Below are 55,613 nucleotides of genomic sequence, written 5' to 3'. Positions count from 1 at the left end.
TGGTCGAGCAGGAACTCGTGCACGACCTTGTCGATGTCGTCGGTGGTGTTGCCCGGCTTGACGGCCTTGCCGCCCTCCTCCAGCGCCTGCGCGGCGATCCTGCTCGCCACCCGCATGGCCTCGATGACCTCGGGCGTCCGCACGCCGTTGCCGGAGTCACGCTGCGGCGCGGGCTTGCCGACGTACTCGGGGCGCGCGATGGCGGAGGGGACGGAACGGACCGGCGTCTGCACGCCAGGCTGGAGCGGGGCACGAACGGGCATGGTCCCCAGCCTACGACGCCCCGGGAGACGCGATGGGGAGACCGGCCAGTCGCGCGGTCTCCAGCAGCCGCTGGTCGTAGGCGACCAGGTACTGGAGCTCGGCGCGGACCCGCATGGCCGACGCGAGGTGGATGGCGTCCAGTGAGCGCAGCGGCCCGGGCAGGGAGCCTGCGGCGTCCAGCACCGCGGCGGTCATGGGCAGCTGCAGGAGATCGCCGAGCACGAGCTGTGCCCGCAGGTAGGCAACGTCGCCGCCCCTGCGCACGGCGCGGGGCAGCTCGACCCTCGCGAGCATCGAGCTGCCTTTACGCGTGCCGCCGTGCTCCCGCAGCCACGACAGCAGCTCGGGGGTCTCGTTCTCCTTCACGACGAGCTTGACCAGCGCCGACGTGTCTAAGTAGATCACCAGCGTTCCTCGTCCCGGAGCCGCCGCAGCTCGTCCGAGCCGGAGAAGCCGAGATCCAGCGGCTCCGGCAGGTCGCCGCCGAGCACACCGGTCGGCCGCTCCGGCGGCAGGATGTCGCCCCTGGCGAGCAGCTCGTCGATGCCGCCACCGCCCGAGGTCGGCCGCAGCTCGGCGACCGGCCTGCCCCGGTCGGTCACGGTGAACGACTCTCCCGCCGCCACCCGCCGCAGGTACACGCTCGCGCTCTGCCGCAGCTCGCGCACCCCGATGGTCTCCATGTGCTACATGGTAGCACTTATCGGAGTCCACCGAGGAACCGCTGTGCGGCCTCGACGGCGGGCGCGGAGCTGCCCGCGTCGACCGTCAGCACCGAGAACGCGACGTCGCCCTGGTACCCGGCGAACCAGCCGTGCGAGCGGGTGCCGTCGCCGAACTGCGCCGTTCCCGTCTTGCCGTGCACACCGGGCAGGCCGGCCAGCGCGGTGGCCGTGCCGTCGGTCACCACCTCGCGCATCATCGTCCGTAGCGCCGACAGCACGTCCTCGCCGATCGGCTCGCCGAGCTGGGTCGCCTCGGTCCGCTCGCCCTTCAGCAGGCTCGGCACCGGCGTCTTGCCCGCCGCGACCGTGCCCGCCGCCACCGCCAGCCCGAACGGGCTCGCGAGCGTCTTGCCCTGCCCGAAGCCGTTCTCCGCACGCTGCACGGTCTCCTCGGCTGGCGGCACGGACCCGGTGATCGTGGTGATGCCGGGGATCACGAAGTCGGCGCCGATGCCCAGGTCGCGCGCCGCCTTGGTGAGCGCGTCCGGGGGCAGGTCAACGGCCAGGCGCGCGAACGTCGTGTTGCATGAGCGGGCGAACGCCGTGTGCAGGGGCACCCTGCCGAGGCCGAACTCGTCGTCGTTGGGGATGCGCCTGCCCTCGATGGTCGTCGTCGGTGGGCAGTCGACCAACGTGCCCGGCCCGGCGTTGCCATTGGAAAGGGCCGCCGCCGCGGTGGCGATCTTGAACGTCGAGCCGGGCGGGTAACGGCCGGTCAGCGCGATCGCGCCCTGCTCGTCGGCTGCCTCGTTCTGGGCGACCGCCAGCAGCTCACCGGTCGAGGCCTGCAACGCCACGATGGCCGCGGGCTTGGCGACGTCCCGCAGCGCGTCCTCGGCGGCCTCCTGTGCGCGACGGCTGAGCGTGGCCGGCACGGCGTCCGCAGGGCGCGCCTGCTCGGCATGCAGCTCCGCGATCTCCGCCCCCGTCGGGTCGGTGGTCACCACACGCCAGCCCTCCCGGCCCGCGACGCGGTCGGCTACCTCGCTCCGGATCGCGGGCAGCACCTGGCTGCCGAGCCCGCGCTCAGCGCTGAGCAGCCGCTCGTCGCTCGTGAAACGCACGCCCGGCAGGTCGTAGATGGCCGGCTTGACCGACTGGTAGTCGGCCGAGCGCAGGCTCGCCACGAGGTAGCCCTTGCCCTGCTCGGTGCCCCTGACGCCGTCGAGGATCGACCGCTTGGTGATGCTCGGCTCCAGCCTGCCGAGCTGGTCCGCGAGCGTGCCCGCGACGTCGTCCAGCCGCTCCCCCGCCGCCTCGCCGTCGACGACCACGCCGATCACGGTGTCGGCCTGCAGCAGCGGCGCGCCGTCGCGGTCGAGCACCGGCGCCGGCGGCGGGGTCTCGGTCCGCAGCGCGAGCCCCTGCTGCATGCCCAGCTCCGGATGCACCAGCGCAGGCTCCCACCGCAGCTTCCACTCGCCGTCGGCCTGGTGCAGCCGCGCCCTCGCGTCGTAGGCCCACCGCCGCTTCTCACCGAGCTGCCACTCGAGCCGGTAGCCCACGGTCGCCCCGGCCTCGCCCTCCTCGGCGACCTCGCCGACGGACGTGCCGATCGACTTCGGTTCGAGCGCCCCACGCGCCTGGTCGAGCACGGCCTTGGCGGCCTCCGGCCGGTCGGTAAGCCCGGCGGCCGCGGCGGTGTCCCCGCCCGCGAACGCCTCGAGGAACTCACCGACCGTGTCCCCGGGGTCCGGCCCGCCGAACACACTGCAACCGCTGACCACGAGCGCGGCGCACGCCAGCGCCGCGCCGATCCGGTGACGTTCACGCACGACTGATCAGTATGCAGACCGGACCGGCGGATCCGCCCGCGACACTCAGAACAGCACAGTGGCGTACCGGCCGACCTGCCGGAACCCGATCTTGCGGTAGGCGGCGAGCGCGGGCGAGTTGAACGAGTTGACGTACAGGCTCGCCACCCGGCCCATGCCGCGGATGAGCCGGGTGGAGACCGCGGCGGTGCCCGCGGAACCGAGGCCGTGACCGCGGCGGTCGGGGTGCACCCACACGCCCTGGATCTGGCCCACCGTTTCCGACAACGCACCGATCTCGGCCTTGAACACGACCTCGCCGTTCTCGAAGCGGGCGAACGCCCGGCCGCCGGCGATCAGCTCGGCGACCCTGGCCCGGTAGCTGGCGCCGCCGTCGCCGGCGCGCGGGTCGACGCCGACCTCCTCGACGAACATCGCGATCGCCGCAGGCAGGTACCGGTCGAGCTCGTCGGGCCGCACCGGCCGCACCTCGCGGTCGACGGGCACCGCCGGGAGGCGGTCGAGCGCCATCAGCGGCTGGTCGTGCCGGACCTCGCGGGCGGGACCCCATTCGGCCACCAGCTCGTCCCACAGCCCCAGCACCTGCTCGGAGGGCCCGACGAGCGACGAGCACGTGCGCTGCCTGCGCAGCGCACGGTCGGCGAACGACCGCAGTGCCGCGGCGTTGCCCCGCAACGGGATCATGTTCGGCCCGGAGAAACACAGGCCGTGCAACGCACCGGAGCGGGCGGTCCTGCCGTCCGCTCCCCAGAGCTCCCCACCAAGCCGCCATGGATCCAGCCCGGCCACCTCGACGCGCGCGGAGACCATGCAGCTACCCACGGGGTCCGCGGCGAGCGCGGCCCGGACCGCCGGGTAGTCGCTGTCGTCGAGCAGCCGCGCACCTGCAAGCCGCAACACGCTCCCAGCCTGCCAGATGCCGGGCGCGAACGGAAAAAAGAACCCCCGGTCGGCCCCGGAGAATCGATCACGCGCCCTGGTAGGTACCGAAGGTCCACCCGTTGCCCTCGGGATCGGCGATGCCGACGTTGCGCGAGCCGTAGTCGGTGTCGTAGGGCTTCTCGGTGATCGTCGCGCCCGCGTCGAGCGCCCGCCGGTACACAGCGTCGGGGTCGGCGGTCACCACGTAGAGCCACTGTGTCCGCGCGGTCGGCTCCTCGACGCCCTTGTGCCCGTGCCCGCGCGTGCCCAGCATCACGCCGCCACCCTCGGGCCACCGCAGTTCGGCGTGGACGATCGTCGCGCCGTCGTCGTCATGGACCACGAGCGCCTCGGTGAAGCCGAACACGTCGACAAGAAAACGCCGGGCCGCTTCGGCGTCGTCGTACAGCAGTGCCGGCCAGATTCCTGGGTTGTTCATGCCCCCGAGTCTGCGCCGGGCCACCCCGCCTCGTATTGCAGAAATGGGAGCTCCTCGGCGATCCACGTGCCCGGCGGGCACCCCGCGAGGGCACGCCACTCGTTGGTCAGGTGGGCCTGGTCGTGGTAGCCGCACCGCACGGCCAGCTCGGCGAGCCCTCCGCGATGGCCCGCCCGCAGGAGCCTGCCCGCGCGCTCGAACCGCAGCACGCGCCCCGCCTGCTTCGGCGAAAGGCCCAGCTCGCGGGAGAACCGCTCGCCGAAGTGCCGCCTGCTCCAGCCGACCTCGCGCGCCAGCGCGTCGACCCGCAGCGTGCCGCCCGCGCCGATCATCCGCCGCCACGCCCAGCTGATCTCCGGCGCGGGCTCTGGCACGTCGTCGAGCCGGCCGAGCAGGACCTCGTCGAGCAGATCGAACCGGCTCTCCCACTCCGGCGCGGACGCGAGCCGCCCTGGCAGCGCCGCCATCGCGGGCGAGCCGAGATCGGCGAGGTCCACGACGTAGCCGGAGAGATCGGCCGCCCGCACGCCGAGCAGGGCGTACGTGCCGAGCGGGTTGAGCTCCAGGTGTATCCCGGCCTGCACGGTGTCCTGCTCGATCAGCGCGGGACCGGTGTGCATGCCGCCGACGAGCCCGGCGAAGGAGCCGGGTGCCTGGTCGGGCCTCGGCATCCCGACGACGCGGACGGGTTCGGCGAGGCTGATGATCAACGTGACGTGCCTGCTGGGCAGGCCGCGGTGGACGGTCAGCGTGTTCTGCCGCTGGGAGTAGCCGATGTAGCGCGTGACGAGGGGCCGCAGCGCGGGATGCGGCGCCCGGACGGCGAAGTCGTCGCGGCCCATGGCCTCGACCCTAGCCCCCGATCTCGCGGCGGACGACGGGCGCGACCTCGGTTCCGAGCAGCTCGATCGCCCGCAGGGTCTCCTTCTGCGGCACGCCCCCGAAAGCGAGCTGGATCAGCAGCCGCTGGTGCCCGAACAGCTCGTGCTGGTACATGATCTTGTCGATGATCTCCTGCGGGCTGCCCACCACGAGCGCACCGGCCCTGGACGACTGGGCGTCGTAGGCATCGCGCGGGGTGTGGAAACCGTGCCCGCGCTCGTGGAAGTTCTCCAGCATGCCGCGGTCGAAGTACGGGTAGGACAGATCGCGCGCGGCCTGGCTCGTCGGTGCGACGAAGCCGGGCGAGTTGATGCTCAGCGGCAGCGTCGCTGGATCGTGCCCGGCCTCCTCCGCCGCCTGCCGGTACAGCTGGGCGAACGGCGTGAACCGCGCCAGCGGCCCGCCTATGATCGCCAGCGCGAGCGGCAGCCCGAGCCTGCCCGCCCGGACCACGGACGCGGGTGTCCCGCCCACCGCGACCCAGATCGGCAGCTTCTCCTGCAACGGACGCGGTGCGACGTCGGCGCTGTTCAACGGGGCCCGGAAGCGGCCCGACCACGTGATCGGGTTCCGCTCCCGCAGGGCCAGCAGCAGGTCGAGCTTCTCGGCGAACAGCGCGTCATAGTCGGCGAGGTCGTAGCCGAAGAGCGGGAACGACTCGATGTACGAGCCCCTGCCCGCGATGATCTCCGCGCGCCCGTCGGACAGCAGATCCAGCGTGGCGTACTGCTGGAACACCCGCACCGGGTCCTCCGAGCTGAGCACGGTGACCGCGCTGGAGAGCCGGATCCTCTCCGTGCGCTCCGCCATGGCCGCGAGCACCACGGACGTCGCGGAGACGGCGAAGTCGCCGCGGTGGTGCTCTCCGATCGCGAAGACGTCCAGCCCGGCCTGGTCGGCCACGGCGGCCTGCTCCAGGTAGTCGCGCAGGCGCTGCCGCGCCGTCGGCACGGCTCCCGTCGCCGGGTCCGGGGTGATCTCTCCGAAGGAGTAGACCCCCAACTCGAAGGCCACGGGCCCTCAGCTCACCGTGACGACCGGCTCGCCGCCGGTCTCGCCCGACTCCTCGGCGATGCGCATGGCCTCCTCGATGAGCGTCTCGACGATCTGGTGCTCGGGCACCGTCTTGATCACCTCGCCCTTGACGAAGATCTGGCCCTTGCCGTTGCCGGACGCCACGCCGAGGTCGGCCTCGCGCGCCTCGCCGGGACCGTTGACGACGCAGCCCATGACGGCCACGCGCAGCGGCACCTCCATGCCCTCCAGTCCCGCGGTGACCTCGTCGGCGAGCTTGTAGACGTCCACCTGCGCGCGCCCGCACGACGGGCACGAGACGATCTCCAGCTTGCGCGGCCGCAGGTTCAGCGACTGCAGGATCTGCGTGCCGACCTTGACCTCCTCCACCGGCGGCGCGGACAGCGACACGCGGATCGTGTCGCCGATGCCCTGCCGCAGCAGCGCGCCGAACGCGACGGCCGACTTGATGGTGCCCTGGAAAGCGGGACCGGCCTCGGTGACGCCCAGGTGCAGCGGGTAGTCGCACTGCTCGGCGAGGATCTCGTAGGCCCGCACCATGACCACGGGGTCGTTGTGCTTGACCGAGATCTTCAGGTCGTGGAAGTCGTGCTCGGCGAACAGGGACGCCTCCCACAGCGCCGACTCCGCGAGCGCCTCCGGCGTGGCCTTGCCGTACTTCTCCATCAGCCGCTTGTCCAGCGAACCGGCGTTGACGCCGATGCGGATCGGGGTGCCGTGGTCCTTGGCGGCGCGGGCGATCTCGGCCACCTTGTCGTCGAACTTCTTGATGTTGCCGGGGTTCACGCGCACCGCGGCGCAGCCGGCCTCGATCGCGGCGAACACGTACTTGGGCTGGAAGTGGATGTCGGCGATCACCGGGATCTGCGACTTCTTCGCGATCGCGGGCAGCGCCTCGGCGTCGTCGGCGCTCGGGCAGGCCACGCGCACGATGTCGCAGCCCGCGGCGGTCAGCTCGGCGATCTGCTGCAGGGTGGCGTTGACGTCGGCGGTGACGGTGGTGGTCATCGACTGCACCGAGATGGGGTGGTCGCTGCCGACGCCGACGGTGCCTACCTGCAGCTGGCGGGTCTTGCGGCGTTCGGAGAGTACGGGCGGCGGGGTGGCTGGCAAGCCAAGATCGACGGTCATCGAATCCTCTGCAAACGGTCTACGAACGCGTCGGCACCAACGATACGTCAGCGTGCCTACGGGATGGGGTGAACAGCGTCCACCGTGATGGTGGGCACGGAGAACGCGGCAGCGAGCACAGCAGGGGTTCACCGGCGGGCGAACCCCTGCCCCGTCACGGTGAGAGCCGGATCGGGTTGACGATGTCGGCGGTCACCGTGAGCAACACGACAGCACCGCCAATGACGACGATGACCGCCGTCACGGCATTGAGCTTGGTGTAGTCGACCGGACCACCGGGCACCTTGCCACGCAGCTTGCGGAACCAGTCCCGGACCCGCTCGTACCACGTCACCGCGATGTGCCCGCCGTCGAGCGGCAGCAGCGGCAGCAGGTTGAAGATGCCGACGAAGAAGTTGAGGCTCGCGAGCAGGAACAGGAAGACCTCCCACAGACCCTGCTCCACGGCCTCGCCGCCGATGCGGCTCGCGCCCACCACGCTGACCGGGGTGTTCGGGTCACGCTCGCCGCCGAAGATGGCCTCGACGACGGCCGGGATGCGCTCGGGGAACTCCAGCAGCCGGTTCCAGGTCTCCACCAGCATGTCGCCGGTGAAGCTCAGTGAGCCGCCGAGCGCGGCGACCGGCCCGTACGGCAGCAGGCTCGCCGGCGCGACGCCGATGGCCCCCACCTGCTCGGTGCCGCCGTTGTCGGCGGGCCTGGTGACCCGCGGCACGTCGACGGTCAGGGTCATCGTCTCGCCGTCGCGCAGCACCTCGACCTCGGTGGGGCCGGAGGCGCCCTGCACGGCGACGAGCAGGTCGCTCCACTGCGGAGTCGGCGTGCCACCCACGGAGACGATCTCGTCGCCGGACTGCACGCCCGCCGCCAGCGCGGGCGCAGGGTCGCCCGGCTGGCACACCGGGTTGTTGATCTGCTCAGCGGTGGTGCCGCCCCGCACGCACTGGGAGACCTCGTCGACCACGGGCTTGTTGGTCAGGTTCGGCAGGCCCATCGTGATCGCCATCAGGTACAGCACGATGAAGCCCAGCACGAAGTGCGTGAACGACCCCGCGGACAGCACCACGGTGCGCTTCCAGGTCTTGAAGCGGTACATCGCCCGCGGCGCCTCGTCGGGGGTGACCTCGTCGAGCGCGGTCATGCCCGCGATGTCGCAGAAGCCGCCGAGCGGGATGGCCTTGAGGCCGTACTCGGTCTCGCCCCTGCGGAACGAGAAGATCGTGGGCCCGAAGCCCACGAAGTACCGCCGGACCTTCATGCCGAAGGCCTTCGCGGTGAGCATGTGCCCCGCCTCGTGCAGCGCGACCGACACGCAGATGCCGAGCGCGAAGAGCGCGACTCCCAGGATGTAGACGAGCACGCGCTACTTCCCTCCCGTGCTGATTGCCCGAGCGCGTTCGCGCGCCCACCGTTCCGCGGCAAAGACGTCCTCGGCGTCGCGGGGTTCACGACCCCACTCGCCGGCCGCCTCGACCACCATGCTGACAGTGTCCACGATGGACGTGAAGCTGGTGTTCCCCGCCAGGAATCCCTCGACGAGCTGCTCGTTCGCGGCGTTGAACACCGCGGGCAGGCAGCCGCCCTCCGCGCCGACGTGCCTGGCGAGCTCGACGGCGGGGAACGCCTCGTCGTCGAGCGCCTCGAACGTCCACGCCGTCGCCGTGTCCCAGCGGCACGCCGCGGCGGCGCCGGGCACGCGGCGGGGCCAGTTCAGCGCCAGCGCGATGGGCAGCCGCATGTCGGGTGGGCTGGCCTGCGCCAGCGTGGAGCCGTCGACGAACGTGACCATCGAGTGCACCACCGACTGCGGGTGCACGGCGACGTCGATCCGGTCACACGGGATGTCGAAGAGCAGGTGCGCCTCGATCAGTTCGAGCCCCTTGTTGACCATGGTCGCCGAGTTGATCGTCACGAGCGGGCCCATGGCCCACGTCGGGTGCTTGAGGGCGTCCTCCACCGTGACGCCTTCCAGCTGCTCGCGGGTCCGGCCACGGAAGGGCCCCCCGGACGCGGTGAGCACGAGCCGATCTACCTCGTCGGCGCTGCCGCCGCGCAGCGCCTGCGCCAGTGCGGAGTGCTCGGAGTCGACGGGCACGATCTGGCCCGGCTTCGCCGCCCGCAGCACCAGCGGCCCGCCCGCGATGAGCGACTCCTTGTTGGCGAGCGCCAGGGACGCGCCGGTCTCCAGCGCCTTCAGCGTCGGCGCGAGCCCCTGCGAGCCCGGCATGCCGTTGAGCACGACGTCGACGGGCACGGCGGCGATCAGCTCGAGCACCGCGTCACCCCCGGCGAAGATCCTCGGCAGCCGGAACTCGCCCTGCGCGTAGCCGCGCCGCTGTGCCTCGGCGTACAGCGCGAGCTGCAGGTCCTCCATCGCGGTCGGCCTGGTCACGGCCACCGCATCGACCTCGTGGGCGATCACCTGGGCGGCCAGCGCCCGCGGGTCGGAGCCGCCCGCGGCGAGCCCGGCGACGCGGAACAGGCCGGGGTTGCGCGCGGCGACGTCGAGCGCCTGCGTGCCGATCGAACCCGTCGAGCCGAGGACGAGCACACTGCGTGGATCGTTCATCGGTGACCATTCTCGCGGACGGCCCTCGCGGCCGGACGGCAGGCATGTGGGATCATCGGAGCGCATGTGATGGCAGGTGAGGAGTGATCGTGGCAGGCAAGGCGATCGAGAAGCGCAGCGGCACCGAGGTCGACCCCCGCGACGAGCCGTCGGCGGAGTGGGGCTGGCACGGCGGCTTCCCGAAGGCCACGCGGTTCGCGGGCTGGTTCACCGTGTTCGCGCTGCTGGTCATGCTGATCGGCAACCACGAGAACAACACCGAGAACGTGTGGCTGGTCGGCCTGGCCCTCTCGGTCGCCTTCGGGCTGGTGCTCGACATGCGCCGCCGCCGCACCAGCTGGCGCCGCTGACTCACGTCCCGGCCGGGACCGGGCGACCAGGACCTGCCCGGCGTCGTCGGGGCGCAGGTCTCCGTGCTTCTCGGCAGGCCGCGGCAACAAGTCCTCGTGGCATCCTCCTCCGGCGTGACGGCCAACAGGCGCGCGGCATCGGCGGTCCGGTTCGCGCGCTGACCGAGCGGCTCCGCGAGGTAAAGGCGCCGGTCAGCGTCGTGTGACCGGTTCGCCCGAACCAGCCCCTGCCGGACGGGAAGGAACTCAGCCCTCCGCCGCGAGCTGTCCGCACGCCGCGGCGATCTCCTGCCCACGGGTGTCTCGCACCGTGCACGCCACACCCCCGGCGTTGACCCGGCGCACGAACTCCCGCTCCACCGGCTTCGGCGAGGCGTCCCACTTGCTGCCCGGCGTCGGGTTCAAGGGGATCACGTTGACGTGCACCAGCTGGCCCAGGTGCTCCCTCAGCCGCGACGCCAGCAGATCCGCCCGCCACGGCTGGTCGTTGACGTCCCGGATCAGCGCGTACTCGATCGACACCCGGCGCCCCGTCGAGTCCGCGTAGTACCGCGCCGCCTCCAGGACCTCCGATACGGGCCACCGGTTGTTCACCGGCACGAGTGTGTCGCGCAGCTCGTCGTCCGGTGTGTGCAGCGACACCGCCAGCCGCACCTGCATCTTCTCGTCCGCGAGCCGACGGATCGCCGGCGCGAGCCCCACCGTGGACACCGTCACCGAACGCTGCGAGATGCCCAGCCCCGCCGGCGCCGGGTCCGTGATCCTGCGCACCGCCGCCAGCACGCGGTTGTAGTTCGCGAGCGGCTCCCCCATGCCCATGAACACGATGTTCGACAGCCGGCCGGGCCCGCCCGGCATCAGCCCGTCCCGCATCACCGCGGCCGCCGCGCGCACCTGGTCGACGATCTCGGCGGTCGAGAGGTTGCGGTCGAGCCCGCCCTGGCCGGTCGCGCAGAACGGGCAGGCCATCCCGCACCCGGCCTGGCTGGAGATGCACAGCGTGGCCCGGTCCGGATAGCGCATCAGCACGCTCTCGAGCAGCGTGCCGTCGTGTGCCCGCCACAACGTCTTGCGTGTCGTCCCGTCGTCGCACGCCAGCGCGCGGACCTCCGTGAGCAGAGCCGGCATCAGCTCGTCGACCAGCCGCTGTCGCGAGGCGGCCGGGATGTCGGTCATGTCCTCCGGATCGACGGTGAGCCGGGAGAAGTAGTGGTTCGACAGCTGCTTGGCGCGAAAGGGCTTCTCACCGAGCGCGGCGACGGCCTCGGCACGCTCGGCGACGGTCAGGTCGGCGAGGTGCCGCTTGGGCAGGCCACGGCGGGGAGCGTCGAAAACAAGGGGGAGGGCAGTCATAGCGTTCTCCATTGTCCCATGAACCCGGTCCTTGCTCTCCGACTGTTTCCGATATATCGTGAACATGTCGAGATAGTTCGCTAGGAAGGTTCGACATCATCATGAGACACGAAAGACACCACTTCGCCCACGAACACGGCAGGCCCGCTTTCGGCCCCCGCGGCCGCGGCCCTTTCGGCGACTTCCCTCCCGGCTTCGGCCCTGGCAGGCGCGGTCGCCCGCACCCGAGGCCGGGAGGCCCCGGCAGGCGAGGGCGGCGCGGCGACGTCCGCTCGGCGATCCTGGCTCTGCTGGCCGAGCAGCCTCGCCACGGCTACGAGATCATCGGCGAGATCGGTGAGCGCAGCGGCGGGTTCTGGCGCCCGAGCCCCGGCTCGGTCTACCCCACGTTGCAACTGCTCGCCGACGAGGGCCTCGTGCGCAGCGACGAGGACGGCGGCAAGCGCCTCTTCGAACTGACCGAGGAGGGCCGCGCCGCCGCGGAGAAGCTGGGCACCCCACCGTGGGAGCACTTCGCCGAGGGCGCGGATCCCAACGAAATCAAGCTGCGGGAGGCATCCGCCGCGCTGATGGGCGCCATGCACCAGGTTTCACTGGTCGCCTCCAGCGAGCAGAAGGCCAGGGCGGTCGAGGTGATCGACGAGGCGCGGCGCGCCCTCTACGGCATCCTCGGCGAAGCCCCTGCCGACGATGAGTGAACGAGCCCGGTGGGCTTGCCGCGCACCAGAACGCGGTAGCCGACCGGAAGCTCCAGCGGTCCCAGGAGGCCCGGGTTGCGGCGGGCCGTCTCCTCGACGGCCCGCTCGGCAACCCTGGGACTGAACTCGATCCGCAGCACCGCTTCCATGGCCGCACGGTCGGGAAACCGCCAGCGCGTCTGCACCCGGCGGCAGGAGAATCCCGCTGCGGCGAAGAATTCGTCCACTTTGTCCGGGTCGTAATGCGGCAGATCCGCCCGCATCCAGTCGCCGTAGGGCGAGTGCCGGGCGTCGAGGTCGACGATCACGAGCGTTCCGCCCGGCTTCAGCACCCGGTCGGCTTCGGACAAGCCGGGCTCGCAACCGGGACCGAAGAAGTACGCAGTCCGCGCGTGCACCACATCCACCGACGCGTCTCGCAGCGGCATCCGCTGCGCGGTTCCCTTTCGCACCACGACGTTCTCGCATCCGGCGACCCTGCGCTCGGCACGGCGCACGAGCGGGGGATGGGGCTCCACGCCGACGACCGACGCCGCGGTCTCAGCGAACCGGGCGAGGTGGAAGCCGTCACCACACCCGATGTCGAGCACGCTGCGGCCCCGCCACGACACCGCTTCCGCGAGAGCTCGCCAGATCTCCCCGTCCACGTCCTGCGCGTGGTTCTCGAGTTCGTACGCGTCGGCGTGGTACCAGATGTTGGGGCTGGGGATGACTTCCACCTTGCGCACGAACCTTTTCACGACAACCAGCGTATCCCCGGGAGGAACCCCGTAACATCATCGGCGCGGTATGTGCCGGGGGGCCCATCGCCAGGGAGAGTTCTGCGTATGTCCGTCGGTATGCCCATTCCCCCATCGCTGCTACCGGCCGGGGTTCCGTGCTGGATCGAGCTGGCGTCCGCGAACGAGCAGGCGGCGAGAGACTTCTACGGCGAGCTCTTCGGCTGGGAGTTCTTCATCAAACGCGATCCCGCCACCGTGAACCGGCGCTACACCATCGCCGTGCTGCACGACCTCCAGGCAGGTGGCCTGTACCAGGCCGCAAGCGACCAGCCGACCGGCTGGATGGTGCATCTCGCGGTCGGCAACACCGTGAACACGGCGGAGTGGGTCCAGCACCTCGGCGGGACGATCACGCTGGGACCGGTGGACATCCCCGACCGCGGCAGCATCCTGCACGCGGTCGACCCGAGCGGGGCACCCGTGGTGTTCTGGCAGCCGCCCGGCGACTGGTCGTTCGCCACCTCGCTGCCCGGCTCCTTCACCGGTGCTGACCTCAACACGCACGACGGGCCGAGCGCGGATCAGTTCTACTGCAGGCTTTTCGAGTTCACGAGCCAGCAGATCGGCCAGGGCGGCATCGACTACGTGGAATGGCGGCTCGACCACGAGCCCGTGCTGTACCGGTACGCGATGGACCCGTCGTACCAGGCCACCGTCCCACCACATTGGATGATCTACTTCGAGGCCGACCCCGCACGCGGCACCGATGCCATCGCGGGGCAGGCGCTCATGCTCGGCGGCAACGTGGTCACGGCTCCGTTCGACACGCCGTTCGGCAGGACAGCGGTGCTCGCCGACCCCGGCGGCGCGGTGTTCTCGATCGTCGACCACTCGCGGCCGGTCGACACCGGGGTCGGTAAGGCCGAGGTGGACGACCCCTACGACGACTGACGGCGTGGCGGCGAGCCGCTCAGCCCGTCGCCACGAACGCGCTGAGCAGCAGCCAGGACACGACCGCCGACGGCAGCAGTGAGTCGAGCCGGTCCATCAGCCCGCCGTGCCCCGGCAGGGTGTTGCCCATGTCCTTGATGCCGAGGTCCCGCTTGATCAGCGACTCCATCAGGTCGCCGAGAGTCGCGGTCAGCACGATCGCGGCGCCGAAGAGGACGCCCTGCCACGCCATGCCTTCGAGCAGGAACTGCAGGCAGAGGGCGCCCGCCCCGATCCCGGCCGTCAACGAGCCCGCGAAGCCCTCCCAGGTCTTCTTCGGGCTGATCGTCGGCGCCATCGGGTGCCTGCCGCGCAGCACCCCGGCGACGTAGCCGCCGGTGTCGGACGCCACCACGACGATCATGAACGACAGCACACGGCCGACGCCGTCCTCCGGCGGCACCAGCATGGCGGCGAAGGCCGCGAACAGCGGAAGGTAGGCGGCGGCGAACACCGACGCACCGACGTCACGCAGGTAGCCGTCCGCGCCACCCCGCAGCCGCCAGAGCAGGCACACCAGCACGGTCAGCACGAACGCCGTCAAAGCGCCCTCACGGCCGAACGGCCACGCGAGCCAGATCATCGCCTGGCCACCGACCAGCACCGGGACGAGCGCGACCTTGATGTCGGCGGCCTTGCGGAACGCCGTGGCCAGCTCGATCGTGCCGACCGCGATCGCCGCCGCGATGACGCCGATGAACAGGTAGCGGACGGTGAACAGCGACACCAGGATCGTCGCCCCCAGTGCCACGCCAACGGCGATGGCCGCGCGCAGGTCACGGCCGGCCCGCGAGGCTTTCTTCGCCGGCTCGGGTGGTTGCCCAGGGTCGGCCGCGTCCTCGCGTTCCTCCTGGTGTTCGCTCACCTTCGTCATCAGACCTCGAGCAGCTCGGCTTCCTTGTGCTTGACGAGCTCCTCGACCTGGTGGACGTACTTGTCGGTGAGGTGCTGGAGCTCCTTCTCCGCCCTGGCGACCTCGTCCTCGCCCGCCTCGCCGTCCTTGGCGATGCGGTCGAGCTCCTCCTTGGCCTTGCGGCGCACGCTGCGGATCGAGATCCGGGCGTCCTCGCCCTTGGCCTTGGCGACCTTGACCATCTCCTTGCGGCGCTCCTCGGTCAGCTGAGGAATGACGATGCGGATGATCGAGCCGTCGTTGCTCGGGTTCACGCCCAGGTCGGACTCTCTGATCGCCTTCTCGATGGCGCCGAGCTGCGAGTTGTCGTAAGGCTTCACGATGGCCATGCGCGCTTCCGGGATGTTCACGCTGGCCAGCTGGTTCAGCGGGGTGGGAGCACCGTAGTACTCCACCACGATCCGGGAGAACATCGACGGGTTGGCCCTACCGGTCCGTACCGACGACAGGTCCTCCTTGGCGACGGACACCGCCTTTTCCATCTTCTCTTCGGCATCGAAGAGGGTCTCGTCGATCACGGCTACTCCAGGTGTGTGGGTGTACTGACCAGTGTGCCGATCCTCTCACCACTCACCGCGCGGGCGATGTTCCCCTCGGTGAGGAGGTTGAAGACGATTATCGGCATGTTGTTGTCCATGCACAGGCTGAAGGCGGTGGCGTCCGCGACCTTGAGCCCCCGTTCGAGCACCTCGCGGTGGCTGATCTCGTCGAACAGCTTCGCGCCGGCATCGATCTTCGGGTCGGCGGTGTAGACCCCGTCGACGGCCTTCGCCATGAGGACGACCTCGCAGCCGATCTCCAGCGCACGCTGGGCGGCGGCGGTGTCGGTCGAGAAGTAGGGCATGCCGGTGCCCGCGCCGAAGATGACCACCCGGCCCTTCTCCAGGTGGCGCTCCGCGCGGCGCGGGATGTACGGCTCGGCGACCTGACCCATCGTGATCGCGGTCTGCACCCGGGTCGGGACGCCTTCCTTCTCCAGGAAGTCCTGCAGAGCCAGTGAGTTCATGACGGTGCCCAGCATCGCCATGTAGTCGGCGCGGTCGCGGTCCATGCCGCGCTGGGACAGCTCGGCACCACGGAAGTAGTTGCCGCCGCCGATGACGACGGCCATCTGCACGCCCGCGCGCACGACGTCGGCGATCTGCGCGGCGACCGAGTGCACGACATCGGGATCGACGCCGACGGACCCACCGCCGAACATCTCACCACCAAGTTTGAGCAGCACCCGCCGGTAACCGTCGGTGGCCCTGTCGGTGTCGTCCTCGTTCATGTCGCCTCCGCCCGTTCAGGTGCTGCTCTACCGTTGTCTCACAACTGTGCCCCGCCTCCAGATCTGGCGGGAGACGGGGCACAAGTGCCGACCGGGACTACTGCTGGCCGACCTCGAAGCGAGCGAACCGGGTGACGGTCACGCCTGCCGCGTCGAGCAGGGCCTTGACGGTCTTCTTGTTGTCGGTGACCGACGGCTGCTCCAGCAGCACGACGTCCTTGAAGAACGCGTTGACCTTGCCCTCGGTGATCTTGGAGATCGCCTGCTCCGGCTTGCCCTCCTCGCGAGCGGTCTGCTCGGCGATCCGGCGCTCGTTCTCCACCAGGTCGGCCGGGACCTCGTCGCGGGTCAGGTACTTCGGCTTGAGGGCCGCGACCTGCAGGGCGGCGCCACGGGCGGCCTCGGCGTCGTCACCGGTGTACTCGATGAGCACGCCGACGGCCGGGGGCAGGCCGGCGCCACGGCGGTGCAGGTAGGTGGTCACCTGGCCGTCGAAGGCGACGACCCTGCGGATCTCGAGCTTCTCGCCGATCTTGGCCGAGAGCTCCTGGATCAGGTCGTTGACGGTCTTGCCGTCGACCTCGGCCGCCTTGAGCTTCTCGACGTCGCTCGTGCGCAGCTGCTTGGCCGCCTCGACGACCTTGTCGGCCAGCTGCTGGAACTCCTCGTTCTTGGCGACGAAGTCGGTCTCGGAGTTCAGCTCGACCAGAACGCCGCCGTCACCGGCGACGAGGCCCTCGGCGGTGGCGCGCTCGGCACGCTTGCCGACGTCCTTCGCGCCCTTGATGCGCAGGTACTCAACGGCCTTGTCGAAGTCGCCGTCGCTCTCCTCCAGCGCCTTCTTGCAGTTCATCATGCCGGCGCCGGTGAGCTCGCGGAGGCGCTTCACGTCTGCCGCGGTGTAGTTCGCCATCGTGCGTTATCCGTTCTCTGTCGCGGTATGCGCAGGGTGGTCAGTGGTTCAGGAAGCGGTGGTCTGCTCGGCCTGCTCGGCGGACTCGGAGCCGGCGAGCAGCTCCTGCTCCCACTCGGCCAGCGGCTCACCCGACGCGACGGGCTTGTCCTCGCCCTCGGGGGCGGCGCCGTTACGGCCGGAACGCGCCATCAGGCCCGCGGCAGCGGCCTCGGCGACGACCTTGGTCAGCAGCGCGGCCGACCGGATCGCGTCGTCGTTGCCCGGGATCGGGTAGTCGACCTCGTCCGGGTCGCAGTTGGTGTCCAGGATCGCGACGACCGGGATGTTGAGCTTGCGAGCCTCGCCGACCGCGATGTGCTCCTTCTTGGTGTCCACGATCCACACGGCGCTGGGTACCTTGGACATGTCGCGGATACCGCCGAGGGTCTTCTCCAGCTTGTCCTTCTCGCGGGTGAGCGTCAGGATCTCGCGCTTGGTCAGGCCCTGGAACCCACCGGTCTGCTCCTGCGCCTCGAGCTCCTTGAGCCGCTGGAGGCGCTTGTGCACCGTCTGGAAGTTGGTCAGCATCCCGCCGAGCCAGCGCTGGTTGACGTAGGGCATGCCAACGCGCAGCGCCTCGTTGGCGATGGCCTCCTGCGCCTGCTTCTTCGTGCCCACGAACAGGATCGTGCCGCCGTGCGCGACCGTCTCCTTGACGAACTCGAAGGCGCGGTCGATGTACGACAGCGTCTGCTGCAGGTCGATGATGTAGATGCCGTTGCGCTCGGTGAGGATGTAGCGCTTCATCTTCGGGTTCCAGCGCCGGGTCTGGTGCCCGAAGTGCACACCGGAATCGAGCAGCTGCTTCATGGTGACGACGGCCATGGCCGGATTCGCACCTCTTCTGTGTTGTGCGCGCCTGGCAGATGCTCGGCGCGCGGACCGGTTGTCGCGGCTGGCCGGGTGGTCAGCCGCCCTGGTGCAGTGCCGGCGTCCGGACTCGTTGGCTACGTTCTTACCGCTGAGACCGCCGGGCGCCGTCCGCTCCGTTCACGACTTCTCGGAATGGAGCGCGCACGTGCACGCGAAGTCAGCCTGTGCGCACACAGACCGCGCCCAATAGTGTACGCCGACCCCCGACACCGGCTCGAACCGGCGGCACCTGACAAGCCGGGTTGTCCACATCACCCCCGGTTGTCCACAGATTTCGCCACACCCCTCCACAACCGTCCCCCACCCCTCACCCTGAGCACATGACCGCATTCCGTCCGGCACGGCGAGCCCGGTACCCCGTGCTCGCCGTGCTGACCCTGCTCCTCGCCGTCGTACCCGCGCCAGCGGCGAGGGCGCAGTCCGTCGTCGAGCCGCGATTCGGCTGGCCGCTGTCCCCGGCGCCGTCCGTGGCCAGGCCGTTCGACGCACCCGAGCACGCCTACGGCCCCGGCCACCGTGGGGTCGACCTGGTCGCGAGTCCCGGGCAGGACGTGCTCGCGGCCGGGCCCGGGTACGTCGTCTTCGCGGGACGCCTCGCCGGACGCGGCGTGGTGTCGGTCGAGCACGACGGCGGGCTGCGCACCACCTACGAGCCGGTCGAGCCGCGGGTCTCGGCGGGCGACCAGGTGTCGCAGGGACAGGTCATCGGCACTGTCGCGGCAGGGCACGCCGGCTGCCCTGCCGCGGCGTGTCTGCACTGGGGTGTCCGGCGCGGCGAGGAGTACCTCAATCCGCTCCGTCTCGTGGTGCCGGACACCGTGCTGCGCCTGAAACCGTGGGAGGGGGTGGTCGCCTGACGGTGCGCCCGGCTCAGACGCCGGCCTGCTCGACGAGCTTGGCGCGCAGCCGCAGCACGGCGCGGGTGTGCAGCTGACTCACCCTGGACTCGGTGACGCCGAGGACCTTGCCGATCTCGGCGAGCGTGAGGCTCTCGAAGTAGTACAGGCTGACCACGATCCGGTCACGCTCGGTGAGCTGGGCTATCGCCTCGGCCAGCTGGCGGCGATTGTCCCGGTCGACGAGCACGGCGGCGGGATCGACGGCGTCCTCGTCCGGCAGGGAGTCCACGAGGGAGCCGCTGTCTCGGCCCGCGGCGACCAGGTCCTCGAGGGCGACGACGCTGGTGAGCCGCAGCTGGCCGTAGAGGTCGCGCAGCTCCTCGAGCGTGATGCCCAGCTCGGTGGCGAGCTCCGCGTCGGTCGGCGTGCGGCGCAGACGTGCGCCGAGCCGGTCGAGCGCACGCTCGACCTCGCGGGCCCTGCTCCGGATCACGCGGGGCACCCAGTCCTGTGAGCGCAGGTCGTCGAGGATGGCGCCTCGGATGCGCTGCATCGCGTACGTCTCGAACCGCAGGCCACGCTCGGGGTCGAACTTCTCGATCGCGTCCACGAGGCCGAAGATCCCGGACTGGATGAGGTCGGCGACGTCGACGTGGGTGGGCAGGCCGGTGCCCACCCGGCCTGCGACGTACTTGACCAGCGGGGCGTAGTGCAGCACGAGCCGGTCGCGCACCCGCTGGCTCGGCGAGGTTGCGAACTCGCGCCAGAGCGCCTGGATGGCTGTCTCGGCGGTGGTTCCCGTGTCGAGCTGCTGGGTGGTCACGGGGCCACCGTTTCCGGCAGAGTGATCCCGTTGGCGCGCCTGCTCATCAGCCGAAGCTCCACCGGCGTCATTGGGCACGGGGGTGGGTTCGGTCATGAATCGCCTTCAGCCGCTCGACGGTCACGTGGGTGTAGAGCTGCGTCGTAGCTAGCGTAGCGTGACCGAGCAGTTCCTGAACGCTGCGAAGATCCGCCCCACCCTCGAGCAGGTGTGTCGCCGCCGAATGACGCAGGCCGTGCGGGCCCATGTCCGCGGCCCCCGGCACCGACTCTACGGCGTCGTGCACCACTCGTCGCACCGTCCTCGGGTCAACACGTCCTCCTCTGACGCCGAGGAACAAGGCCGCACCCGACGACTCCGTCGCCAGCCCGGAGCGACCCCCCTCGATCCACGCACGCAATGCCCGCTCCGCGGGTTGCCCGAACGGGACCATCCTCTCCTTGTTGCCCTTCCCGAGCACCCGGACGACCCGGCGCTCGAAGTCGGCGTCGTTGAGATCGAGGCCGCACAGCTCGGACACGCGAATGCCGGTCGCGTACAGCAGCTCGAGTAGCGCGTGGTCCCGCAGCGCGACGGGTTCGCGTTCCGCGGCACCCGTGCCGCTGGCCCGCATCACCTCACCGGCCTGCTCAGGGCGCAGGACACCCGGCAGCTTGCGGTGTGCTCTCGGCGCGACGAGCCGCGAACCCGGATCGGACGCCAGCTCGCCCCGCCGCTGCGCCCACGCGGTGAAAACCCTGGCCGCCGCCGCGCGCCTCGCGAGCGTGGTACGGCTCCGCCCGGCCGACCGTTGGCTCGCGAGCCAGGCCCGCAGCACGCCGACGTCCAGCCCGTCGAGGCCGTCCGTCGACGGGGGCGCGGCGTCGGCGCCCTCGCTGCCGACGCCGTGCAGGAAACCCAGCAGCGACACCACGTCACCCACATACGCCCTGATCGTGTGATCCGAGAGGCCCCTCTCGGACCGCAGATGGCGCTCGTAGTCGTCCACGAGAGCGGCCGCCCCCGGCGGCAGCTCCGCACGAACACGCAGCAGCGCGGCACGCCCCGAACGAGGGCGCGCCGCGCGGGCTCCCGTACCGCGAACGGCTGATGACGCCATGTCACCGACGCTGCGGCAAGCGCGCCCGATGGTCAAGCATCGCCACGCCCGCATGATCAACCCGCAACCGTGGTGTTCACCGCGGTTCAGTCAGGGCCGCGTCCGGGTTTCACACTGTGGGCAACGGGGCCGCAGCCGCGCCAGGGGGCCTGGACGGCGGATGGACGGAGGTGAGCGCGCCGTGCCGGGGCTCACGGACGCGCCGCCTTCCGGCCGCCGCCCGCCCGCCGCCAGCCGGTTTCGCACCGCTCGCTGAGCCCGTCGAGTTCCAGCGCCGGCAGCAGCGCCCTCACCCGCGCGAGGGGTACGCCGGACTCGGTCGCGATGCCCTCCGGTGACTTTCCCCTGCGCTCGCCGAGCGCCTCGTGCACGCGGATCGCCTGCGGGCCGAGCCCATCGGTGCGGCGGCGCGGGCGAGCTGTTCCGTCCGGACGGCCGACCCCCAGCCTGCCGACCGTGTCGAGGACATCGGACACCGAGGCCACCAGGGTCGCGTGAGCATCGCGGATCAGCTCGTGGCAGCCGACCGACATCGCCGACCCCACGGGCCCAGGCACGGCCATCACGACCTTGCCCAGCACACCCGCCGTGGTGGCTGTGTTGCGTGCGCCGCTGCGCCTGCCCGCCTCGACGACGACCGTGCCGGCCGTGAGCGCGGCGATCAGCCGGTTGCGGACGAGGAAGCGGTGCCGGCCGGGCGGGGTGCCTGGCGGGTACTCGCTGACGATCGCGCCGCGCTCGGCGATCCGGTTGAGCAGGCCCACATGCCCCGCGGGGTAGCCGGCGTCGAGCGCGCAGCCCAGAACGGCCACCGTGACGCCATGACCGGTGAGCGTCCCGCGATGTGCCGCGCCGTCGATGCCGTACGCCGCTCCCGAGAAGACGGGCACGCCCTGTTCGGCCAGTGCGTAACCGAGGTCGGCGGCGGTGTGCTCGCCGTAGTCGGTGGCCGCGCGTGCGCCGACGATCGCGACGGCGTCCTGAGCGGCCTCGTCCAGCCTGCCGCGGCCACGGACCCACAACGCGAGCGGAGCCGCGACACCCTGAACACCCCGGCCGGTCGCCACCTCGAGCGAGAGCAGGGGCCAGGCGGGCCACTCGTCGTCCTCGGGGGTCACCAACCGTGCCCCGTGCCGCGCGGCCTCGTCGAGATCCCGGCGCGCGAGGTCCAGCTCCCGGCGCGCACTCGTCTCCTGGATCACCGCGTCCGGCGCGTGCCCGCGACGAACCAGCGCCGCCGCCTCCACCGGTCCGTGCTCGGCGACGAAGGCAACCAGTGCGGGAGCCGGAGGTTCTGCCACGCGCAGCAGGTACGCCCGCGCCAGCCGCTCCGCGCTCATACCGCACCCCCGACACACAGCGGCTCCAACCAGAGCCGACAGCCTGGCGACCACACCCTCAACCAACCCGGACTCAAGCCCACGGCGCGACGGCGACAGAAACGACCCCATGAGCCAAATCCGACCGAACGGGGAGCACCATTTCCGCAGAACCGCCCCGCTCCGATCCGGCGACGAACCACCAGGTTCACGCACCGCCTCGCTCCCAACCGAGACGAGCCGCCAGCGCTCATACCGCACCCCCGACACACAGCGGCTCCAACCAGGGCCGACAGCCTGGCGACCACACCCTCAACCAACCCGGACTCAAGCCCACGGCGCGACGGCGACAGAAACGACCCCATGAGCCGAACCCGACCGAACGGGGAGCACCATTTCCGCAGAGCCGCCCCGCTCCGATCCGGCGACGATCCACCGGGTTCGCGCACCGCCTCGCTCGCAGCTGAGGCGAGGTGCCGGGCCGGCGTAGCGCTATCGCCGTCGCCGCTTCGCCGCACCCGGCTCGACCGAGGCCGGGGCGAGCCCAAGACAGGCGGCGGAGCCGAGGTGGCGTCGCTTTCGGGGTCATGCCGCCCTCCGGTCACGGAATTCCAGGGCCGCCGCCACGTGGTCCGCATCCGGACGGTCGGCTTCGGCCAGGTCGGCCAGGGTCCACGCGATGCGCAGGCAGCGGTCCGCGCCTCGGGCGGTGATGGCGCCCCGGTCGAGGCCGCGGTCGAGCAGCCTCGTCACCTCGGCCGGCAGCGCGTAGTCGCGGCGCAACGCCGGGCCGGGCACCTCCGCGTTGGTCTGCCAGCCTCGTTCGGCCCAGCGCTTGGCGGCCCGTTCCCTCGCCAGCAGCACACGCTCCCGGACGGTCGCGGTCGGCTCGGGGACGCCACCCTCGTGGACGCTCATCGCCGTCATCGGGCGCATGCGGACCCGCAGATCCACGCGGTCGAGCAGCGGCCCGGACAGGCGGCTGAGGTACCGGCGCCGGGCGTTCGGCGTGCAGCAGCAGTCGACTTCGCGCGGCGGAGCGCACGGGCACGGGTTGGTCGCCAGCACGAACTGGAACCTCGCCGGATAGCAGACCACTCCGCGGGCCCTGGCGATCCGCACCTCGCCCTCCTCCAGCACGGTGCGCAACGACTCGAGGCGCTCGCCACCGAACTCGGCGGCCTCGTCGAGGAAGAGCACCCCTCGGTGGGCCTTGCTGATCGCACCCGGCAATGCGAGCCCGGCACCGCCGCCGACGAGCGCCGCCACCGAGATCGAATGGTGCGGCGCGACGAACGGCGGCACACGGCGCAGCGGCGTCGACGGCTCCAGCGACCCGTCGACCGAGTGCACGACACTGACCTGCAGCGCCTCCTCGTCGGACAACGGCGGCAACAGCCCCGGCAGCCGCTTGGCGAGCATGGTCTTGCCGACGCCCGGCGGACCGGTCATCAGCAGGTGGTGCCCGCCCGCCGCCGCGACCTCCAGTGCCCAGCGGGCCTCCGGCTGACCGATGACGTCGACGAGATCGGGGACCTCGGGCGCGGCCTCCTCCACGAGCGGACCGGGCGGGGTCAGCTCCCGGTCACCTCGCAGCCAGGCAACGACCTCCGTCAGCCGCTCGGCACCGGCCACCTCGATCCCGTCAACGAGTGCGCCCTCGAACAGCGACTCGACTGGCACGACCGCCCGCCGGTAGCCGCCCCGGCGGGCCGCCAGGAGTGCGGGCAGCACTCCGCGCACCGGCCGGACCCTGCCGTCGAGAGCCAGCTCGCCGAGCAGCACCGTGCCCAGCAGCTTGGCGGCCGGAACGGAGCCGGAGGCCGCGAGGACCGCCACCGCGATGCTCAGGTCGTAGCCCGAGCCGACCTTGGGGAGGTTGGCCGGGGACAGCCCGAGCGTCACGTGGGTGTCCGGCCACTTCTCCCCGCTGTTGCGGACCGCAGCCCTGACACGGTCCTTGGCCTCGCGCAGTCCCGCGTCGGGCAGCCCGACGAGCTTCGTACCCGGCATGCCGGCGCCGATGTCGGCCTCGATCTCGACCAGCCTGCCCTCGATGCCGATCAGCGCGACCGACCACGCGCGTGCGAGCGGCATCAGAACGCTCCCACGAAATGCCGGAGCCTCGGCGGCCCGGCCGGCGGGAAGTGGATCGCGATGACGTCGAACCGCACCGGACACCAGGCGACCCTGAACGCCGCGAGCCACCGGCTCGTGATGCGGCGGATGCGGGCCCGCTTGTCCTCGGTGACCGCTTCCGCGGGCTCACCGAAACCGCTCCCGGCCCTGGTCTTCACCTCGCAGACGATGAGCGTCGTGCGGTCGGTGGCGACGACGTCCAGTTCGCCTTCCCGGCACCGCCAGTTCCGGCTGAGCACGACCAGGCCGAGACCGCGCAGGTACTCGGTGGCCAGCTCCTCGCCCCGGCGGCCGAGCGAGAGATGGGATCTTCGCCTTCTCGTGCGCCCCGCACGCACCGCGATGCTCACGGACAACATCACCCCCTGGATCCGCGAAGCCGGCCCTCCCGGCTCCCTCATCGACGCTTCCACCGCGCCGACGGGCAACCCAGAGCCGATTCCCGGACCTGTGGACAAACAGGGTGATGTGGACAGTTCTCGGCGCGCGCGCCAGCACCGGCGAAAACCGTCAGAGATTGCTGCTACGGGCGACGCCCGTGCTCAGCCGCCGAACGGACCATCCTCGGGCAGCCGCAGCTCGGGCTTGTCGAGCTCCTCGACGTTGACGTCCTTGAAGGTGATGACCCGGACGTTCTTCACGAACCGAGCGGGCCGGTACATGTCCCACACCCACGCGTCCGACATCCGCACCTCGAAGTACACCTCGCCGCCGCTGTCGCGGACCTGGACGTCCACCGCGTTGGCCAGGTAGAACCGCCGCTCGGTCTCCACGACGTACGAGAACTGCGCGACGATGTCGCGGTACTCGCGGTACAGCGACAGCTCCATCTCGGTCTCGTACTTCTCGAGATCCTCTGCGCTCATCTAGTCCGCGCCCCTCCTCGCAAGCCTCGCAAGCCGTTGCCGGCGGAAACACCCATTGTGCATGAGCACCTCAGACCTCGACCCCGGACACCTCGGCGAACTCGTCGGTGTCCGGCAGGTCGAACAGGTACTGGTTCAGCTCCTCGTCCGCGGTGGTGCGCCGCCTGGCACCCGCCTGCAACGCGGCCGCGGTGAGCATCACCTTGTGCGGAGGGCGTATGCCGTGCGCCCTGCCCGCGACGGCGACGTTGGTGTAGGACCAGCGGTGCACCGCGCTCGGACCGTGCGTGGTGAGCGCCTCGCCGTGCTCGGCGGTCGTGTAGCCCTTGTGCACGTCGAAGCCGTACACCGGGTGCTCCTCGTGCAGACCGGCCATGATGCGGTCGCGCGTGACCTTGGCGAGGACGGAGGCCGCCGCGACGCACGCGACCGCACGGTCGCCCTTGATCACCGGCACGCTCGGCGCCGGCAGCCCCGGCACGCGGAAGCCGTCGATGAGCACGTAGCCGGGCGCGGTGTTCAGGCCCGCGATCGCGCGCCGCATGCCCTCGATGTTGGTGACGTGGATGCCGAGCGCGTCGACCTCGGCGGGTGAGATCACCACGATCGAATAGTCGAGAGCGCGGTGAACCACCCGCTCGTACACGCGCTCGCGCGCGAGCGGGGTGAGCAGCTTCGAGTCGGTGAGTTCGGTCAGTCGCGCGCCGTCACCGGGGCGCAGGATGCAGGCGGCCACCACGAGCGGGCCCGCACACGCGCCCCGGCCCGCCTCGTCGACACCGGCGACCGGACCGAGACCGCGCCGGTCCAGCGCGCTCTGCAGCGCCCACGACGTCTCACCGCGAATCACGGCTCGCGGAGGGCGCAGTACACCAACGGGTCCAGCGCTCACGCCCGTTACCGTCCTCGTCTGACCGTCCCACGGACCGCGGCGCCGAGGCGGCGGCCCACCAGCAAGGTCGGCCATGCGGCCAGCACACCGATGCCCAACGGTACGCCCTGCTGCCACGCGGGCGCGCTCATGGCGCTGGCGGAGGCGGCCTGCGGGTTGTGATCACTCACCGTGCCCCAGCGCGAAGGGGGCAGCACGATGAACCGCGCCTTGCCGATGATGTTGTCGACCGGGACGGCGCCCCGCGCTCCGCCATCGCCCTGGTACCGGGAGTCGGACGAGTTGTTGCGGTTGTCGCCCATCACCCAGACCGTGCCCTCCGGCACCTCCACCGGGTCGAACTCTGCCTGCTCGTGGGCGCCCTGCCAGTAGATGTACGGCTCGTCGAGCGGCTTGCCGTCCACGAGAACACGGTTCTGATCGTCACAGCACTCGACGGTCTGACCGCCGGTCGCGATGATCCGCTTCACGAAGTCGCGCTCGTCCGGCGGCGCGAGCCCGAACACCGAACCGATGCTCTGGAAGAAGTTGGCGACCGCGTTGTCCGATTCCTCGGGCGGCAGGTCGCCCTCGATCCACGCGGGCGGGCCGCGGAACACGACCACGTCGCCCGGCTCCGGATCGGTGAAGTCGTACGTGATCTTGTCGACCAGGATCCGGTCCGGGGTGCAGCCGGCACAGCCGTGCAGCGTCTGCTCCATCGACCCCGACGGGATCATGTAGACCCGCGCGAGGAACTGCTGGATCAGGAAAGCCAGAACGAGCGCCACCACGATGAGGATGGGCAGCTCTTTCCAGAACGAGCGCTGCTTCTTCTGCTTGCGTTCCCGGCTGGCCGAGGCGTCAGGCCCCGGCTCGGAGGACTCGGCTTTATGCCCCTTCGGGTCCTTGTCCTCCGAGCGCTCCGGCTCGTCTTCCGCGGCATTTGAAGGCACAGGCTCGACCACGTCGCCAGGCTACGGTAACCGCTTGACTACTCAGGAGGCAGAGGGGGCTTCGCGCCGCTCCTTGATCTTGGCGGCCTTGCCCCGCAGCTCACGCAGGTAGTACAGCTTGGCCCTGCGGACATCACCGCGCTTCTCGACCTCGATCTTGGCGATGTTGGGCGAGTGCACCGGGAAGGTCCGCTCGACACCGACACCGAACGACACCTTGCGCACGGTGAAGGTCTCGCGGATGCCACCGCCCTGACGGCGGATGACGACGCCCTGGAAGACCTGGTTGCGCTCGCGGTTGCCCTCGATAACGCGGACGTGAACCTTCAGCGTGTCGCCCGGGCGGAAGTGCGGAATGTCAGAACGCAGCGACTGAGCGTCCAACGCGTCCAGGGTGTTCATCGGTGGTCCGTCCTCGTCTTGGTGTGGCTTCGGCGTACATCCGGGCGCACGCCTGCCTGATAGCGGGTGGCCCAGGAGCTTGGCGGCGCGTGATCACGTCGCGCCAACCGGTCAAGTATTGCAGACAGCCCGCCGGGGCTAGTCACCGGGCTCCTGGCGGAGCCGGTCGAGCAACGCCCGATCGTGCTTGTCGAGGCTCTCCTCGGGGAGGCGTTCCAGCAGGTCGGGCCGCCGCCGGAAGGTCCGCTCCAGCGCCTGGTCGCGGCGCCAGCGATCGATCAGCGCGTGGTTGCCGGAGCGCAGCACCTCCGGCACGGGCAGCTCCCGCCACACCTCCGGGCGGGTGAAGCTCGGACCCTCCAGCAGTCCATCGGAGAAGGAGTCCTGCTCGGCCGACACCGGGTTGCCGAGCACGCCCGGCAGCAGGCGCACGACGGCCTCGACGATCACCAGCACGGCGGCCTCGCCGCCCACCAGCACGTAGTCACCGATGGAGACCTCGTCGACGGGCATGCGTCGCGCCGCGTCGTCGATCACCCTCTGGTCGATGCCCTCGTAGCGGCCGCACGCGAACACCAGGTGTTCCTCGGCGGCATAAGCGTGCGCGAGCCCCTGCGTGAACGGCCTGCCCGCGGGCGTCGGGACGACCAGGCGCGTGCGCTCACCGCAGACGGAGTCGAGCGCGTCGCCCCAGACCTGGGGCTTCATGACCATGCCGGGTCCGCCGCCGTACGGCGAGTCGTCGACGGCACGGTGCACGTCGTGGGTCCACTCCCGCAGGTCGTGGACGCCGATCTCGATGAGGCCGCGCTCGATGGCGCGCCCGAGCAGCGCCGCCCGCAGGGGCTGCAGGTACTCGGGAAAGATGGTGACGACGTCGATCCTCATCAGACGTCCAGCAACCCCTCGGGTGGGTCGAGCACGACGCGGCCGCCCGCGACGTCGACCTGGGGCACGATCTCCCGCACGAACGGCACGAGCAGGTCGCGGCCGTCGCGGTCGACGGACAGCAGCTCGCCGCCCGGCGAGTGGACGACCTCGCGCACGGTGCCGACGACGGTCCCGTCGGTCAGCTCCGCGCGCAGGCCCTCCAGCTCGTGGTCGTAGAACTCGTCGGGATCCTCGATGGGCGGCAGGTCGTCGGTGTCGCCGAGCAGCAGGACACCGCGCAGCTCCTCGGCGATGGTGCGATCGGGAACCTCGGCGAAACGCATGAGCAGCCGCCCGCTGTGCCAGCGGGCGGCTGTCACGGTGAGCCGTGTGGTGCTGCCGTCACGAGCCTGACCGGTCAGCACCGCTCCCTCGGCGAAACGCTCCTCGGGCGAGTCGGTGCGCACGTCCACGGCTAGTTCGCCGCGAATGCCGTGCGCTTTGGCGACCCGGCCGACCACGACCTGCACGGTGCGTTTCTCAGCGGTCGGTGTCGATGACGTCGACGCGAACGCCCCTGCCGCCGATGGCTCCCATCACGGTGCGCAGGGCGGTGGCCGTGCGGCCACCCCGGCCGATCACCTTGCCGAGGTCGTCCGGGTGGACGTGCACCTCGAGAGTGCGTCCCCGGCGCGTGGTGATCAGCTCGACCCGGACGTCGTCCGGGTTGTCGACGATGCCGCGCACCAGGTGCTCGAGCGAGTCGGCCAGGAAGCTCACGCCTCGTCGGCCTTCTTCTCGGTCTCGCCCTCGGCGGCGTCGGCCTTCTTGCCGCCGCTCTTCTTCTTGGGCGTGGTCGCCTCGCCGGTGGGCTCCTCGCCCGCCGCCGCGAGCGCGGCGTTGAACAGGTCCTGCTTGGACGGCTTGGCCTCGCGCTGCTTCAGCGTGCCCTCGGCGCCGGGCAGGCCCTTGAACTTCTGCCAGTCACCGGTGATCTCGAGGATGCGCTGGACCGGCTCGGTGGGCTGCGCGCCGACCTTCAGCCAGTGCTGGGCGCGGTCGGAGTCGACCTCGATGAAGCTCGGCTCCTCCTTGGGGTGGTACTTGCCGATCGTCTCGATGGCCTTGCCATCCCGCCGGGTGCGCGCGTCCGCGACGATGATGCGGTAGTACGGCGCACGGATCTTGCCCAGGCGCTGCAGCTTGATCTTGACGGCCACGGGTGTGGGTACTCCTGTCGTTTCGCTACTCGGGTCGGGACACGATCCGAGTGGGGAGCCGGATCCGAGTGCCCGCAGGTATGTGTGGTCGCCCCGGCCGGTGAGAGGGTCCGATCCGGAGCGGGCAGGCAACCATTTTGCCAGACGGCCCCGGCTCACCCGTTCCCGGGGAGCGTGAGCACGCCGTCCACCCTCCGGGGGACGTCCACCGGGCCGTCGCGCAACTCGGCGGGCAGCACGGCCTGCGGTGCGCCCTGCCAGGCGAACGGCCGCAGGAACCGGCGGATCGACGTGGTGCCCACCGAGGTGTGAACGGTGTTGGTGGACGGCCACGGTCCGCCGTGGTGCTGGGCCCACGACACCGCGACACCGGTCGGGTAGCCGTCGAAGACGAGCCTGCCCGCGACCTCGCGCAGGCCGTCGAGCAGCTCCGTCCGGTCCGCGGCCTCGCCGCTGCCGAGGTGCACGGTCGCGGTCAGCGAGGGCTCCAGCCGCGCCAGCGCGTCGAGCAGCTCCTTGTCGTCGGAGTAGCGCACCACGACCACGAGCGGCCCGAAGCACTCGCGGGCGACGCTGTCGTCGAGGTCGGCGGCGTCGATGGTCAGCACCCAGGGCTGCGCTGTGAACCCGTCCCCCTCGACCTCCCCGCCGGTCGCGATCGTCGACACGGCCGGCAGGTCGGCCAGCCGGCCGGAGCCGGCCGCGAACGAGTCGCGGATGCCCTCGTTGAGCAGCACCTGCGCACCGGTGCCCTCGACCGCCTTGCCCAGCGCGCCGAGCAGAGCCTCTCCCCCGTCGGTCCTGGGCACGAACGCCAGCCCCGGCTTGGTGCAGAACTGGCCGGAGCCGAGTGTGAACGAGCCCGCGAGGCCCGCGCCGATCTCGTCGGCGCGCTCCCGTGCCGCGGCCGGGGTGACCACGAGCGGGTTGATGCCGGACAGCTCGCCGTAGAACGGGATCGGGTCCGGCCGGGAGTTGATGAGCTCCAGCAGCGCCTTACCGCCGCCGAGCGAGCCGGTGAAGCCCACGGCCTTGATGTCGGGGTGCTGCACGAGGCGCGCACCGGCCTCGCGACCGTAGACGACCGCGATCGTGCCCTCGGGCGCTCCGTGGCTCGCCGTGGCCGCCTCGAGCGCCTCGCCGCACAGCCGAGACGTGAGCGGGTGCGACTCGTGGGCCTTGACCACCACCGGGCAGCCGGCCGCGAGCGCCGACGCGGTGTCGCCGCCCGGCACCGAGAAGGCCAGCGGGAAGTTGCTCGCGCCGAACACGGCGACCGGGCCGAGCGGCAGCAGCATCCGGCGCAGGTCGGGACGTGGGCCCATCGGGGTGTCACCGGCATGGTCGACGGCCGCCTCGAGATAGCCGCCATCGGTGACCACGTCGGCGAAGAGCCGCAGCTGGAAGCACGTGCGGGTCAGCTCGCCGTTCAGCCGGGTCTCGCCGAGACCGGTCTCGCCGTCGGCGGTCGAGACGATCGCCTCGCGCCGCGACTCCAGCTCGTCGGCCATGGCCCGCAGCAGCTCGGCCCGCCACGAGCGGTCACGCCTGGTCAGCTCCGCGAAGGCCGTCCGGGCCCGGGTCGCGGCGGCGTCGACCTCATCGGACGTGCTCGGCAGGATCCCGGTCTCGCTGCTCGCCCCGGTCCTCGGGTCGACGCTCTGCAGGTGGGACATCGTTCTCCTTGTTTTTGTTGGCCTTTTTCCTGGTCCGGAGGGCTCGCAGCGCCGATAGCACGACGAGGAGCACGATGGCGCCGAACAGCGTCGCGGCGATCGGCTCGCCGAGGAAGCCCGTCAGCTCGCCGTCGAACGTCCGCATCGAACGCCGGAACGCCGACTCGAGGATTCCCCCGAGCACGAAGGCCAACACGAGCGGACCGGGCTCGAAGCCGACCTTCTTCATCAGGTACCCGAGCACGCCCAGCGCGAGCACGAGGAACATGTCGAACACGTTGTTGCGCACCGTGTAGACGCCGATCATCGTGATCAGGATCGTCAGCGGGGCCAGGATCGCCGCCCGAACCTTCAGGATGCGCACGAAGATCCCGATCAGCGGCAGGCTCATGGCGAGCAGCAGCAGGTTGCCGACGTACATCGAGTTGACGACGCCCCAGAACAGCTGGGGCTCCTCGTCGACGAGCAGCGGGCCCGGCGTGATGCCCTGCAGCATCAGCGCGCCGAACATGATCGCCATCGTCGCGTTGGCGGGGATGCCGAGCGACAGCAGCGGGATGAACGACGACGTCGCGGCCGCGTTGTTCGCGCTCTCCGGGCCGGCGACGCCCTGGATGGCGCCCTTGCCGAAGCGCTCCGGCCGCTTGGTGGCCTTCTTCTCCACGGCGTAGGCGACCATCGACGACATCGTCGCGCCGCCACCGGGCAGGATGCCGAGCAGGAAGCCGCTGGCCGAGCCGCGCGCGATGGCGCCCTTGGATTCGGAGAGGTCCTTGCGCGTCGGGTAGACCGAGCCGACCTCGGTGGCCTTCGGCGCCTTCCTCCGCAGCGACTCCAGGTTGTAGAGGATCTCCCCGACACCGAACAGGCCCATCGCGACGATCACGAAGTCGATGCCGTCGAGCAGCTGGTCGCTGCCGAAGGTCAGGCGCGCGGTGCCGAGCAGCGGATCCTGCCCGATCGTGGCGAGCAGCAGGCCGAGGGTGGCCATGGCCAGGCTCTTGAGGATCGAGCCGGTGCCCAGCGTGGTGACGAGCAGGATGCCGAGCAGGGCGAGCATCGTGTATTCGGCGGGGCCGAAGTCGATCGCGAAGCCCGAGACGAGCGGTGCGACGAAGGTCAGCACGACGATCGAGATCGTGCCGCCGATGAAGGAGCCGATCGCCGCGATGCCGAGCGCGGCGCCCGCTCGCCCCTGTCTCGCCATCTCGTGACCGTCGATGGCGGTGACGACGCTGGAGGCCTCGCCGGGCAGGCGCAGCAGCACCGACGTGATCGTGCCGCCGTACTGCGCGCCGTAGAAGATGCCGGCGAGCATGATGATCGCCGACGTGGGCTCGATGTTGTAGGTGATCGGCAGCAGGATCGCGATCGTCGCCGCGGGGCCGAGGCCGGGCAGCACGCCGACCAGCATGCCCAGCGTCACGCCGAGCAGGCAGTAGAGCAGGTTGTCCGGCTGGAAGACGACCCCGAAACCGTCGAGCACCGGAGACAGGAAATCCATTGGCTAGTCCTCAGAAGTGCACGATGTGGGGCAGCGACACCTCGAGCCCGGTGATGAACAGCAGGTAGATCGCCGCGGTGGCCACCACCGAGACGATGACGGTCATCCGCCACGACTCGCGGCCGAGCAGCTTCAGCCACAGCACCAGCAGCGCGACGGTCGGGATCTCGAACCCGACCTGTTCGAACAGCAGCACGTAGCCCAGCAGGGAGACGACGCCGATCACGACGACGAGTGACTCGCGGCCGAACCGCTCCTCCTCGCCGGTCGGCGCCGAGCGCACCACGAGCACCGCGGCGATGACCGCCATGGCCACGCTGACGATCAGCGGCCACAGCCCGGGCCCGGGATCGGCGAGGTCGCCGATCCCGAGCTGCCAGGACAGGATCGCGGCCCCCACACCGATCGCGCACAGCACGGCCGCGGCGATGACGTTCTGCCTGCGCGCGTAGGCCGCGCTCGGCCGCGTCTCCTGTTCCTGATCGGGAGCGGTCATGACTGGCCCTTGAGGTTGACGCCGAGCTCGGTGGTCATGGTCTTGAAGCGCTCGCTGGCCTCGCGGAGCTGGTCACCGACCTCGGAGCCGTCGGCCTCCCAGCGGGTGATGTAGTTGTCCTGGAGCAGCTTGGCGTACTCCTCCGAGGACACGGCCTCGTCGATCGCGGTGGCGAGCTTGTCGCGCACGTCGTCGGGAAGGCCGGCGGGCGCGGCGACGAACCGGCGCTGGTCGACCACCACGTCGTAGCCCTTCTCGGTGGCGGTGGGCACGTCGGGCAGCGCCTCCAGCCGCTCGGCGGAGAAGGCGACGAGCGGGCGCAGCGCTCCGGCCTGGATCTGCTCGTACGCCTCGGCGACGTGCACGGTGCCGACGTCGACCTTGCCGCCGAGCACGGCGGTCAGCTGCGGGCCGCCGCCGTCGAACGGCACGGCGGTGGCGTTGACCTTCGCGGAGCCGAACAGCAGCGCCTGGGCGAGCTGGTTGCCGGTGCCGGCGCCCGAGGTGCCGTACTTGACGTTGTCGGCGGCCAGCACGTCCTCGACCTTCTCGAAGGGCGACGACGACGGCACGACCATGACGTAGTCCTCGCGGGTGAGGCCCTTGACGAAGGTCATCTCGTCGAGCTGGATGGCGTCCGGGTCCTCGACCACGAGCGGGCCGACGGCGAACAGCGACTGCGGCATCACGGCGACGCGGTAGCCGTCGGGGTTGCCGCTGAAGACGTCCTTGCCCGCGATCTTGCCGTTGGCTCCGGGCTTGTTGACGACGACCGTCGACTGGCCGAGCGGCTCCTCGAGGCTCTTGGTGAGCGCCCTCGTGATCAGGTCGGTGCTGCCGCCGGGCTCGGTGGGCACAGTGAACTCGACCGCGCGAGCCGGGTAGTCACCACCGCCCTCACCGCCGGAACCGCCCTGCACCGAGCAGGCCGACAGAGCCAGTGCCGTGGCGGCGAGCAGGGCGGCGCCCCGCGTGCCGCGGCTGGACAGAATCCTCATTGATCCTCCTGATGGAGTGCTACCGGGTGGGGGTTGGGAGTGCGGTCAACGGTCGGCGCCCACGAGGGCGAGACCCTTGGTCAGGAGTGCGTCGAGCTCCGCGAGATGGTCGGCGGGCAGATCCCGCAACGGCGCGCGCACCGGGCCGACGTCGGCTCCCCGCAGCCGCGCGGCGGCCTTGACCAATGCCACGGCGTAGCCGGTGCCCCGGTCCCGCAGCTCCACGAGCGGGACGTAGAACTCGCTGAGCAGCCGCTCGACGGTGGCGTGGTCGTCGGCGTGAAAGGCGCGGAAGAACGCCTGGGAGATCTCGGGCGCGAACGCGTGCACGGCCGAGGAGTACGCGGGCACGCCGATGGCGCGGTAGGCGCGGGCCTGCATCTCGGCGGTCGCGGCCCCGTTGAAGAAGAGCCACTCCGGCGGCGCGGCGAGCTTGAGCCGCTGCAGCTGGTCGAGGTCGCAGTGCCCGTCCTTGATGCCGATGACGTTCGGGATCGTCGCCAGCTCGGCCACGGTCGGCAGCGCGATCTTGACCTGGGCCCGCTGGTAGACGATGAGCGGCAGCTCGGTGTTGGCTGCGACCTTGCGCACGTGGTCGACGAGGCCGGCCTGCGGCGTCTCCACCAGGTACGGCGGCATCAGCAGCACCGCGTCGGCGCCCGCCCGCTGCGCGGCCGCGACGAAGCGCGACGCCTGCGCCCAGCCGTAGCCCGCCCCTGCGACGACCGGGATCTCGCCCGCCGACTCCTCGGCCGCGACGCGGATGAGGGTCTCGTACTCGTCCTCGGCGAGGGAGAAGAACTCGCCCGTGCCGCAGCAGGGGAACACCGCCCCCGGCCGCGCGTCGAGCTGCCTGCGCACATGCGCGCGGAAGGCGTCCACGTCGACGGCACCTTCGGCGTCGAACGGCGTCAGCGGGAACGACAGCACCGCCGTGTCCATCCCGCGCCGAAGCCGGTCAACGGCCTCCGTTGTATACGTGGCAGTCAAGGTGTCTCCATATGTAGACGTCTGTCATGTGCGGAGCAGTGTTACTTGGAGCTTGCTAGGCTGTCAACCGTGGAAGCTGAGCGAGAGACCGGTGTGCGAGGTGTGAAGTCCGCCGCCAGGACCGTGGAACTGCTGGAACTGCTGGCGTCGCGGCAGAACCGGCCCGCCCGCCTGCGCGAGCTGAGCGACGCGCTCGGCGCCCCGCGAAGCAGTGTCTACGCCCTCATCCGCACGCTCGTCGAGCACGGCTGGGTGCGGGCCGACGCCAGCGGCACCCAGTACAGCATCGGCATCCGCGCGCTGCTCGCCGGCACGACCTACCTCGACACCGACCCGTACCTGCGGATCGTCCAGCCACTGATCACGGACCTCTCCGCCGAGCTGGACGAGACCATTCACTACGGCAGGCTCGACCGGGGCGACATCGTCTACCTCGCCACCAAGGAGTCGAGCAAGTACATCCGCCCGTTCAGCAGGGTCGGCCGCAGGCTGCCCGCGTTCAGCACCTCCATGGGCAAGTCGCTGCTCGCGGAGCGCCTCGAGACCGGCATCGACGAGCACGTGCCCGAGGAGGTCACGCCGCTCACCCCCAACACGCTGGTGGAGCGCGCCGACCTGATCGCCGACCTCGAGCTCACGCGTGAGCGCGGGTACGCGATCGACAACGAGGAGAACTACGCCGGCGTGACCTGCTTCGGCTTCGCGCTGCGCTACAGCACGCCGCCGACCGACGCGATCAGTTGCTCGGTGCCGATCTCCGGCCTCACCGAGGCGCGCCGCGAGGAGATCATCGACGCGATGCAGCGCACGCGGCTCGCGATCGAGCGCATGGCGCCGGTCGACCTCGCCGCGACGGCGGATCTCACCGCGGGGCACTGAGTTTGGGACTCGACGCCGCCGCGCTGCTGGCGCTGGCGGGGGTCGCCGCGGGCCTCGTTGGCTCGATGGCGGGCCTCGCCTCTCTGTTCAGCTACCCCGCCCTCCTCGCCGCAGGACTGCCGCCGATCGCCGCCAACGTCACCAACACCGTGGCCATGTTCTCCACCACGGTCGGCGCCGCGGGCGGCTCGCGCAGGGAGCTGCGGGGGCAGCGGGCACGCCTGCTCCGGCTCGGCCTCATGGCGGTACTCGGCGGCTCACTCGGCGCCGTGCTCCTGCTGACCACGCCCGCGTCGACGTTCGAGCTGATCGTGCCGTGGCTCATCGCGCTCGGTTCGGCGCTGCTGCTGTTCCGCGACCGGCTGAGGGAGGCCGCCGACGGAAGGTCACGCACCCGCCGCGGCCCGCGCTCGGCGCTCCCCGTCGCGCTGGCGGTGCTGGCAGTCGGCGTCTACGGCGGGTACTTCGGCGCGGGCGCGGGGGTGCTGATGCTCGCCGTGCTCTCGGTGTCGGTCACCGAGCCGCTGCCGATCACCAACGCGGTCAAGAACGTCGCGACAGGTGCGGCCAACGTGACGGCCGCGGTGGCGTTCGCGTTCCTCGCCCCCGTCGACTGGCTCGCCGCCGCGGCGCTCGGCGCGGGGGCACTGGTCGGCAGCTGGATCGGGCCGTCGATCGTCCGGCGGCTGCCAGAGCGTCCGCTGCGGGTCGTGATCGCGCTGGCCGGGTTCGGGCTCGCCGTGCACCTGTGGCTCTCCGCGATCTGATCGTTGTATGACCTCTGAGCGAGTTGTACGATCTCTCGCCATGACCTCCGATCGCATCACCTCCGTCCGGATCTCGTCCGTCACCCTCCCGCTGCGCACCCCCGTCAGCGACGCGAAGGTGCTCACCGGACGGCAGAAGCCGATGACCGAGGTCGCTCTGCTCTTCGCCGAGATCGGCACCGAGTCCGGCCACGACGGCTTCGGCTTCGGCTACTCGAAGCGCGCGGGCGGCCCCGGCCAGTACGCACACGCCCGCGAGATCGCCCCCGAGCTGATCGGCGAGGACCCCAGCGACATCGACCGCCTGTGGACGAAGCTCGTGTGGGCAGGCGCGTCGGTTGGCCGCAGCGGGCTCTCGACACAGGCGATCGCCGCCATCGACGTGGCGCTGTGGGACCTCAAGGCCAAGCGTGCCGGGCTGCCGCTGGCCAAGCTCATCGGCGCCCACCGCGACTCCGTGCGCTGCTACAACACCTCGGGCGGTTTCCTGCACATTCCCATCGAGGAGGTCCTGGAGAACACCACCGCCTCCCGGGAACGCGGCATCGGCGGTGTGAAGCTCAAGGTCGGCCACCCCGACTGGCGCGTCGACGTCGAGCGCGTGACCAAGGTCCGCGAGCACCTCGGCGACGACGTGCCGCTGATGGTCGACGCCAACCAGCAGTGGGACCGCCCTGCCGCGCAGCGCATGTGCCGCAGGCTCGAACCGCTGGACCTCGTGTGGATCGAGGAGCCGCTCGACGCCTACGACCACGAGGGGCATGCCGCGCTCGCCCGTGGTTTCGACACCCCGATCGCCACGGGCGAGATGCTCACCAGCGTCGCCGAGCACGCCGAGCTGATCCGGGCGGGCGGCGCCGACATCATCCAGCCCGACGCGCCACGCATCGGCGGCATCACGCAGTTCCTCAAGCTCACCGCGCTCGCCGAGCACCACAGGCTCCAGCTCGCCCCGCACTACGCGATGGAGATCCACCTGCACCTCGCGGCGACCTACCCGCAGGAGCCGTGGGTCGAGCACTTCGAGTGGCTCGAACCGCTGTTCAACGAGCGCATGGAGATCAAGGACGGGCGCATGCTGGTGCCGGACCGCCCCGGCCTCGGCCTGACCGTGAGCGACCAGGCGAGGGCGTGGACGGTCGACAGCGTTACGGTGACCGCTTGAGCAGAACCCAGGAGCTGGTCGCGCGGCTGACGGCGCGCATCCAGGAAGGCGTCATCCAGCCCGGCGAGCGGCTGCCGACCGAGGGCAGCCTCGTGCAGACCTACGGCGTGAGCCGCACGGTGGTGCGCGAGGCGATCTCGCGGCTGCAGGCCGCCGGGCTGGTCGAGACGCGGCACGGGCGCGGCAGCTTCGTGCTGGCCCAGCCGAGCACCACCCCGTTCGAGGTCGAAGAGGCGGGCGAGCTGACGATCGAGGGCGCGCTGGAACTCATCGAGTTCCGCACGGCGCTGGAGGTCGAGGCCGCCGCCCTCGCGGCCCGCAGGCGCACCGAGGCGCAGCTGGCCGACCTGCGGGAGGCGCTCGACGAGTTCGCGGCGAGCGCGGGCAACCCCAGCGCCGCCGTGCGCGCCGACTTCACCTTCCACCTGCGAATCGCCCTCGCCGCGGACAACCGCTACTTCGCCGACCTGCTCCGGTCCTTCGGGCCCGGCATGATCATCATGCACCGCGAGCGGATGCCGGCGAATCCCGAGCGGTTCGCGCGGACGGCCGGCGAGCACGAGAACGTCTACGCGGCGATCGAGCGGCAGGACGCGGAGGCCGCCCGCGCAGCCGCGCGCGTGCACCTGACCAACAGCAGGGAGCGGCTGCTCGCGGCGCAGGGGCAGGCGGCGAAGACTCAGTAGCTCACCACGCCGAGCGCGGTGAGCAGGATCGCCAGCGCGGGCAGGAAGTTGTTCATCTGGTGGGCCACGATGCTGCCGAGCAGGCGCCCCGTGACAAGGCGCGCCAGCCCGATCGGCACCGCGATCACCAGCAGCAGCGTGGTCCGCAGCGGTTCGAGGTGGCTCATCGCGAACACCGCCGTGGAGAGCAGGAACGCGGCGAACCGGCCCCATTTCTCGTTGTTCCACTGCAGCCGCTCCGTCGCGCCCCACAGCAGGCCGCAGTAGATGATCTCCTCACAGATCGGGCCGAGCAGCCACAGGTAGAGGAACATCACCACCGCGGCGGACACCGACATCGGTTTGTCCTCGACGAGCGCACTGATCGCGGAACTGGAGTTCTGCTCGCCGACCACCTTCGTCCAGACGAACACACCGACGCTGGTGCAGACCAGGCCGAGCACGCCGAACTTGAGCCCGAGCTTCACGTCGTCCCAGCGCCACGACAGCCGCAGGTCGGCCAGCGGCCCGTTGCCCCGCAGCTTGGTGATCGCCAGCGCAGTGAGCGCCGCGATCACGGTGGGCGTCATCGTGCCGATCAGCACGTCGCGCACCGGCAGCGACTCGGCGTTGCCGCCCTTGACCAGCAGCGCGCCCACCAGCGCGGCCGAGGCCAGCAGCACGGCCTCGACGAACAGGAACGCGCCGAAGCCCCAGCGATGGGCGGGCGGCGCGGTCACCGTCTGCGTGCCGGAGGTGGACTGTTCGACGCCGGGCACCGGATCTCCCGCGTTCGGTGACGTCACGCCCATCCTCCATCAACCCGCCGCCTTCGACCCGGTGAGCCTACTGTGCGCACACACCCGGTCACGAGCCGCCGAACAGCAGAAGGGCGGGCGGCAGGTTGTTGGTCGCGTGCGCCACGACGCTCGCACCCACCCGGTCGGTGATCAACCGGGCTGCTCCGATCGCGATCCCCTGGCCGAGCAACGCGATCGTGCGGCTGGGCTCGCCGTGCAGCTGCGCGAACACGAGCGCCGTCAGCACGAGGACCACCCATGGTGGTACCCGATGGTGGGCGAGGCCATTCCACAGCGCGCCGCGGACGAACAGCTCCTCGGTGAGCGGGGCGGCCACCACCACGATGAGCGCGGCGACGACGAGCCAGCCGGTGTTGGAGGCGATGCCACCGAACACCTCGGTGAGCGGGTCGGAAAGCCGGTCGGTGCCGTAGACCTCCAGCAGGACCACGTTGAGCAGATAGCCGGTGAGCAGCGCGAAGCCGCCGCACGCGAGGCCGACCTTGACGTCCCTGGCGTTGGGGAGCAGCCGGAACTCGGCGAGCACGCCCTGTCCCCAGCGGCGGGCGGCGAGCACGGGTGCGAGGCCGAGCAGGATGTTGGGTACGAAGGCGAGCAGTACGAGCGGGCCCAGCTCGGGCAACCGGAGCGAGCCGACCTCGCCGTCCCCTCCGATCGCGAACGCGGTCAGCAGCAGCGAGAGCAGGTAGTACGCCGCGAGGCCCGCGAAGAACGCGAGGAAGCCCCAGTGCGCGCCGAGCACCAACCCGGCGCGGATCGGCGGAGGATCCTCCTGACCGCGATCCACCGCACCTCCCCGTCACCGATGATCTGCACCCAAGGGCACTTTAGTTGCGTGGGCGCAGCGCAGCGATGCGCAGAAGGGGCTCACCTGATCAGGGTGCCGCGCAGGATGACGTGCCGGGGACGGCGCAGCACGGAGAGGTCCTCGCGAGGGTCGGCGTCGAACACCACGAGGTCGGCCGGCGCGCCGTCGGCGATCCCCTCGAAGCCCAGCCACTCGCGGGCCGCCCATGACGCCGCCGCGAGCGCCTGCTCCTCGGACATGCCCGCGCGATGCAGCGCCTCGACCTCGTCGGGGAGCCTGCCGTGCTCGACCATGCCACCCGCGTCGGTGCCCGCGTAAACCGCGACACCGGCGTCCAGCGCCGCGCCGACCATGTCGGTGACCCCGGCGTGCAGCGCCCGCATGTGCGCGGCGTAGACCGGGTACTTGGCCGCCTGGTCGGCGATGCCGGGGAAGTTCTCGATGTTGATCAGCGTGGGCACGAGTGCGGTGCCCCGTCGCGCCATTTCGGCGAGCAGGTCGGCCGACAGCCCGGTGCCGTGTTCGAGGCAGTCGATGCCCGCGTTGATCAGCCCCGGCATCGCGGCCTCGCCGAACACGTGTGCGGTGACCCGCGCGCCCTCCTCGTGGGCGACCTTGATCGCCTCGGCAAGCACGTCGTCCGGCCAGAGCGGCGCGAGGTCGCCGACCGCGCGGTCGATCCAGTCGCCGACGATCTTCACCCAGCCGTCTCCGGCCCTGGCCTGCTCGGCGACGGCTCCGGGCAGCCGGTCGGGGTGCTCGAGGTCGATGCCGAGCTTCGGCACGTAGCGCTTCGGCAGCGCCAGGTGCTGCCCGCCCCGGATGATCCGGGGCAGGTCGGCGCGCTCCTGCAACGGCCGGATGTCGATCGGCACGCCGCAGTCGCGGATGAGCAGGGTCCCCGCGTCCCGGTCGGTCAGCGCCTGCTCGGTCGCCTCCTCCAGCGTCGTCGGGCCGTGCACGCCGATGCCGGGATGGCAGTGCGCGTCCACGAGCCCCGGCACGAGGAACGCGCCGTCGAGCGAACGGGCGCCGTCCACCGGATCGAACGAGATCCGGCCGTCGCCGATCCAGACGTCGCGCTCGTCACCGTCGGGCAGCACGACCCCGCGCAGGTGGTACATGGGCTACTTGTTCTTCGGGAAGTTCAGCTTCGACGGGTCGAATCCGGGGGGCAGGTCGTTGAGGCCGCCGCCGAGCTGCGACAGGTCGGGCATCCCGCCGCCCGCCGCGGGCGGGAACCCGCCGGGCATGCCGCCAGGGAAGCCGCCGCGCGCCTTCTGCTGGACCTTCTTGCCCTTCTTGCCCTTCTTTCCCTTGCGCACGTGCTGCTTCTTCGTGGCGCTGCCGCCGCCACCGAAGCCGAACCGGCCCGCCATCTGCTGCATCATCTTGCGGGCCTCGAAGAACCGGTTGACCAGGTCGTTGACGTCGCGCACGGCGACACCGGATCCGCGCGCGATGCGCTGCCTGCGGGAGGCGTTGATCATCTTGGGGTTGGCCCGCTCGGCGGGGGTCATGCCCCGGATGATCGCCTGCAGCCGGTCGAGGTGCTTGTCGTCGACGTTGGCGAGCTGGTCCTTCATCTGCCCCGCGCCGGGCAGCATGCCCAGCAGGTTGCCGATCGGGCCCATCTTGCGCACCGCGAGCATCTGCTCGAGGAAGTCCTCCAGGGTCAGCTCGCCGCTGCCCAGCTTGGCCGCCGCCTTCTCCGCCTTCTCCTGGTCGAAGGCCTGCTCGGCCTGCTCGATCAGGGTGAGCATGTCGCCCATGCCGAGGATCCGGCTGGCCATGCGGTCGGGGTGGAAGACGTCGAAGTCCTCGAGCTTCTCGCCGTTGGACGCGAAGAGAATCGGCTGGCCGGTGACCTGCCGCACGGACAGCGCCGCACCACCGCGGGCGTCGCCGTCGAGCTTGGTGAGCACCACGCCGGAGAAGCCGACGCCGTCCCGGAACGCCTCGGCCGTGGTCACGGCGTCCTGGCCGATCATCGCGTCGACCACGAACAGCGTCTCGTCGGGCGTCACGGCGTCGCGGATGTCCGCGGCCTGCTTCATCAGCTCCTCGTCGACACCGAGACGGCCGGCGGTGTCGACCACGACCACGTCGTGCTGAGCGTGCCTGGCCTCCTCGATGCTGCGCCGCGCGACGTCCACCGGGTCGCCGACGCCGTTGCCCGGCTCGGGGGCGAACGTGGCCACCCCGGCGCGCTCGCCGACGACCTGCAGCTGCGTCACCGCGTTGGGGCGCTGGAGGTCACACGCCACGAGCAGCGGCGCGTGGCCCTGCTTCTTCAGCCAGAGCGCGAGCTTGCCCGCCAGCGTGGTCTTACCGGAACCCTGCAGACCGGCGAGCATGATGACCGTCGGCGGGTTCTTGGCGAGGTTGATCCGCCGGGTCTCGCCGCCGAGGATGCCGATGAGCTCCTCGTTGACGATCTTGATGACCTGCTGCGCGGGGTTGAGGGCCTCGGACACCTCGGCGCCCTTGGCGCGCTCCTTGACGTGGCCGATGAATTCCCTGACCACGGGCAGCGCGACGTCGGCCTCGAGCAGCGCGATACGGATCTCGCGCGCGGTGGCGTCGATGTCGGCATCGGAGAGCTTGCCCTTGCCGCGGAGGTTCTGCAGGACCGACGTGAGCCGATCGGAGAGTGTGTCGAACACGGGGTGCACGCTCCAGCAGGTCGTGGATACTCAGCCGGCTCACGGGCCGACAACATCCCAGGGTACTGGCCGCGTCATCCCGCGGGACCGCCCGGCCGGTCACCTCCCCTGGTCCGGCCGGGCGGCGGGCTGCCCAAGCGGGTGCCCTGTGCGGCCGGCGTGTTCGCCAGACCCCCAGTACCAGGCGATCCGCGCCGACCCCGGCACCTCACCCGGGCAGGTCTCAGCCTGCCCGGAGGCGCGGTGGTCATGGCAGCGTGAAGACACCGCATCCGTTCTGCGTAGAACTACCCAGGGGTACTCAGTGATCGGACCTGGGCGCCGAGCGCGCCTTGCCGGAGGCCCCGCGTCGCGCCTTGCGCACGGACTCCTGCTCCTGGCCGCTATGGGCTGGACCACATCCCGGCCCTCGATCCTGGCCTCGATCAGCGTGTCACCCGACCGCCCCGCGCTCGGGCGGCGCCGACACGCGGAAGCCGGCTCAGGTGGCCGCGGCGAGCACCGCCTGTTCGACCCGCCGCCGCCACGCCGGGTCGAGCGCGCCCTGCCGCGGCGACACGGCGAAGGAGTCGACCACCCTGGCCCCCAGCGTGGAGACCTTCGCCCAGCGCACCTCGGCGTCACACCGGCGCAGCGCACCGGCGACCCGGTAAAGCAGGCCGATCCGGTCCACCGCCCGCAGTTCGAGCACGACGGAGCCGGGGGCCGCAGTCTCGTCGTCGAACCACAGCACCTTCGGCGACGCAGGCACCGGCACCGGCGTGTCGTACGCCTTCTCCTTCTCGGCGAGTTTCTGGCTCAACGGAAGCCCGCCAGCGACGGCCCTGGCGAACTGCTCGCGCAACAGCCCCGCGTCGGGCAGCGTGCCGAACCTCGGCGACGCCGTGAAGACGCCGACCCGGCCCCCGCCGTGGCTGTGCAGCATCGCCGTGTGCACCTCGAGCGAGTTGAGCGCGAGGACGCCCGCGGCGGGCGTGAGCAGCTCGGCGTTGGCGGGCACGGCGAGCACCACGGTGGCGAGTTTGCCCGCTGCGGTCACGCGCACCTCGCCGCGCGTGGTCCGCACCGCCTCGGCCACCAGGGCGCGCTGGGTGTCGTCGATCGGCTCGGGCGCCGAGAACCCCTTGCCGTGCAACAGATGCCGGCAACGGCTCACCAGCTCGGAGATGAGTCCCGCCTTCCACTCCGTCCACACACCCGGCCCGGTCGCGAGCGAGTCGGCCTGCGCGAGCGCCCGCAGGAGGTCGAGCAGCAGCGGGCTGCCGTCGACGGTCTTGGCGACCCGTTCGACGGTCTCCTGCTCACTGATGTCGCGTCGCGTGGCCGTGTGCGGCAGGAGCAGGTGGTGCCGCACCATGCCCGCGACCGTGGCGACGTCCTCATCGGACAGTCCGATGCGGACGGCCACCTGCGCGGCGAGCTTGGCCCCCAGTTCGGAGTGGTCCGCGTCGCGGCCCTTGCCGATGTCGTGCAGGAGCGCGCCGAGCAGCAGCAGGTCGGGCCGCGAGACCGTGGTGGTGAGCCGCGCCGCCTCGACGCACGCCTGCACCAGGTGCCGGTCGACCGTCCACGCGTGCACCGGCTCGCGCGGCGGGAGGTCGCGCACGGCGCCCCATTCCGGGAAGAGCCGCGCCCACAGGCCCGTCCGGTCGAGCGCCTCGACGGCGTCTACGAGTCCCTCACCCGCGCCGAGCAGCTCCGTCAGCGCCTGCCGGGCGGGTTCCGGCCACGGCGCGCGCAGCTCGGGCGCGGAGTCGGCGAGCGTCCGCAGCGTGCCGTGCGCGATGGGCTTGCCGGTGCGGGCCGACGCCGCGGCGACCCGCAGCAGCAGCCCTGCGTCGCGAGCGGGCACCGCGTCGCGGGCGAGCGCGACCTCGTTGCCGTGCAGGACTACGCCGTCGTCGAGGGGGGTGCGGCTCGGCCGCCTGCCGAACCGTGTCCTCGGTGGTTCGGTCGCGGCCCGCAGGGCGACGTCTACGGCGTAGCCGACGGCCCTGCCCGCGCCGGAGAGCCTGCGCGCCAGTGAGAACCGGTCGCCCAGCTCCAGCTCGGCGGCCACCAGCTCTGCGTCTCCCGCGCCAAGCACGTCGCGGTCGCGGCGCAGCTCCCTGCGCAGCTCGGTGCGGACGTCGAGCAGCAGCTCGCGGGCCGCGCGCAGCTCCTCGTTCGGGCGGTCGGTGAGCTGGGCGACCGCGAGCGCGTCCAACAGCCCGAGATCCCGCAGGCCGCCGCGGCCGTACTTCAGATCGGGTTCGGCCGACTGCGCGATCTCCCCGCTGCGCCGCCAGCGCGTGCGCGTCGCCTCCGCCAGCTCGGGCAACCGTTTGCGGGCAGTGCGCCGCCAGTGGTCGCGCGCGGCGGAGGCCAGCCGCTCGGTGAGTTCGGCGTCACCGGCGAGGTGCCGGGCGTCGAGCAGTCCCATGGCGGTACGCAGGTCCTCGGAGGCGACCTTGAGCGCTTCCCCCGGCGTGCGCACCGAGTGATCGAGACCGACCCTGGCGTCCCACAGCGGGTACCAGAGCGCGTCCGCGATCTCCCCGATGTCCGGGTTTCCGTTGTGCACCAGCACCAGGTCGAGGTCGGAGAAGGGCACGAGCTCCCGACGGCCGAGGCCGCCGACGGCGACCAGCGCGACATCGCAGGACGCGGTGCCTGTGATGTCGATGCCGGCCGCCGCGGCGGCCTTGTTCAGCCAGAACTCGTACAGGTCGACCAGAGCGGCTCGCAGCGCGGTCGCGCCGAGCCTTCCGTGGCGACCCTCCAGCAGCCGGTTGGCCGCCTCGACAAGCCCCCCTACGACCACGGCAGTCTCTTAGAGAGCATCGGCGCCACGTTCGCCGGTGCGGACGCGGACGACCGTGTCGACGGGGGTCACCCACACCTTCCCGTCGCCGATCTTGCCGGTGTGCGCGGCGCTGACGACCGCGTCGATGACCTTCTCGACGTTGGCGTCGTCAGTCACCACCTCGATCTTCAGCTTGGCCACGAAGTCGACGGCGTACTCGGCGCCGCGGTAGACCTCGGTGTGGCCCTTCTGCCTGCCGTAGCCCTGCACCTCGCTGACGGTCATGCCGAGCACCCCGAGCTGCTCGAGCGCGGACCGGATGTCGTCGAGCGTGAACGGCTTGACGATCGCCGTGATCAGTTTCATGACTTGCTCTCCTCGAGCTTCTTCGCGTTACCGCTCGTGGCCCCGGTGTCCACCGAGGCCGCACGGCCACCACGCCCACCGGCGAAGTCGTACGCCGACTCGGCGTGCTCCGCCTCGTCGATGCCGGTGGTCTCGTCCTCGGCGGCGACCCGCAGGCCCATCGTGTACTTGATGATGAGCGCCAGGATGGCGGCCACCACGAAGGAGTACAGCAGCACCGCGATCGCGCCGACCGCCTGGATGCCGAGCTGGCTCGCGCCGCCGCCGTAGAACAGGCCGTCGACGCTGCCCTCATTGACGTTGGTGGTGCCGAAGAAGCCGATCAGCAGCGTGCCGACGAGACCACCGACGAGGTGGACGCCGACGACGTCGAGCGAGTCGTCGTAGCCGAAGCGGTACTTGAGGCCCACCGCCAGCGCGCAGAGGATGCCCGCGATGGCGCCGATGGACAGCGCGCCCCAGGTGTCGACGAACGCACACGCCGGGGTGATGGCCACCAGGCCGGCCACGACACCGGAAGCGGCGCCGAGGCTCGTCGCCTTGCCGTCGCGAAGGCGCTCGGTGAGCAGCCAGCCGAGCATCGCGGCACAGGTCGCGGTGAGGGTGTTGACGAAGGCGACGCCGGCGATCTCGTTCGCGGCCAGCGCCGAACCGGCGTTGAACCCGAACCAGCCGAACCACAGCAGGCCTGCGCCGAGCATCACGTAGGGCAGGTTGTGCGGCTTCATCGGCTCCTTGGGCCAGCCGCGACGCTTGCCGAGCACCAGCACGAGCGCCAGCGCGGCGGCACCGGCGTTGATGTGCACCGCGGTGCCACCGGCGAAGTCCAGCGCGCCGAGGTCGTTGGCGATCCAGCCACCGACCACGCCCGAGTCCTCGTTGTCGAACGCGAAGACCCAGTGCGCCACGGGGAAGTACACGACCGTGGCCCAGAGTCCCGCGAACAGCAGCCACGCGCCGAACCGCATGCGGTCGGCGACGGCACCGGCGATGAGGGCGACCGTGATGATCGCGAACATGCCCTGGAACGCCACGAAGCCCGTGGTGCTCAGCGCGTCACCGCCCATGAGGCCGGAGAGCCCGAGCGCCTCGAACGGATCACCGAGGAGCCCACCGCCGACGTCGTCGCCGAAGGCCATCGAGTAGCCGTAGACCACCCACAGCACACCGATGAGCCCCATGGCCCCGAAGCACATCATCAGCATGTTCAGCACGCTCTTGGACCGCACCATGCCGCCGTAGAAGAACGCCAATCCCGGTGTCATCAGCAGCACCAGAGCGGCGCTGGTGAGCAACCAGGCCGTATTCCCTTCCACGCTTCTCCTCCTTCGAGAGCCGGATCGCAGAACGCGCAATTGCGGCACAGCATCGGGAAGGCGTGTTGCACGGAGTGGATTCTCAGGTTTCGACGTGGTGAACCAAACGGGCCGTCATGTTACGGGTGCGTTTCCCGTGACCTGTGCCGATTCGTCCGGATGCGAAACGTCGTGGTCGAATAGCAGGCGTGACCTCGCGTGAAACGACTGCGAAACCGCTACCGTCCGCTGTGCTGGCGGCGCTGCGCTGCTCCGTCTGTGGCGGCGGCGTGGAGCTCGCCGGTCACACGCTGCGATGCGAGCGGCTCCATTCGTTCGACCTCGCGAGGCAGGGCTACGTGAACCTGCTGCACGCGAAGGTGGCCGCGGGCACCGCCGACACGGCCGAGATGGTGGCCGCGCGGGCCGAGTTCCTCGCCGCGGGTTTCTACGCACCGCTGGCGGAGGCCCTCGCCGAGCAGGCGACAGGCGGCCTCGTGGTCGACGCGGGGGCAGGCACCGGCTATTACCTGGCGAAGGTGCTCGACGCGTTGCCCGGCGCGGAGGGCCTGGCGCTCGACGTGTCGGCGCCCGCCCTGCGCCGCGCGGCGAAGGCCCACCCGAGGATCGGGGCTGCCGTGTGGAATCTCTGGGAGCCGTGGCCGGTGGGCTCCGGCGTCGCCGACACCGTGCTCAACGTCTTCGCGCCGCGCAACGCCGGAGAGTTCCACCGGGTGCTGCGGCCGGGCGGCACGGTGGTGGTCGCCTCCCCCGGCAGCGGCCATCTGGGCGAGCTGTCCCGGAAGCTGGACCTGCTCGACATCGGCGAGGACAAGGAGCAGCGCCTCGACGCGGCACTGGCCGACGGTTTCGAGCTCGTCGGCAGGAGGCAGTGCGGGGGCACGGTGAAGCTCGGCCCCGACGACGTGCGCAGGGCGGTGCTGATGGGCCCGAACGCCCACCACCTGCACCGCGGCGGGCTCGCCGACCGGCTCGGCTCGCTCACCGAGGCCATGGACGTCACCACGGCGTTCTCCGTGTCGACCTACCGCAGGCTGCCATGAGCGTCGAGGTGCCGGCGACGGTGCTCGCCGATCCCGCGTGGCTGCGCGAGGACCTGAAGGGCGCGGCGAACCTGTACGGCCGGGCGAGCGAACGGGTGCTGGGCACGATCCGGTGGTACTCGGCGTCGTCGGTGCTCGTCGGCCCGTCGCTGGAGTCGTTCGCGCGCACGGGCATCGCGCTCGATCCCGCGTTGGAGGCCGTCACGTTCACGATGCATCCCGACGGCCGGTACCTTGACGCGCGCTCCGAGCGCATGCTCGGCGACGACCTCACCGCTCTCGGCGGCGCGCTGGGCGACGCTCTCGACCGGATCGTGGAGGCGATCGCACACGTGTCCGGGGCGACCACGCGCTCGCTGTGGGCGATCGCCGCCGACTCGATCGGCACCAGGTTGCTGTGGGCGGGGCGGACCGACCTCGCGGCCCCGCTCGCCGCCGCGATCGGCCACCGGATGCCGCCGCCCCGGTATGTCCACATCGGACCGCACGAGGTGGTCCGGCGCTCATCGTGCTGCCTCATCTACGAGGCAACAGGGGGCGAGAAGTGCGCGAGCTGCCCCCGCCAGACGCCCGCCGACCGAGAACAACGCATCCGGGCCCTCCTCGGCTGAGGCGGTACCGCGGCCGCAGTGAAGGCCACCTTCACTGCATGGAATAGAACACAGCGGCGCGGAGCGTCTCCGTTCGGGTGGTGGCGGGAGACGGGTGGGCGCAGGCATGGTGGCCTTCACTGCAGTCGGCTGGGCAGGAAGGGGTCAGCTCTCCTCGAAGCGGCTCTCCAGGTCGGCGAGGCCCTGATCGGTCAGCGCACCGAACAGCCGCAGGCGCGCCATGCCGCCGTCGGGGTGGATGTCGAGCCGGACGTGGGCGGCCTCGCGCGGTTCCGGGACGGCGAACCGGTGCCGGGTGTCGGGCTGCAGGCGGGTCCTCGGCAACAGCTCGAACCACGTGTGCCCATCCGTCGAGCCGCTCAGTGTCACCCAGCCCGGCGCGTTGCCCCGCAGGTTGCTGGTGTCGAACTCGGCGAAGCGCACCCTGCCCGCCCCCGCGAGGCGGATCACCGCCCAGTCGTTGCCGCCGTCGCGCCTGCGCGCGGTCTCCCAGCCCTCGGCCTGGTTGGCGGCGAGCCCGGGCGCGAGCATGTTCGCGGGCGACGAGTAGAACATGTCGCTGCACCCGGTGCACACCGCTCCGTTCTCCAGCGCGGCGAGATCGAGCGCGCCAGGGTCGAGCAGCCGCGGGTCGGGGATCACGTCGCCGTGCACGCGCAGCCGCGCGACCCCGCCGTCGGGGTGCATGGTGAGCCGGGTGTGGGTGTAGCGCTTCCGCGAGCCGACGGTGAAGAAGTTCTCCGCGTCGCCCGCCACCGGCTCGTGGTCGACGAGCACGTCCCAGTCCATTCCGGACAGTTCGGCCACGCTCGGGTAGCCCTCCGCGGCGAGCGCCTCGACCGTGACGAAAGGCGGGTAGTTGCCCTTGAAGAACGCGGTGTCCACCACCACGCCGGTAACCGCGCCGGGCAGCCCGAGGCGCAGGATCGCCTGGTCGTTGCCGGGTTCGCGGTGCCTGCGGGTCTCCCAGCCGTCGTAGAGCTGCCCCTTCGGGCCGAACGTCTCCGGCTGGTGCCGCGGCCGCCACGGGTTGACGAGGTTCTCCTTCTCGGCGAACAGCTCGTCGCTCGCCCACATGACGGTACCCCCGAAGCGGCGGGAGGCCAGGTCGGTCAGCTGAGTCCACTCCGGACGGTCGTTCACCGCTCTCCCCTCGTCAGCAGCCGCCCGTGCGGCGACCGCCCGGTCACCTGTGCTCCGCGCAGCCACGTGCTCCGCACGACCCCGGCCAGCGGCCGGTCGTGGTAGGCGCTTACGGCGTTGCGGTGCCGCAGCTTCGCGGCGTCCACGACGAACGCCTCGTCGGGGGCGAACACGCAGAAGTCGGCGTCGTAGCCCGCCGCGAGGTGCCCCTTGCGCGGGAGCCCGGCCTGCGCTGCGGGTCCGTGCGCCATCCAGCGCACCACGTCGGCGAGGCCGAAGCCGCGCTGCCGCGCGCCCGTCCACACGGCTGGCAGCCCCACCTGCAGGCCCGCGATCCCGCCCCACGCCTCGCCGAAATCGCCGCTGTCGAAGCGCTTCAGCTCGGGCGTGCACGGCGAGTGGTCGCTGACGACGCAGTCGAGCACGCCCTCGGCGAGTCCCCGCCACAGCAGCTCGCGGTTGGCGGCCTCGCGGATCGGCGGGCAGCACTTGAACTGCGTGGCGCCGTCACCGATCTCCTCGGCCGTGAAGCTCAGGTAGTGGGGGCACGTCTCGGCGGTGACCGCCACGCCGTCGCGTTTGGCCTCGGCGATCAGCGGCAGGGCCCGCGCCGACGCGAGGTGCAGGATGTGCACGCGGGCCCCGGTGCGCCTGGCCAGTTCGAGCACCCTGGCGATCGCGGCGTGCTCGGCCTCTGGCGGGCGCGAGGCGAGGAAGCCGCTGTAGCGCGGGCCGTGTGGGTTGGGCGCGCGGTCGATCGTTTCGGCGTCCTCCGCGTGCACGATCAGCAGCCCGTCGAACTCGCGCAGGACCCGCATCGCCTCCTCCAGCCCCTCGGTGTCGAGCGGGGGGAACTCGTCGACGCCGGAGTGCAGCAGGAAGCTCTTGAAGCCGAACACGCCCGCGTCGTGCAGCGGGCGCAGCTGCGCGGCGTTGCCGGGGATCGCGCCGCCCCAGAAGCCGACATCGACGTGCACGCGGCCGAGCGCGGTCTTGCGCTTGACCTCCAGCGTGGCGACGTCGACCGTCGGCGGAAGGCTGTTGAGCGGCATGTCGACGATCGTGGTTACCCCGCCCGCGGCCGCCGCGCGCGTGGCCGTCTCGAAGCCCTCCCACTCGCTGCGGCCGGGATCGTTGACGTGGACGTGGCTGTCGACGAGCCCGGGCAGGAGCACCTCGTCGGCGCCCAGCTCCACCAGCTGGTCACCGACGAGCGCGGTGTCGTAGGGCTCGACGGCGACGATCCGGCCGTCCCGGACGCCGACGGCGCAGGCGGTCTCGCCGTCGGCGGTGATCGCCCTTCGCGCTCGCAGCACCAGGTCCATGGCTCACCAGCGTAGCGAGTGTGAAGCCATAACTGAACACCCGTGAAGAAGTTCCTTCATCCGGCGTAGACTGCGACGCATGCTCCCCGGCGCGCCGCCCGACGACGAGGAACTCGGGGCCCGCATCAGGGCACTCCGCATCGAACGCGGGATGTCGCTGCGCGCGCTCGCGGGCGAGCTCGGCGTCAGCCCGAGCGCGCTGTCGCAGATGGAACGGGGCAAGATGCGGCCGTCGGTGACGCGGCTGTTCCAGATCGTGTCGATCCTGGAGGTGCCGCTGGCGGCGGCGTTCGGCGAAGCGGCGCCCGAACCCGAGGAGCCCGCGGCCGGGTCCGACGAGGTGGTGGTGACGAGGGCGGGCGAGGTGCCCGCGATCTCGCTCGGCCACGGCGTGGAGTACCGCAGGCTCACCGCGACGCCCATCCCGGGCGTGGAGATCTACGAGTCGACCTACCCGCCGGGGTCCACCTCCAGCCAGGACGGCGAGTACCTGCGGCACAACGGGCACGAGCTGGGCAGCGTGCTGTCCGGCACGCTGACCGTCGACCTCGGCTTCGACCACTACGAACTGGGCCCCGGCGACTCGATCCGGTTCCCCTCAACGACCCCGCACCGCGTCCGCAACGCAGGCGACATCCCCGCGGTAGCCGTGTGGGTCAACCTTCCGTGACGACTGCAGTGAAGGCCACCTTCACTGCGTTGAACGCAGGCATGGTGGCCTTCACTGCAGACGGGTGAGGGCTCCGGTCACGGCGTGGGTTCGAACTCCTTGACGTTGTCGAGAGCGGTGCCCATCGAGGCATTCGCCTCGCGCTCGATCATGATCTCCACGAGCACCGGGCGGCCCGTGCGATCCGCCTCCTTGCGCGCCCATTCCAGCGAGCCGCGGATCTCCGAGGGCTCCACCACGCGCGTGCCAGAGCAGCCGTAGGCCTCCATGATCTTCACGTTGTCCGTGCCGTACTCGTCGTAGTGCAGGTCCACCTGGAAGTTCATGTCGTAGCCGAGCTCGGCCTGCCGGATGAGCCCCAGGTACTCGTTGTTGAGCATGATCAGCACGAACGGCACTTCGTACTGCGCCGCCACGGCCAGCTCCTCCACCAGGAACTGGAACGAGTAGTCGCCGACCACGCCCACCACCTCGGCGTCGGGGCGCGCCTTCTTGACCCCGATCGCGGCCGGGATCTCCCAGCCGAGCGGGCCCGCCTGCCCGCACACCTGGTAGTGCCTCGGCCTGTGCGCGCGCTGGAACTGGCCCGACCAGATCTGGTACAGCCCGATCGCGGTGACGAAGTAGGTGTCCTCGCCGTAGAACTCGTTGATCTCCTTGAACACCCTCGGGGCCTTGATCGGCACCGTGTCGAAGTCCTCCCGCCTCGGCAGCTCCCGCTTGAGCTCCGCGATCCGGTTGACCCACACGGGCACCCTCGGGTCGATCGGCGCGCCCCGTTCGTCAGCCGCCGCGAGCAGGGCCTCCAGGAACGCCCTGCTGTCGGACACCACACCGAGGTCGGGGCCGAACACCTTGCCGATCTGCGTCGGCTCGATGTCGACGTGGATGAACTTCCGGTCGCCTCGGTAGACGTCGAGCGCGCCCGTGTGCCGGTCGCCGAAGCGCGCGCCGAGCGCCAGCACCAGGTCGGCCTCCAGGAACGCCGCGTTGGCCCACCGCTGCGACGTCTGGATCCCCGCCATCCCGGCGAACAGCGGGTGGTCCTCGGGGAAGCTGCCCTTGCCCATGAGCGTCACGCCCACGGGCACGCCGAGCCGCTCGGCGACCGCGCGCAGCGGCTCGCTCGCCTCGCCCAGCGTGACTCCGCCGCCCGCGAGGATCAGCGGCCGCTCGGCCGCAAGCAGCAGGTCCAGCGCCCGCTCGACCCGCGCCGGCGATGGGGCGGGCGTCACCACGGGGAACGGCGCGTCGATCGAGGCGTCCCACTCGATCTCCTGCTTCTGCACGTCGAGCGGCAGATCGATGAGTACCGGACCGGGCCTGCCCGAGCGCGCGATCCGGAACGCCTCGCGGAAGATCCACGGCGCCTGCGCGGCCTCCTTGACCTGCACCGCCCACTTCGTCACGGGCTTGGCGATCTCCACGATGTCGACCGCCTGGAACGCCTCCTGGTGCAGCTTCGTCGACACCGCCTGGCCGGTGATGCACAGGATCGGGATCGAGTCGGCCTGCGCGGTGTAGAGGCCGGTGATCATGTTGGTGCCCGCGGGCCCCGACGTGCCGATCGCGACGCCGACGTTGCCGGTGGTGCGCGACCAGCCGTCGGCCATGTGGGTGGCGCCCTCCTCGTGGCGGACCACGAGGTGCTCGATCCCGCTGCCCTGCATCGCCTGGTACAGCGGGAGGATCGCGGCGCCCGGGCAGCCGAACGCGGTGTCGACGCCCTCGGAAATCAGCACGTCGACGACGGCCTGCATGACAGGAACCTTCGGCATGATGTACACACCTTTCGGGGAGCGGGCGGCCGTCCCTGTGCTTGCCGGCGTGGTACGGCCGCCCGTGACCTGTGAGAAGTGGGCCGCGTCAGGCGCGGCCGGACAGCTGCTCGACCACCTTGAGCAGGGCGGAGTGGTCGAGCGAGCCGTGGCCCATAGCCCGCGCGGCGGCGAGCAGCTGGGCGACGAGCCCGGTCATGGGCAGTGCCACGTCGGCCTGCCTGGCGGCGTCGGTGGCGATGCCCATGTCCTTGTGGTGCAGGTCGATGCGGAAGCCCGGCTGGAACTGCCGCGCCACCATCGACTCACGCTTGAGGTCGAGGATGCGGTTGGCGGCGAGCCCTCCGGCGAGCACGTCGAGGCCGGTCTTGGCGTCGACGCCGGAGGCCTCCATGAGCACGATGGCCTCGCTGACCAGCCCATAGATGCCGCCGACCACGAGCTGGTTGGCGGCCTTCACCACCTGGCCCGCTCCGTGGGGGCCGACGTGCACGACCGTCTTGCCCAGCGCCTCGAAGACCGGCCTCGCCGCGGCGAAGTCGGCCTCCTCGCCGCCGACCATGATCGACAGCGCGGCCTGCTTGGCCCCGGCCTCGCCGCCGGAGACCGGCGCGTCGAGCACCCGCACGTTCTTGTCCCGGGCGGCCTCGGCGATGGCGATGGACGTCTCCGGCCGGATGGTGCTCATGTCGATGAGCAGCGCGCCCGGTTCGGCCGACTCCAGCACGCCGCCCTGGCCGAGCACGACCTCCTCCACCTCGGGGTGGTTGGGCAGCATGGTGATCACGACGTCGGCGCCCCGGACGGCGTCGGTGACCGAGGCCGCGGCGGTGCCGCCGTCGGCGGCGAACTCGTCCACCCTGGCCCGGCTACGGTTGTAGCCGCTGACGGTGTGCCCCGCTGCCACCAGGTGCTTCGCCATCGGCATGCCCATGATGCCGAGGCCGATGAAAGCGATCTTCACGCTGCCCTCCTCTCGCGCGGCAGCCAGGCAAGGGACGTCTCGCTGTCGCTGGTCGGCTTGTACTCGATACCCACCCAGCCGGTGTACCCGGCGGCCTCGACCGCGGCGAGGTGCCCGTCGAGGTCTAGCTCCCCGCTGCCGGGCTCGCCGCGACCTGGGGCGTCGGCGATCTGCACGTGCCCGATGCGCCCGGTGTGCTCGGCGATCACGGCCGCGACGTCGTCGCCGTTGACGGCGAGGTGGTAGAAGTCGGCGAGCAGCGTGACGTTCGGCCTGCCGACCTTGTCGATCACCCCGAGCGCGTCGGCCGCGGTGAGCAGCGGGTAGCGAGGCGCGCCGGAGAGCGGCTCCAGCACCACCTGCCCGTCCTGGCCCGCCGCCGCGGTGGCCAGCTGGTCCAGGGTGGACAGGGCGAGCTCGTCCTGCTCGGCGGGCTCGACGCCGTCGAGCCGGTTGCCGTACAGGGCGTTGAAGGTGCGGCAGCCGAGCCGTTCGGCGATGCCCAGCGCCACGTCGGCGCTGTCGCGGAACTCGGACTCCCTGCCCACCCAGGACACCAGCCCCCGGTCGCCCGCTGGCATGTCACCCGCGAAGAAGTTCAGCCCGACGAGCTGGACCCCGGCGTCGTTCACCGCGGTCACGAACGCGTCGACCTCGGCGTCCGCGGGCACCGCGACGGTGAACGGCCACCAGAACTCGATGGCGGTGAACCCCGCGGCGCGCGCGGCGGCGGGCCGCCGCAGCAGCGGCAGCTCGGTGAACAGCATGGACAGGTTGATGTCGTAGCGCAGGTCGTGCCGTGCGCCGGTTCGTTCGGACATGGGACCACGCTTTCTGGCTTTGCCCGTTTATGCTAGTTTTTCGTATTGTGGAAGTAAGTTTTCGTACTATGACAGTAGCGATGTGAT

Annotated in this window: 59 protein-coding genes (1 of these 59 only partly in view); 11 read left to right on the top strand and 48 right to left on the bottom strand. The window is 71.0% G+C overall.

Features of this window, described 5'->3' with window-relative positions; genetic code table 11:
• From map to dxr, 11 genes are all read right to left on the bottom strand, one after another.
• A protein-coding gene (gene map / locus DI005_RS14130; protein WP_112272019.1) for a type I methionyl aminopeptidase crosses the window boundary here: on the bottom strand, window positions 1-263 show its beginning. Its footprint begins 595 nt before the window's first position; only the first 263 of its 858 coding nucleotides appear in the window; its start codon is at window positions 261-263; its stop codon lies off the left edge, out of view.
• Window positions 264-273: 10 nt separating this feature from the next.
• Window positions 274-669 carry a type II toxin-antitoxin system VapC family toxin gene (locus DI005_RS14125; protein ID WP_113642393.1) on the bottom strand — a complete coding sequence of 132 codons (396 nt, stop codon included), beginning with the start codon at window positions 667-669 and terminating at the stop codon, window positions 274-276.
• Window positions 666-947, bottom strand: coding sequence for a type II toxin-antitoxin system Phd/YefM family antitoxin (locus tag DI005_RS14120; protein ID WP_112272017.1), 282 nt, complete (start codon window positions 945-947; stop codon window positions 666-668). Before DI005_RS14120 ends, DI005_RS14125 begins: the two co-directional genes overlap by 4 nt.
• A gap of 17 nt (window positions 948-964) precedes the next feature.
• Window positions 965-2,764, bottom strand: coding sequence for a penicillin-binding transpeptidase domain-containing protein (locus tag DI005_RS14115; protein WP_113642391.1), 1,800 nt, complete (start codon window positions 2,762-2,764; stop codon window positions 965-967).
• Between the two features lie 45 nt (window positions 2,765-2,809).
• Window positions 2,810-3,664, bottom strand: coding sequence for a GNAT family N-acetyltransferase (locus DI005_RS14110; RefSeq protein ID WP_112272015.1), 855 nt, complete (start codon window positions 3,662-3,664; stop codon window positions 2,810-2,812).
• A gap of 67 nt (window positions 3,665-3,731) precedes the next feature.
• Window positions 3,732-4,124: a VOC family protein gene (locus DI005_RS14105; protein ID WP_113642507.1), complete on the bottom strand. Its 393-nt coding sequence runs from the start codon at window positions 4,122-4,124 to the stop codon at window positions 3,732-3,734.
• Complete coding sequence (locus tag DI005_RS14100) at window positions 4,121-4,966, bottom strand: helix-turn-helix domain-containing protein (RefSeq protein WP_113642389.1); 846 nt, start codon at window positions 4,964-4,966, stop codon at window positions 4,121-4,123. The genes DI005_RS14105 and DI005_RS14100 overlap by 4 nt, the downstream gene beginning before the upstream one ends.
• Window positions 4,967-4,976: 10 nt before the next feature.
• Entirely contained in the window at window positions 4,977-6,020 is a 1,044-nt protein-coding gene (locus DI005_RS14095; protein ID WP_112272013.1) for an LLM class flavin-dependent oxidoreductase, read from the bottom strand.
• 6 nt (window positions 6,021-6,026) lie between these two features.
• Window positions 6,027-7,172, bottom strand: a complete 1,146-nt coding sequence (gene ispG, locus DI005_RS14090) for a flavodoxin-dependent (E)-4-hydroxy-3-methylbut-2-enyl-diphosphate synthase (protein WP_112272012.1) — start codon at window positions 7,170-7,172, stop codon at window positions 6,027-6,029.
• A 154-nt stretch (window positions 7,173-7,326) separates the two neighbouring features.
• On the bottom strand, window positions 7,327-8,532 hold the full coding sequence (locus tag DI005_RS14085) for an RIP metalloprotease (RefSeq protein WP_112272010.1): 1,206 nt from the start codon (window positions 8,530-8,532) through the stop codon (window positions 7,327-7,329).
• Window positions 8,533-8,535: 3 nt separating this feature from the next.
• Window positions 8,536-9,741, bottom strand: a complete 1,206-nt coding sequence (gene dxr, locus DI005_RS14080; RefSeq protein ID WP_113642387.1) for a 1-deoxy-D-xylulose-5-phosphate reductoisomerase — start codon at window positions 9,739-9,741, stop codon at window positions 8,536-8,538.
• A gap of 89 nt (window positions 9,742-9,830) precedes the next feature.
• On the opposite strand from dxr, the gene DI005_RS14075 reads away from it, so the two are divergent.
• Window positions 9,831-10,091 carry a DUF2631 domain-containing protein gene (locus DI005_RS14075; protein WP_112272116.1) on the top strand — a complete coding sequence of 87 codons (261 nt, stop codon included), beginning with the start codon at window positions 9,831-9,833 and terminating at the stop codon, window positions 10,089-10,091.
• Between the two features lie 246 nt (window positions 10,092-10,337).
• On the opposite strand, the gene rlmN is transcribed toward DI005_RS14075, so the two are convergent.
• Window positions 10,338-11,444, bottom strand: a complete 1,107-nt coding sequence (rlmN, locus tag DI005_RS14070) for a 23S rRNA (adenine(2503)-C(2))-methyltransferase RlmN (protein ID WP_112272006.1) — start codon at window positions 11,442-11,444, stop codon at window positions 10,338-10,340.
• 101 nt (window positions 11,445-11,545) lie between these two features.
• On the opposite strand from rlmN, the gene DI005_RS14065 reads away from it, so the two are divergent.
• The gene (locus tag DI005_RS14065) at window positions 11,546-12,142 is read left to right on the top strand and encodes a PadR family transcriptional regulator (protein ID WP_113642385.1); all 597 of its coding nucleotides are present in this window, start codon (window positions 11,546-11,548) and stop codon (window positions 12,140-12,142) included.
• On the opposite strand, the gene DI005_RS14060 is transcribed toward DI005_RS14065, so the two are convergent.
• Window positions 12,103-12,882 (bottom strand): class I SAM-dependent methyltransferase, encoded by a 780-nt coding sequence (locus DI005_RS14060; protein WP_112272002.1) that lies wholly within the window; start codon window positions 12,880-12,882, stop codon window positions 12,103-12,105. The genes DI005_RS14065 and DI005_RS14060 overlap by 40 nt on opposite strands.
• Before the next feature lie 87 nt (window positions 12,883-12,969).
• On the opposite strand from DI005_RS14060, the gene DI005_RS14055 reads away from it, so the two are divergent.
• Window positions 12,970-13,815, top strand: a complete 846-nt coding sequence (locus DI005_RS14055; protein WP_112272000.1) for a VOC family protein — start codon at window positions 12,970-12,972, stop codon at window positions 13,813-13,815.
• Between the two features lie 19 nt (window positions 13,816-13,834).
• On the opposite strand, the gene DI005_RS14050 is transcribed toward DI005_RS14055, so the two are convergent.
• The 5 genes from DI005_RS14050 to rpsB form a co-directional block, all read right to left on the bottom strand.
• Window positions 13,835-14,728 carry a phosphatidate cytidylyltransferase gene (locus DI005_RS14050; RefSeq protein WP_112271999.1) on the bottom strand — a complete coding sequence of 298 codons (894 nt, stop codon included), beginning with the start codon at window positions 14,726-14,728 and terminating at the stop codon, window positions 13,835-13,837.
• The gene (gene frr, locus DI005_RS14045; RefSeq protein ID WP_112271997.1) at window positions 14,728-15,285 is read right to left on the bottom strand and encodes a ribosome recycling factor; all 558 of its coding nucleotides are present in this window, start codon (window positions 15,283-15,285) and stop codon (window positions 14,728-14,730) included. Before frr ends, DI005_RS14050 begins: the two co-directional genes overlap by 1 nt.
• A gap of 2 nt (window positions 15,286-15,287) precedes the next feature.
• A complete protein-coding gene (gene pyrH, locus DI005_RS14040) occupies window positions 15,288-16,037 on the bottom strand; it encodes a UMP kinase (RefSeq protein WP_112271995.1) in 750 nt (249 codons plus the stop codon).
• Window positions 16,038-16,134: 97 nt separating this feature from the next.
• Window positions 16,135-16,950 (bottom strand): translation elongation factor Ts, encoded by an 816-nt coding sequence (gene tsf / locus DI005_RS14035; protein ID WP_112271993.1) that lies wholly within the window; start codon window positions 16,948-16,950, stop codon window positions 16,135-16,137.
• A 48-nt stretch (window positions 16,951-16,998) separates the two neighbouring features.
• Window positions 16,999-17,817 carry a 30S ribosomal protein S2 gene (gene rpsB, locus DI005_RS14030; RefSeq protein WP_110342349.1) on the bottom strand — a complete coding sequence of 273 codons (819 nt, stop codon included), beginning with the start codon at window positions 17,815-17,817 and terminating at the stop codon, window positions 16,999-17,001.
• 368 nt (window positions 17,818-18,185) lie between these two features.
• On the opposite strand from rpsB, the gene DI005_RS14025 reads away from it, so the two are divergent.
• Window positions 18,186-18,722, top strand: coding sequence for a M23 family metallopeptidase (locus DI005_RS14025; RefSeq protein ID WP_112271991.1), 537 nt, complete (start codon window positions 18,186-18,188; stop codon window positions 18,720-18,722).
• A gap of 13 nt (window positions 18,723-18,735) precedes the next feature.
• Here DI005_RS14025 and DI005_RS14020 read toward each other — a convergent pair whose 3' ends face one another.
• The 18 genes from DI005_RS14020 to DI005_RS13935 form a co-directional block, all read right to left on the bottom strand.
• Window positions 18,736-19,623, bottom strand: coding sequence for a FliA/WhiG family RNA polymerase sigma factor (locus tag DI005_RS14020; RefSeq protein ID WP_113642383.1), 888 nt, complete (start codon window positions 19,621-19,623; stop codon window positions 18,736-18,738).
• Entirely contained in the window at window positions 19,595-20,626 is a 1,032-nt protein-coding gene (locus DI005_RS14015; RefSeq protein ID WP_113642381.1) for a tyrosine recombinase XerC, read from the bottom strand. The genes DI005_RS14020 and DI005_RS14015 overlap by 29 nt, the downstream gene beginning before the upstream one ends.
• A 191-nt stretch (window positions 20,627-20,817) precedes the next feature.
• Window positions 20,818-21,966 carry a DNA-processing protein DprA gene (gene dprA, locus DI005_RS14010; protein ID WP_113642379.1) on the bottom strand — a complete coding sequence of 383 codons (1,149 nt, stop codon included), beginning with the start codon at window positions 21,964-21,966 and terminating at the stop codon, window positions 20,818-20,820.
• A gap of 564 nt (window positions 21,967-22,530) precedes the next feature.
• Entirely contained in the window at window positions 22,531-24,042 is a 1,512-nt protein-coding gene (locus DI005_RS14005; RefSeq protein ID WP_113642377.1) for a YifB family Mg chelatase-like AAA ATPase, read from the bottom strand.
• The gene (locus tag DI005_RS14000) at window positions 24,042-24,443 is read right to left on the bottom strand and encodes a YraN family protein (protein ID WP_112271981.1); all 402 of its coding nucleotides are present in this window, start codon (window positions 24,441-24,443) and stop codon (window positions 24,042-24,044) included. The genes DI005_RS14005 and DI005_RS14000 overlap by 1 nt, the downstream gene beginning before the upstream one ends.
• A 183-nt stretch (window positions 24,444-24,626) precedes the next feature.
• A complete protein-coding gene (locus tag DI005_RS13995; protein ID WP_110342343.1) occupies window positions 24,627-24,950 on the bottom strand; it encodes a DUF2469 domain-containing protein in 324 nt (107 codons plus the stop codon).
• A 70-nt stretch (window positions 24,951-25,020) separates the two neighbouring features.
• Entirely contained in the window at window positions 25,021-25,842 is an 822-nt protein-coding gene (locus DI005_RS13990; protein ID WP_233520132.1) for a ribonuclease HII, read from the bottom strand.
• Window positions 25,843-25,847: 5 nt separating this feature from the next.
• Entirely contained in the window at window positions 25,848-26,777 is a 930-nt protein-coding gene (gene lepB, locus DI005_RS13985; RefSeq protein ID WP_113642505.1) for a signal peptidase I, read from the bottom strand.
• Between the two features lie 42 nt (window positions 26,778-26,819).
• On the bottom strand, window positions 26,820-27,179 hold the full coding sequence (gene rplS, locus DI005_RS13980; protein WP_110342340.1) for a 50S ribosomal protein L19: 360 nt from the start codon (window positions 27,177-27,179) through the stop codon (window positions 26,820-26,822).
• A 138-nt stretch (window positions 27,180-27,317) separates the two neighbouring features.
• The gene (gene trmD / locus DI005_RS13975; RefSeq protein ID WP_113642373.1) at window positions 27,318-28,067 is read right to left on the bottom strand and encodes a tRNA (guanosine(37)-N1)-methyltransferase TrmD; all 750 of its coding nucleotides are present in this window, start codon (window positions 28,065-28,067) and stop codon (window positions 27,318-27,320) included.
• A complete protein-coding gene (gene rimM / locus DI005_RS13970; RefSeq protein ID WP_113642371.1) occupies window positions 28,067-28,579 on the bottom strand; it encodes a ribosome maturation factor RimM in 513 nt (170 codons plus the stop codon). The genes trmD and rimM overlap by 1 nt, the downstream gene beginning before the upstream one ends.
• Window positions 28,580-28,589: 10 nt before the next feature.
• The gene (locus DI005_RS13965; protein ID WP_110342337.1) at window positions 28,590-28,829 is read right to left on the bottom strand and encodes an RNA-binding protein; all 240 of its coding nucleotides are present in this window, start codon (window positions 28,827-28,829) and stop codon (window positions 28,590-28,592) included.
• Window positions 28,826-29,269 carry a 30S ribosomal protein S16 gene (rpsP, locus tag DI005_RS13960; protein ID WP_112271973.1) on the bottom strand — a complete coding sequence of 148 codons (444 nt, stop codon included), beginning with the start codon at window positions 29,267-29,269 and terminating at the stop codon, window positions 28,826-28,828. The genes DI005_RS13965 and rpsP overlap by 4 nt, the downstream gene beginning before the upstream one ends.
• 155 nt (window positions 29,270-29,424) lie before the next feature.
• Window positions 29,425-30,945, bottom strand: a complete 1,521-nt coding sequence (locus tag DI005_RS13955) for an aldehyde dehydrogenase (NADP(+)) (RefSeq protein WP_113642369.1) — start codon at window positions 30,943-30,945, stop codon at window positions 29,425-29,427.
• On the bottom strand, window positions 30,869-32,449 hold the full coding sequence (locus DI005_RS13950) for a tripartite tricarboxylate transporter permease (protein ID WP_113642367.1): 1,581 nt from the start codon (window positions 32,447-32,449) through the stop codon (window positions 30,869-30,871). Before DI005_RS13950 ends, DI005_RS13955 begins: the two co-directional genes overlap by 77 nt.
• Window positions 32,450-32,459: 10 nt before the next feature.
• Entirely contained in the window at window positions 32,460-32,945 is a 486-nt protein-coding gene (locus tag DI005_RS13945) for a tripartite tricarboxylate transporter TctB family protein (RefSeq protein ID WP_112271967.1), read from the bottom strand.
• On the bottom strand, window positions 32,942-33,943 hold the full coding sequence (locus DI005_RS13940; RefSeq protein WP_112271965.1) for a tripartite tricarboxylate transporter substrate binding protein: 1,002 nt from the start codon (window positions 33,941-33,943) through the stop codon (window positions 32,942-32,944). The genes DI005_RS13945 and DI005_RS13940 overlap by 4 nt, the downstream gene beginning before the upstream one ends.
• A 45-nt stretch (window positions 33,944-33,988) precedes the next feature.
• Window positions 33,989-34,933 carry a 5-dehydro-4-deoxyglucarate dehydratase gene (locus tag DI005_RS13935; RefSeq protein ID WP_228713874.1) on the bottom strand — a complete coding sequence of 315 codons (945 nt, stop codon included), beginning with the start codon at window positions 34,931-34,933 and terminating at the stop codon, window positions 33,989-33,991.
• A 69-nt stretch (window positions 34,934-35,002) separates the two neighbouring features.
• Between DI005_RS13935 and DI005_RS13930 the strand changes: the two genes are divergently transcribed.
• The 4 genes from DI005_RS13930 to DI005_RS13915 are packed head-to-tail and all read left to right on the top strand — an operon-like array spanning window position 35,003 to window position 38,430.
• The gene (locus DI005_RS13930; RefSeq protein WP_233520131.1) at window positions 35,003-35,812 is read left to right on the top strand and encodes an IclR family transcriptional regulator; all 810 of its coding nucleotides are present in this window, start codon (window positions 35,003-35,005) and stop codon (window positions 35,810-35,812) included.
• Window positions 35,809-36,579, top strand: a complete 771-nt coding sequence (locus DI005_RS13925) for a sulfite exporter TauE/SafE family protein (protein WP_369973584.1) — start codon at window positions 35,809-35,811, stop codon at window positions 36,577-36,579. The genes DI005_RS13930 and DI005_RS13925 overlap by 4 nt, the downstream gene beginning before the upstream one ends.
• Window positions 36,580-36,619: 40 nt before the next feature.
• Entirely contained in the window at window positions 36,620-37,744 is a 1,125-nt protein-coding gene (locus DI005_RS13920; protein WP_113642361.1) for a mandelate racemase/muconate lactonizing enzyme family protein, read from the top strand.
• Window positions 37,741-38,430, top strand: a complete 690-nt coding sequence (locus DI005_RS13915; RefSeq protein WP_199542793.1) for a FadR/GntR family transcriptional regulator — start codon at window positions 37,741-37,743, stop codon at window positions 38,428-38,430. The genes DI005_RS13920 and DI005_RS13915 overlap by 4 nt, the downstream gene beginning before the upstream one ends.
• Here DI005_RS13915 and DI005_RS13910 read toward each other — a convergent pair.
• The 7 genes from DI005_RS13910 to DI005_RS13880 form a co-directional block, all read right to left on the bottom strand.
• Window positions 38,424-39,215 carry a lysostaphin resistance A-like protein gene (locus DI005_RS13910; RefSeq protein ID WP_369973580.1) on the bottom strand — a complete coding sequence of 264 codons (792 nt, stop codon included), beginning with the start codon at window positions 39,213-39,215 and terminating at the stop codon, window positions 38,424-38,426. The genes DI005_RS13915 and DI005_RS13910 overlap by 7 nt on opposite strands.
• Before the next feature lie 61 nt (window positions 39,216-39,276).
• The gene (locus DI005_RS13905; RefSeq protein WP_113642356.1) at window positions 39,277-40,017 is read right to left on the bottom strand and encodes a CPBP family intramembrane glutamic endopeptidase; all 741 of its coding nucleotides are present in this window, start codon (window positions 40,015-40,017) and stop codon (window positions 39,277-39,279) included.
• 80 nt (window positions 40,018-40,097) lie between these two features.
• Entirely contained in the window at window positions 40,098-41,162 is a 1,065-nt protein-coding gene (locus tag DI005_RS13900) for an amidohydrolase family protein (protein WP_112271949.1), read from the bottom strand.
• Window positions 41,163-41,165: 3 nt separating this feature from the next.
• The gene (ffh, locus tag DI005_RS13895) at window positions 41,166-42,704 is read right to left on the bottom strand and encodes a signal recognition particle protein (RefSeq protein WP_113642354.1); all 1,539 of its coding nucleotides are present in this window, start codon (window positions 42,702-42,704) and stop codon (window positions 41,166-41,168) included.
• 481 nt (window positions 42,705-43,185) lie between these two features.
• On the bottom strand, window positions 43,186-45,507 hold the full coding sequence (locus DI005_RS13890) for a [protein-PII] uridylyltransferase (protein WP_113642352.1): 2,322 nt from the start codon (window positions 45,505-45,507) through the stop codon (window positions 43,186-43,188).
• 9 nt (window positions 45,508-45,516) lie between these two features.
• On the bottom strand, window positions 45,517-45,855 hold the full coding sequence (locus DI005_RS13885; protein WP_113642350.1) for a P-II family nitrogen regulator: 339 nt from the start codon (window positions 45,853-45,855) through the stop codon (window positions 45,517-45,519).
• Entirely contained in the window at window positions 45,852-47,171 is a 1,320-nt protein-coding gene (locus DI005_RS13880) for an ammonium transporter (RefSeq protein ID WP_113642348.1), read from the bottom strand. Before DI005_RS13880 ends, DI005_RS13885 begins: the two co-directional genes overlap by 4 nt.
• 188 nt (window positions 47,172-47,359) lie before the next feature.
• On the opposite strand from DI005_RS13880, the gene DI005_RS13875 reads away from it, so the two are divergent.
• Together DI005_RS13875 and DI005_RS13870 are read left to right on the top strand one after the other, a co-directional pair.
• Window positions 47,360-48,214, top strand: a complete 855-nt coding sequence (locus DI005_RS13875; protein WP_113642346.1) for a putative RNA methyltransferase — start codon at window positions 47,360-47,362, stop codon at window positions 48,212-48,214.
• Complete coding sequence (locus tag DI005_RS13870) at window positions 48,211-48,825, top strand: (2Fe-2S)-binding protein (protein ID WP_113642345.1); 615 nt, start codon at window positions 48,211-48,213, stop codon at window positions 48,823-48,825. Before DI005_RS13875 ends, DI005_RS13870 begins: the two co-directional genes overlap by 4 nt.
• A gap of 144 nt (window positions 48,826-48,969) precedes the next feature.
• On the opposite strand, the gene alc is transcribed toward DI005_RS13870, so the two are convergent.
• Both alc and allB read right to left on the bottom strand, forming a co-directional pair.
• Entirely contained in the window at window positions 48,970-49,968 is a 999-nt protein-coding gene (gene alc, locus DI005_RS13865) for an allantoicase (RefSeq protein WP_113642344.1), read from the bottom strand.
• Complete coding sequence (gene allB / locus DI005_RS13860; RefSeq protein WP_113642343.1) at window positions 49,965-51,293, bottom strand: allantoinase AllB; 1,329 nt, start codon at window positions 51,291-51,293, stop codon at window positions 49,965-49,967. The genes alc and allB overlap by 4 nt, the downstream gene beginning before the upstream one ends.
• Before the next feature lie 79 nt (window positions 51,294-51,372).
• Here allB and DI005_RS13855 point away from each other — a divergent pair, with 79 nt between their 5' ends.
• The gene (locus DI005_RS13855; RefSeq protein ID WP_112271932.1) at window positions 51,373-51,963 is read left to right on the top strand and encodes a helix-turn-helix domain-containing protein; all 591 of its coding nucleotides are present in this window, start codon (window positions 51,373-51,375) and stop codon (window positions 51,961-51,963) included.
• A gap of 77 nt (window positions 51,964-52,040) precedes the next feature.
• Here the strand turns inward: DI005_RS13855 and gcl are convergent, their stop codons facing one another.
• The 3 genes from gcl to DI005_RS13840 all read right to left on the bottom strand — a co-directional run bounded on the left by gcl (window position 52,041) and on the right by DI005_RS13840 (window position 55,526).
• Window positions 52,041-53,741, bottom strand: a complete 1,701-nt coding sequence (gcl, locus tag DI005_RS13850; protein ID WP_112271930.1) for a glyoxylate carboligase — start codon at window positions 53,739-53,741, stop codon at window positions 52,041-52,043.
• 88 nt (window positions 53,742-53,829) lie between these two features.
• Entirely contained in the window at window positions 53,830-54,705 is an 876-nt protein-coding gene (locus DI005_RS13845; RefSeq protein WP_233520130.1) for a 2-hydroxy-3-oxopropionate reductase, read from the bottom strand.
• A complete protein-coding gene (locus tag DI005_RS13840) occupies window positions 54,702-55,526 on the bottom strand; it encodes a hydroxypyruvate isomerase family protein (RefSeq protein ID WP_113642341.1) in 825 nt (274 codons plus the stop codon). Before DI005_RS13840 ends, DI005_RS13845 begins: the two co-directional genes overlap by 4 nt.
• Window positions 55,527-55,613: the final 87 nt, after the last annotated feature.

Origin of the sequence: Prauserella sp. PE36, assembly GCF_003311655.1 — a bacterium.
GTDB lineage: Bacteria > Actinomycetota > Actinomycetes > Mycobacteriales > Pseudonocardiaceae > Prauserella_A > Prauserella_A endophytica.
Note: the sequence above shows the minus strand (reverse complement) of the source record. Positions and strands in the feature narration are given on the sequence as shown.

Excerpts from the sequence above, each read along its gene's own strand:
- DI005_RS14120 (WP_112272017.1), bottom strand. The coding sequence starts at position 947 with ATGGAGACCATCGGGGTGCGCGAGCTGCGGCAGAGCGCGAGCGTGTAC.
- DI005_RS14105 (WP_113642507.1), bottom strand. The coding sequence starts at position 4,124 with ATGAACAACCCAGGAATCTGGCCGGCACTGCTGTACGACGACGCCGAA.
- DI005_RS14100 (WP_113642389.1), bottom strand. The coding sequence starts at position 4,966 with ATGGGCCGCGACGACTTCGCCGTCCGGGCGCCGCATCCCGCGCTGCGG.
- ispG (WP_112272012.1), bottom strand. The coding sequence starts at position 7,172 with ATGACCGTCGATCTTGGCTTGCCAGCCACCCCGCCGCCCGTACTCTCC.
- dxr (WP_113642387.1), bottom strand. The coding sequence starts at position 9,741 with ATGAACGATCCACGCAGTGTGCTCGTCCTCGGCTCGACGGGTTCGATC.
- rlmN (WP_112272006.1), bottom strand. The coding sequence starts at position 11,444 with ATGACTGCCCTCCCCCTTGTTTTCGACGCTCCCCGCCGTGGCCTGCCC.
- DI005_RS14065 (WP_113642385.1), top strand. The coding sequence starts at position 11,546 with ATGAGACACGAAAGACACCACTTCGCCCACGAACACGGCAGGCCCGCT.
- DI005_RS14055 (WP_112272000.1), top strand. The coding sequence starts at position 12,970 with ATGTCCGTCGGTATGCCCATTCCCCCATCGCTGCTACCGGCCGGGGTT.
- DI005_RS14050 (WP_112271999.1), bottom strand. The coding sequence starts at position 14,728 with ATGACGAAGGTGAGCGAACACCAGGAGGAACGCGAGGACGCGGCCGAC.
- pyrH (WP_112271995.1), bottom strand. The coding sequence starts at position 16,037 with ATGAACGAGGACGACACCGACAGGGCCACCGACGGTTACCGGCGGGTG.
- tsf (WP_112271993.1), bottom strand. The coding sequence starts at position 16,950 with ATGGCGAACTACACCGCGGCAGACGTGAAGCGCCTCCGCGAGCTCACC.
- rpsB (WP_110342349.1), bottom strand. The coding sequence starts at position 17,817 with ATGGCCGTCGTCACCATGAAGCAGCTGCTCGATTCCGGTGTGCACTTC.
- DI005_RS14025 (WP_112271991.1), top strand. The coding sequence starts at position 18,186 with ATGACCGCATTCCGTCCGGCACGGCGAGCCCGGTACCCCGTGCTCGCC.
- DI005_RS14020 (WP_113642383.1), bottom strand. The coding sequence starts at position 19,623 with ATGACCGAACCCACCCCCGTGCCCAATGACGCCGGTGGAGCTTCGGCT.
- DI005_RS14015 (WP_113642381.1), bottom strand. The coding sequence starts at position 20,626 with ATGGCGTCATCAGCCGTTCGCGGTACGGGAGCCCGCGCGGCGCGCCCT.
- dprA (WP_113642379.1), bottom strand. The coding sequence starts at position 21,966 with ATGAGCGCGGAGCGGCTGGCGCGGGCGTACCTGCTGCGCGTGGCAGAA.
- DI005_RS14005 (WP_113642377.1), bottom strand. The coding sequence starts at position 24,042 with ATGCCGCTCGCACGCGCGTGGTCGGTCGCGCTGATCGGCATCGAGGGC.
- DI005_RS14000 (WP_112271981.1), bottom strand. The coding sequence starts at position 24,443 with ATGTTGTCCGTGAGCATCGCGGTGCGTGCGGGGCGCACGAGAAGGCGA.
- DI005_RS13995 (WP_110342343.1), bottom strand. The coding sequence starts at position 24,950 with ATGAGCGCAGAGGATCTCGAGAAGTACGAGACCGAGATGGAGCTGTCG.
- rplS (WP_110342340.1), bottom strand. The coding sequence starts at position 27,179 with ATGAACACCCTGGACGCGTTGGACGCTCAGTCGCTGCGTTCTGACATT.
- trmD (WP_113642373.1), bottom strand. The coding sequence starts at position 28,067 with ATGAGGATCGACGTCGTCACCATCTTTCCCGAGTACCTGCAGCCCCTG.
- DI005_RS13955 (WP_113642369.1), bottom strand. The coding sequence starts at position 30,945 with ATGTCCCACCTGCAGAGCGTCGACCCGAGGACCGGGGCGAGCAGCGAG.
- DI005_RS13950 (WP_113642367.1), bottom strand. The coding sequence starts at position 32,449 with ATGGATTTCCTGTCTCCGGTGCTCGACGGTTTCGGGGTCGTCTTCCAG.
- DI005_RS13945 (WP_112271967.1), bottom strand. The coding sequence starts at position 32,945 with ATGACCGCTCCCGATCAGGAACAGGAGACGCGGCCGAGCGCGGCCTAC.
- DI005_RS13940 (WP_112271965.1), bottom strand. The coding sequence starts at position 33,943 with ATGAGGATTCTGTCCAGCCGCGGCACGCGGGGCGCCGCCCTGCTCGCC.
- DI005_RS13920 (WP_113642361.1), top strand. The coding sequence starts at position 36,620 with ATGACCTCCGATCGCATCACCTCCGTCCGGATCTCGTCCGTCACCCTC.
- DI005_RS13900 (WP_112271949.1), bottom strand. The coding sequence starts at position 41,162 with ATGTACCACCTGCGCGGGGTCGTGCTGCCCGACGGTGACGAGCGCGAC.
- DI005_RS13885 (WP_113642350.1), bottom strand. The coding sequence starts at position 45,855 with ATGAAACTGATCACGGCGATCGTCAAGCCGTTCACGCTCGACGACATC.
- DI005_RS13870 (WP_113642345.1), top strand. The coding sequence starts at position 48,211 with ATGAGCGTCGAGGTGCCGGCGACGGTGCTCGCCGATCCCGCGTGGCTG.
- allB (WP_113642343.1), bottom strand. The coding sequence starts at position 51,293 with ATGGACCTGGTGCTGCGAGCGCGAAGGGCGATCACCGCCGACGGCGAG.
- DI005_RS13855 (WP_112271932.1), top strand. The coding sequence starts at position 51,373 with ATGCTCCCCGGCGCGCCGCCCGACGACGAGGAACTCGGGGCCCGCATC.
- gcl (WP_112271930.1), bottom strand. The coding sequence starts at position 53,741 with ATGCCGAAGGTTCCTGTCATGCAGGCCGTCGTCGACGTGCTGATTTCC.
- DI005_RS13840 (WP_113642341.1), bottom strand. The coding sequence starts at position 55,526 with ATGTCCGAACGAACCGGCGCACGGCACGACCTGCGCTACGACATCAAC.